Consider the following 57,671-nt stretch of genomic DNA (forward strand, 5'->3'; position numbering starts at 1 on the left):
GTACCGGCCTCATACCGTTTTACCTCATCATTTCCCATAACAAGAAACGGCTCTGAAGAGGTCACGGTCACCGAGGATTGTTCATAGACCTGCCCGGTTCCATGAAGCAACACCCGAATCGTCTCCTCGGCATAATCCTGATAAATAATCCCGCAGATTTCATTCCCCTTGAGAACAAACTCATACACTGTGCCGTCTGTTGCCAGTTCATCTTTCGAAATCACCTTCGGCGATGGATAGATTTGATAAACTACCAGATTTTCAGAAATCGGAACCGTACCATAATCTTTGAGTACAGCAGCCCTCTCCTCTATTCCTGTCAATGCGGCCTTTAAACGGCTCGTCTTATAGTCCACACCGTTCAAACGCCCTTCGGTAAAAGTTAAATCCGCCATATTCGGCTCCAGTTTCTGATTAAGTTTTCCTTCCAGCTTGATACTGCGCTCATATCCATCAAAAAAAATCTGTATTTCATCACCTTCTCCTGACTCAATCCAGACATTTTCTATCCGGCACATATCATCCGCTTTTCCTGCAACGCAAAGGATTTCATCTCCAGCCGTATAGACTTCAAGACTGTAATCCATGTAAATATCCATCGCAAGCCCTTCAGCCGAATACAGCCCCCGGCTTGTCAGTGTCTGCCACGCTCCCAGTGCCGATATATTTGACGGCGTCCCGTGAATAGACAATTTTTCCCTCTGAACCCGGGAGCTTTCCGCAGAAAGCAGCTGATAGACCTCACACCACTGTGTCCTCGGAACCATGCCATCCCCCTGATGGTATTTCAATGAAAAAGACAGCAAGTCCTCTGAAAGATGAAATTGCTCCATGATATATTTTAAATCACCATAAGTGAATGTATCCCCGGGATGAAATTTCCCGTCCTCCCGCAGGCTCATCCATCCTTCGTTTAACGCCACTGCCGCATATTTTGCGTACCACTCTTCTCCGGCAATATCCTCCGGCAGTCCGTCCCCGCTTTTTTTCTGTGTTTCACACGTTTCTCTGTCGTATCGCATCAAGGCCAACATCCTGGCGATCTGGGCACGGTTCATCATTTCATTGGATGTCCACTGTCGATGAATGTTCATAAAGTAAATGAGTAAAACTGTCAAAGCTGCTGAAAAAATGCCTATATGTATCAGGTAACGCCGCAAATACATCCTCTCCTTCCGGAAAATCATCCTAAAACACACCCAAATGGATAAAAAAAAGACGGCAACTATACCGTCTTTTGTTCTTAAAAATAATATACCCAGAGTGCCGTCTCCTGCCTTTTGACGCCTAACCCGACGCCAAGTGGGTTACCTCGTCAAGTTTTCTGTCTTCCACTGCAAACGGAGGCCTGACATATTCTTGATATATGGTATCCCGTATACATAAATGTAGGTTCAAAACAGCAGGATCATCGTACACCCCAGGCTACTTTCTGAATTTATTATATCCTAAATGTTTTTAAAATTCAAGTATCAATAACACAGATACTTTATATGACAAAAATTGTCATTGGTCATCCTTTGTATGGACTTTTTTTCATCCCCGTGCTACTATAAGTATATGCAAATTCACATATAAAATGAGGTTTACAATGAAAAAACTTTCAAAACTTATTCAATCAATCCGACATTTGTTTACGATACTCTGCGGGGCGATTCTTTTTTTCATCCGTCCCCGACTCATGCTGAATCATCAAAAAAAATGGGCGCCATTTGTACAATGGGACTATGCCCACCGGGGTCTTCATGATAATCTCTGGGGTGTTCCGGAAAACTCTCTGCCGGCCTTTCAGGCTGCCGTGGACAAGGGATATGGTATCGAACTGGATGTCCATCTGACAGCAGATAATGAGCTGGTCGTTCACCACGACGACACCCTCTACCGCATGTGCCATGTGGAAAGGGATATCAAAGATATGACCCTGAAAGAAATCCGACAGTATACACTCCTTGGAACAGAAGAAAAGATACCGACACTTCAGGAAGTTCTTGAACTGGTAGGCGGCCGGGTACCGCTTTTAATCGAACTAAAGACCGAATCCCATACCTGCGACCGGCTGTGCCGTATTTTATCCAAAACCATGCGAAGCTACTCCGGCAATTATATCCTGGAATCTTTCAATCCACTGGCCCTTCGGTGGTTCCGCAAAAATGAACCACAGATATTACGCGGCCAGCTTTCCTGTAACTTTTTTAAGGAAAAGCCCCATTGTGATCTGGTGTTATTTATGATCACCGTCCTCGGCTCTAACTTTCTTTCCCGCCCGGACTTTATATCTTATAAATACACCGATTACAAAAATCCGTCGGTTCGTATCAACTGTCGTCTCTTTCAGGCACGTCTGGCGCTCTGGACTATCAATACCATTGATGCTTACGACGCGGTTCGAAACAGTGCCGACCTGATCATATTTGAAGGTATTGAGCCATAAACATAAAGGGAATATTAACTGACCGGCATATTCTGATGATCAGATAATACTCCCTTTTATTTTTCACTTATCATATATAATTACAGATATCCTCTGTCTTTGTTACAGTCACGCCAATATTTTCCAATTCCTGAATGCCTCTCTTATATAATCCGGACATTGCATCCGCCGCAAGCACAATACGAAAATCTCTTTCGCTGGCTTCATATATTGATGTTCTTGGACAATTAGGAAAATTACAACCGGAAAAAATCAACGTATTTACTTTCTTTTCCCGAAGGAAAGCTTCCAATCCAGTGCGATAAAAGGCGCCCCATCGGGATTTATACATGACCCAGTCGTTACTGCCAATCTGCTGAAATTCACCGTTGATCAATCGATTCCAATCCAGTTCCACCTTATCTTCCGGTTTCAGCTCTTCAGGAAAATCAATGCCTTCGGAATAGGGCCGAAACAACACGGCTCCGTTCTGAACCATACTGCGTCTGCACAAATCCACATTTGAACCATCAGGCAAATACGCCCGGACCACATGAATCACCGGCATACTGCTCTCACGCACATGTCTGACCAGTTCTTGTAATTTCGGAAGCACATCATAGCTTCCGGCTATTTCAAAAGGCGCTCCAGGTAAAATACAATCATTTTGATAATCAATGATGATCAATGCGCTATGTGCATAATCCGGCACCAGTAAATCCATGTCTGTATCCTCCTCCGCTTCTCAGAAATCTACTGAATTCCAAGCCACTGCTTTACGGTTGCTTCCATGGCATCCACCGCACATATATTGTTGTGACGTACCGGCGCTGTACGAATCTCTTTCACAGCTTCCGGCTCCGGTGTATTGGAAAGCTTCACCAGTTCATCGACCAGTTCAAATTCATCAAGCGCATCATATTTTTTATCAATAGCTGTCATAACGCTGCGGGCAAATTTATATGGGCTTGCCGTTGATGCAATGACCGTCGGCTTTGCATCTTTTGTATCTGCCACATATTTTTTATAAACAGATGCCGCTACGGCGGTATGGGTATCAATCACATAGCCAGTGTTTTCATAAAGATTTTTGATCGCCTCGGCCGTTTCCTTTTCATCTGCATAGTTGCCGTAGAAATCTGTCAGTCCCGCTTTCATTTCTTCTGTAATTGTATACTCACCTTCACCGGAAAGGGCCTGCATCATCGCTGCATTCTTCTCGGCATCATTTCCGGCGATCCGGTAGATCAGACGTTCCAGATTGCTGGAAATCAAAATATCCATCGATGGAGAAGATGTTACTGTGAACTCACGTTTTTTATCATATGTACCTGTTGTAAAGAAATCAAATAAGACTTTATTTGTGTTCGATGCACAGATTAATTTATCTATCGGAAGACCGATCAACTTAGCATAGTAAGCCGCCAGAATATTTCCGAAGTTTCCGGTCGGTACGGTAATATTGATCAGCTCTCCGTTTTTAATCTGCTCATTTTTTACCAGGGTGGCATAGGCATATACATAGTAAACGATCTGTGGTACCAGACGTCCGATATTGATGGAGTTTGCAGAAGAAAACTGGAAACCGGCCCCGTCCAGTTCTTTCGCCAGTTTCTGGTCGTTGAACATCTTCTTTACACCGGTCTGAGCATCATCAAAGTTTCCTTTAATACCGACAACAAAGGTATTGTCCCCCTTCTGGGTCACCATCTGTTTTTCCTGAACCGGACTGACACCGTCCTTCGGATAAAATACGATGATCCGTGTTCCCGGAACATCGGCAAAACCAGCCATCGCTGCCTTTCCCGTATCTCCGGATGTAGCTGTCAAAATAACGATCTCATTATCCACATGATTCTTCTTTGCAGCCGTTGTCATTAAATGAGGCAAAATAGATAAAGCCATATCTTTAAATGCAATCGTATTACCGTGGAAAAGCTCCAGGAAATAGGCTCCATCTGCCTGTACCAACGGTGCGATCACTTCCGTATCAAACTTGGAATCATAGGCATTTGCAATACATCTTTTCAATTCTTCCTCTGTAAAGTCTGTCAAAAACAGTTTCATAACCTCATAAGCTACTTCCTGATAGCTCATGCCGGCCAGTTTTTCTACCGACACTTCCAATTTTGGTAAAGATGTAGGGACAAATAAACCGCCGTCATCTGCAAGACCTTTTAAAATGGCCTGAGATGCTGTTACTGTTTCACCATGTCCCCGTGTACTGGTATATGTCAAATTCATCTTTTTTCCCTCTTTCTCTATCAAACAAATGTGCACTTTAGTATATCACAGTATCTATCTGGCTTCAAGCCTCTTTCGCCATCTGATTTTCAATTTGAATGTACAATATTTTGAACAAAATCCATAGAACAGCAATAATAATGACCGGAATCCACCACTGGATATCAAACAGGTGGATATCGGATAAAAAGAAAACGCCGCCATAAGCCGCAGCTACGATCACTGCGATGAGGACGATCAATCCGGCCATCTGTGGATTTGTCATACGATTGGTTTTGGTTTTTAAAATTCCGGAAACATAGAGATAGATGAAAACTGTACCCAAAAGAATGGCCGCCGTAGCCGACAAATATCCCAGATTAATTTCCACTGGATTTTTTAAGAAGTTGCCGCCATCAATGAGCGTATCAATCAAACGGACCAGATACATCAGTGCCAACGCATATATAATAGTAACACCCCGCGACAGGACAAGTTCTTTTGCCGACGCATGGCGCATATTTTCACAAAGTTTATTGCAATATTCCCGGTAGTCTCCACCGGACAAAAACTCAAGATTCTTTCTTTTACTATAAGAACGCAGGGTATTTCGGATAATCGTCTTACGAACCCTCTCAACATCATAGTCACATATCTTTTGTGTTTTCATATATCCTGTCATATCTGATAAAAGTTTTTTATCCGATATGTTGAGTCGTCTTTCTCGTTCTTTATTTTCCCTTTTCAGACTGTTTAAGAGATTTTCCATGGACATTCTCTCCTTCAGTATATTACAAATGGCGGCCGAAAAACTCCGGCCGCCCGAGATAAACCAGAAAAAGCGGCAGAGCACACTCCTTCTGGATGCCGCATCAATTATTCAATCGGTAATACAGCGCCTTCATATGTTGTTTCAATGAAGGATTTGATTTCATCACTCTTAAGAACTTCTACTAAAGCCTTAATTTCTGCTCTTTCTTCGTCACCTTCACGAACTGCAATGATGTTTGCATACGTCTGAGCTGCTTCAGAATCGGATTCTTCTTTAGCCAGGGCATCATTTTCAACACTGAAATTTGCCTGAAGCGCATAGTTTCCATTCAAGACAACAAAATCTGCATCTTCTACAGCTCTGGCAATCTGTGCTGCTTCCATCTCAACGATTTTTACGTTATGAGGATTTTCAGCAATATCATTTGCTGTTGCATTTAAACCGGCATCTTCCTTTAATGTGAGAATGCCATTTGCTTCAAGAAGAAGTAAAGCTCTTGCTTCATTTGTTGCATCGTTTGGAACAATAATTTCAGCGCCATCCGGAATGTTTGTTAAATCGTTGGACTTTCCAGGGTAAATTCCCAATGGTTCATAGTGAATAGCACCTGCGGAAACAAGCTTTGTTCCCTGTTCTTCATTGAAGTTTTCAAGATATGGTAAATGCTGGAAATAGTTTGCATCCACATCGCCTGCATCGACAACCTTGTTTGGCTGAACATAATCTGTAAATTCAACAACTTCCAGTTCAATACCTTTTTCAGCCATTAATTCTTTTGCCGCATTTAAAATTTCTGCATGAGGTGTCGGGCTTGCCGCTACTGTTAATTTTGTTCCGGCTTCAGCAGCACCGTTTGTCTCCTTGCCTGTCTCTGCTGTTGTTTCTGCGCTTGTTTCAGCCTTTGTTTCTGCTTTTGTCTCTTTTGAAGAGTTGCCGCATCCTGTCACTGCTGCCACACAAAATGCTGCAGTCAGTACTAAAGCTAATCCTTTTTTCATTTTTATTCTCCCTTTCCTTTTTTCGTCTACTCCCGTATCCTTTTATCTGTTTTCTTGGAAATCTTCATACCGATCACCTGGAAAATCTGTACCAGAATTACAAGCAGGCTAACCGTCACCATCAGAATATCAAACTGATATCGGTTATAGCCGTAACGAATGGCAATATCTCCAAGACCGCCGCCGCCAAGTGCTCCGGCCATGGCTGAATAGCCAAGAATCGTTCCGATCACAATGGTACATCCCACGATCAATGAGGTCTTTGCTTCCGGAATAAGAACTTTGAGAATGATCGTTTTTGTAGAAGCTCCCATACTCAGAGCTGCCTCGATCACTCCCGGGTCCACTTCCAACAGCGAAGATTCAATCATACGCGCCACATAAGGCGCCGCAGCGATTACCAACGCCACGATCGTCGCCGTCGGACCGTAGCTTTTTCCGGCAATCAGGCGCATCAGCGGAGTGACCAGAATCATCAGAATTAAAAATGGTACGGAACGTAATATATTTACAACCACATCGGTAACCATATTGACCACCGGCATCGGGTGCAAACCACTTTTTCGTGTAACTACCAACAGGATTGCGATCGGCAGCCCCAGAATATAAGAAAAAACTGTGGAAACCAATACCATATATAAGGAGTCCCGGACACCTTCCGCAATCATCATCCAAATATCTGAACTAAATAACATACTCTTCCAACTCCTCCACTACAAGATTTTTCGAGCGCAGATAGTAAATCGCCCGGTCTCCCTGGAGCCTGTCCTCAGGAAGCTGGAGAATCATATGTCCATAGGCTTTTCCATCAATATCCTTCGTATCTGCGAACATGATATTTACGGCAATCTTACATTCCATGATCAGATTGGAGATCACCGGTTCATACGACGATTTTCCATCAAAGACAACCCGGATGCACCGTTTGCCAAGGGCAGCCTGACCACCTGCTGATTTCTGATAAATAATTCGTTTTGCCGTTCGAGATTCAGGCTGGGTAAAGACCTTCTCAACGGTTCCCACTTCAGCCAACTGGCCGTCATCAATAATAGCCACATGACTGCAGATGCTTTCCACCACCGACATTTCATGGGTGATAATAACGATCGTGATCCCATACTTACGGTTAATATCCTTCAATAATTTCAAAATAGACTGGGTCGTCGCCGGATCCAAGGCACTGGTCGCTTCATCGCAAAGAATGATCTTAGGATTTGTAGCCAAAGCCCTCGCGATCGCCACGCGCTGCTTCTGCCCGCCGGACAACTGGGCCGGATACATCAAAGCACGGTCCTTCAGATCGACAATCTCTAACAGCTCATCGATCCTGGCATCAATATCTGCCTTCTTCATTCCCGCAATCTCCATGGAAAATGCAATGTTTCCGCGGACATTCCGCTGCTGGAGCAAATTAAAATGCTGGAAGATCATCGCCACTTCCTGACGGGTCTTCCGAAGCTCCCTGTCAGATAAAGCCGCCAGGTCTTTACCGTCAATCTTCACTGTTCCGGATGTGGGACGTTCAAGAAAATTCATACAGCGAATCAATGTACTCTTGCCCGCGCCACTCATTCCGATGATTCCAAATATGTCCCCTTTTTGAATATCAAGGTTTATATCCTTCAAAGCGTAAACTGTCTGAGTTTTCCCCCTGAAGGTCTTATCCAGATGTTCAATCTTAATCATTGGTTCCAATTCTATCATCCTTTTCTTTTATATTTGAATTGTAAAAAAAGTACTTCAACCAGGATTGTTAAAGTACTTTTTGTAAGTCCTTAAATATTCTGTCTTCAGGCCACTTTTATATAGCGATGCTGCTGCTGATGCAGCAATGATATCACGGCCTCAAGTACCTGTCGGCACACCTCAACACTGTGCCTGCAGTCAATATCCTGTCCATCGGCTGTCATTTTAATATATTCTACATGACAGTTCTTAATAAAATTGCAAATATCATCTACTGAAGACATGGACATTCGAATCAAAGGCTGATTCTCAATGTTCTTCTGGCCGACATAATGACGCATGGCATGCTTGAGAACCTCTTCATAGCTCACATGATCTTTCAGATTCCCCTTAAATTTCTTATTATGAGGTAATGTAAAGTAATCCGCGATATAATGGGTAATCACCCCCAGGTCCTTACATCTGGACATAGAAAGACCATCTTCTCCGCTGTACTCTTCAATCACTTTACGCAATTTTTTCTCTAAAATGTCAAAAGTGGTATCCATTTGATGTTTTTTCGTCAAAAACGACGGAACCAGATCCGGCAAAAGGCTGCCAAACTGAAACATATAAGTATGAGCCATCAATGTTTCATCTTTAAATTCATTCAGCATATGATTTGCAAGTGAAATATGTGATTTCTTACGCATAATGCCTCCTCTTGACAAAATGTAATTTCTAAACCATTCCTATTGTACAATGATTTTTTATGAATGACAAGTGGAAATCTTGGATTTCCTGTTATTTCTTGACAATCACCTCTATATAAGATAGAATCTTTCATTATAATACTAAATTACAGGAGATGATTTTATTTGGATCCCACGAGTGTGGCGCAACTAATCACGCTGATTATTCTCGTACTTTTATCAGCATTTTTCTCTTCCGCAGAAACAGCCTTTACGACTGTAAACAAGATTCGTATCCGAACCTTCGAGGAGGAGGGCCGTCCAAAGGCCGCCCTGATTCGGAAAATTATTGAAGAACCACAAAAAATGCTCAGTGCCATTCTGATTGGTAACAACATTGTTAATCTGTCCGCATCTTCGCTGATGACCACGATGGTCACCCGTATTATGATGAACCTGGGGCTTGTCTCAAAAACAGCAACAGCCATCGGTGTGTCGACCGGTATACTGACTCTTGTCATCCTGGTATTTGGTGAGATCACCCCAAAATCTATAGCGACCCATTCAGCCGAACGCATCTGTTTCATTTATATTAAACCGATCTACTGGCTGACAGTTGTTTTTACACCATTGATTTTTATTGTTAATAAAATTTCCTTTGGTCTTATGAAACTTCTCGGTATGCGTTATACCGGAAAAGAACGGGTTATGACAGAAAATGAACTTCTCACCATTATTGATGTGAGCCATGAAGAAGGTGTTCTTGAAAGCGAAGAAAAAGAAATGATCAATAACGTGGTTGATTTTGGCGATTCTCTCGCGAAGGATGTTATGGTCCCGCGAATCGATATGGTTTCCATTCCTGTGGAGGCATCTTACGATGAACTGCGCAGCGTCTTTAAAAAAGATATGTACAGCCGCCTTCCTGTATATGAAGAAACGAAGGATAACGTGATCGGCATTGTCACTCTGAAAGACTTTTTCAACTACGAAGGCACAAAGGATGCTTTTAAACTTTCAGACTTGCTCCGTGAGCCATATTTTACTTATGAATACCAGAAAACATCGGATTTATTGATCCAGATGCGTGAAAATTCGATCAACATCAGCATTGTTCTGGATGAATACGGCGCTACGGCCGGTATCATTACTTTGGAAGACCTTCTGGAAGAAATCGTCGGTGAAATCCGCGATGAATATGACGATGATGAAGTCGATCCGATACAAAAGCTGAACACCAGCGAATATCTGGTGGATGGCTCCACCCGTCTGGATGATATCAATGAAACTTTTGGCTGTCATATTGAATCCGACGACTACGATTCCATCGCCGGACATATGATCAACGTGCTTGAACATATCCCAACCGAGGGTGAAGAAATTACTGAAGATTATATCCGATTTGTCATCGAAAAAATGGATAAAAACCGAATAGATACGATTCATGTTTACCTTACCGAACCGGAAGAAAACATGGAACCGGAACATAAATAACAACAATATGCACTGACTGATAAACGGTGGCTAAATTCTAAAAGCCACCGTTTATCGTTTTTTTGTGTCACATCTGAACTCTGATTTTCTCCAATTCATCCCCCGTTATCCCGACTGCTTCCATGATAATTTCATCAGATACCGAACCTATTCCCAAAAGTTTTTTTACAATTGTCCGTATGGTCTCTTCACGGCCCGTTTGAATTCCAGTTTGAATTCCAGCTTCAACTCCACGTTCCCACACATATTCTGATAAATTGCACATCAGATCGACCTCCTTACCTAAACCATCATTCATGGGTATCTCATATTCGTCCTGAAGGATCTGCTTTTTTGTTCTTACATCCAGGGTAGCTGAGAGAAGCGTATTCATCATATTAAAAAAAGCATTCTTTACTCTACTCTTCTCATTCAGGCATATCATGACAATGCACATCTTGTCATAATCTTCGGAAATATCCGGTATTTTCCCAATAACATCGGTCTTATGTATCTCGTATATCGAAAGAGCATTGCCAATATATTTCGGTGCGCCCATGCATATCCAAATAGAATAGACCTTTTTAATATCTCCATAATCCGGTTCCCTGAACTCCACACCGTTCTGGGCTGAGACCATTCGGGCCCCATAGTAGATCCCTCTGGAAATGATTGGATACCCCGGATAAAAATCTTTCTGTGATTCTATATTGATGATAAGCTTTATTCTCTCATTTTCTCCCGGCACATAAGCCTCAAAACGGATATCATAGGTAACGGAACCTTCATTTTGAACCTTATCTTCGGTATTTATCCCTATAATCTTATCTTTTGTATTTGTCCGTCCCGGGTCCACATATATCGTACTGATTTCCGGCTCCTGCTCAATACATTTATAAATATCATCCACTGACATATGCGAAAACTCTGATTTCGCTAAGAGCCAGGCTCCATAGAAATATTTACATTAAGGAACGATAAAGTTCAGCGATTTCAGCAACGCTCGTCTCTCTTGGGTTACCTGGTCTGCAGGCATCATCAAAAGCAGACTGGGCCAGGAAATCCACATCTTCCGGTTTTACGATTTCTTTTAAATTCGCCGGAATACCCACATCCTTAGAAAGCTTTCTTACGGCGTCAACAGCAGCTTTACGATACTCTTCCTGAGTCATATTTTCTGTCCCCTCAGCACCCATAGCCTGTGCAATGTATTTGTATTTATCACCGGTAGCCGGAGCATTATATTCCATAACTGTCGGAAGGATAATGGCATTGGCTACTCCATGCGGCGTATCATAAAGTGCTCCCAGAGGATGGGCCATAGAATGGACGATACCGAGACCCACGTTAGAAAAGCCCATCCCGGCAATGTACTGTCCAAGTGCCATGCCTTCCCGTCCATCCGGTGTATTATCCACAGCACCGCGCAGAGATCTGGCGATCACTTCAATGGCTTTCAGATGGAACATATCCGAAAGTTCCCATGCGCCGGCTGTAATATAACCTTCAATTGCATGTGTCAGTGCATCCATACCTGTTGCTGCGGTCAATCCCTTTGGCATGGAAGACATCATATCCGGGTCAACGACTGCAACCACCGGAATATCATGAACATCTACACATACCATTTTACGATGTTTTTCTTCATCTGTAATAACATAATTGATCGTTACCTCAGCGGCTGTACCTGCTGTTGTCGGAACGGCAATAATCGGGACGGCCTTATTCTTTGTCTCAGCAACACCTTCCAGGCTGACCACATCGCCAAATTCCGGATTTGTAATGATAATACCGATGGCTTTTGCCGTATCCATGGAAGAACCGCCGCCAATCGCAACGATACAGTCTGCACCGGAAGCTTTAAAAGCCTCAACGCCTGTTTTTACGTTGGCAACAGAAGGATTTGCCTTAATTTCAGAATAAATTTCATAGTCAATCCCTGCATTTTCAAGAATGTCTGTCACTTTTTTTGTCACATTAAACTTGATCAGATCCGGGTCGGAACATACAAACGCTTTCTTAAATCCCCGCCCCTTAATTTCATCCGGAATACTCTGAATAGCTCCTGCTCCGTGATAAGATGTCTCGTTAAGTACAAATCTGTTTACCATTTTAAACTACCTCCATGATATAATTTTGCATCCTATACATTTGTTAAAATTATAACACTCCGATTTTTTTTCGTCAAGCACTGGCTATAAAAAACATTCCCCGCTGAAACCGTTTAAGGCAAGATTTCCAGGGGGAATGTTTTTGGTTAATTATTTAAAATATTCAACACCAGACTCGAAGATATGCTGATTCTGGTTGCCTGTGATATTCATGGCCACATGATCGCCGATACGTTCGGAGTGAGCCATCTTACCCAGAACGCGTCCATCCGGACTGGTAATACCTTCGATCGCATAATAGGAACCATTTGGATTGAAGTCCTCGTCCATGGTTGGATTACCATTAACATCCACATACTGAGTGGCTACGCATCCGGTCTCAAAGAGTTTCTTAATCCATGCTTCACTGGCAACGAAACGGCCTTCACCGTGGGAAGCCGGAATGGCAAATACATCTCCCGGTGTCACCTTCTGAAGCCATGGAGACTTATTGGTGACAACCTTTGTATAAACCATCTTTGAAATATGACGGCCGATATGGTTCGTCGTCAATGTCGGTGAATCCTCCTTCTGCGGTGTGATCTCACCGTAAGGTACGAGACCGAGCTTAATGAGGGCCTGGAAACCATTACAGATTCCGAGAGCCAGACCGTCTCTCTGATTCAGAAGCTGATTTACCGCCTCTTTGATACGTTCGTTTCGGAATACAGACGCGATAAATTTCGCTGAACCATCCGGTTCGTCACCGGCGCTAAAGCCGCCTGGGAACATCAAAATCTGAGCTTCATTAATTGATTTTACATATTCTTCGACGGAATCCCGAATCATACCTTCGTTCAGATTGCGGAATACGGTCATCTTTACATCGGCTCCGGCCTTTTCAAAGGCTTTCATCGTATCATATTCGCAGTTTGTACCCGGGAATACAGGAATAAATACCTTTGGTCTTGCCACTTTATGTTTACAGATATAAATATCTTTTGTTTCATACAGACCGGTATCAATGGTCTTTTCCTCCACACCGGATTTTGTAGGGAATACAGACTCCAGAGGTTTTGTCCAGGCAGCAACAGCCTCATCCATCGTCACCTTCATATCTTTATAGACAAATTCCGGAGCTTCTGTTACGGTACCGCATACCATGTAATCCCCTGTAAGTTTTTCCATATCTTCCGACGCCACTTCGGCAATAATATCTCCATAATATGGTTTAAAGAGCTCTGCAGCATCCAGACGGTCCTCCAGAATAACGCCGAGTTTATTACCAAAGGCCATTTTGCTGACAGCTTCTGCCAGACCGCCAAATCCGATGGTGTAAGTTGCTTTCAGAACACCGTCATTGACCATTTTGGTAATCTTTCCATATATATCCATAACCTGTTCATAAACCGGCAGGTCATATTCATCTTTTTCAATCTTAAATACAACCAGCTTATCACCAGGATTTTTCAGCTCAGAAGTTACGATATCCTGCTGTTTTGCCACATCCACTGCGAAGGAAACCAGTGTCGGAGGCACATTCAGTTCATTAAAGGAACCGGACATGGAATCCTTACCGCCGATGGCCGGAAGTCCAAAACCAATCTGGGCTTCATAAGCGCCGAGAAGTGCGGATAATGGTTCGCCCCATCCCTTCGGGTCTTCTGTCATTCTGCGGAAATATTCCTGGAATGTGAAATGGATCTTTGTCAGATCACCGCCAGCCGCAACAATTTTTGCCACCGAATGCACAACCGCATAAACAGCGCCATGATATGGACTCCATGCAGACAGATATGGATCAAAGCCGTAACTCATCATCGTTACCGTATCTGTCTTTCCTTTCAGAACAGGCAGTTTGGCGATCATGGACTGAGCCGGTGTCAACTGATATTTCCCGCCGTAAGGCATATATACGGAAGATGCTCCGATGGAACTGTCAAACATTTCCACCAGACCTTTCTGAGAACATACATTCAAATCGGACAGATTTGAAAGCCAGGCCTGTTTCATATCGGAAACATCTTTTTCCTTTCTGAAATAATTCTCTTCCGGGTTTGGAACAGAAACATAGGCGTCATTTTCCTGATGAGCGCCGTTTGTGTCCAGAAATGCTCTGGAAATATCAACGATGACCTTGTCTCTCCAGTACATGACAAGACGTGGTTCCTCTGTAACCTCAGCCACACAGGTAGCTTCCAGGTTCTCTTCCGCCGCATATTTCATAAAGGTTTCCATATCCTTCGGGTCGATAACAACTGCCATACGTTCCTGAGATTCGGAAATTGCCAGTTCGGTTCCGTCCAGACCTGCGTATTTTTTAGGTACTTTATCCAGCTGGATATGAAGACCGACAGCTAATTCGCCGATAGCTACCGATACTCCGCCGGCGCCAAAGTCATTACATTTTTTAATGAGACGGCTGACTTCCGGATTACGGAAAAGACGCTGTAATTTACGTTCGGTCGGTGCATTGCCCTTCTGTACCTCAGCACCGCAGGTATCGATCGACTCTACCGTATGCGCTTTGGAAGAACCGGTCGCACCGCCGCAGCCGTCACGTCCGGTACGTCCGCCCAGAAGAATGATAATATCTCCCGGATCCGATGTGGCACGGGTAACATTACTTCTCGGAGCTGCTGCCATGACCGCACCAATCTCCATACGTTTTGCCGCGTAATTCGGATGATAAATCTCATTAACAAGGCCGGTAGCCAGACCAATCTGGTTGCCATAGGAACTATAGCCGTGGGCCGCCTCTGTAACAAGCTTTCTCTGAGGCAGTTTACCCTTCATCGTATCCTTTACAGACACTCTCGGATCACTGGCTCCCGTAACACGCATCGCCTGATACACATATGTACGGCCGGACAATGGGTCACGAATAGCGCCGCCAAGACAGGTCGCCGCACCACCAAAAGGCTCTATTTCCGTCGGATGATTATGTGTTTCATTCTTAAAGTTGATCAGCCATTCTTCCGTCTCGCCGTCGATTTCCACCGGCACAATGATACTGCAGGCATTGATCTCGTCCGTATCTTCCTGATCTGTCAGCTTGCCGTCTTTTTTCAGTTTACGCATAGCCATCAGAGCCACATCCATCAGGCATACGAATTTATCTTTACGTCCGGCAAATACCTCTGCCCGATGATTCATATACATATCATAAGTATCTTTCATCGGTTTCTTGTAATAACCATCCTCAAAATCAATATTTTTAAGCTCTGTCTGGAAAGTCGTATGACGGCAGTGGTCAGACCAGTAGGTGTCAAGCACACGGATTTCCGTTACTGTCGGATTCCGTTTTTCCTCAGATGCATAATATTCCTGAATAAATTTAAAATCATTAAATGTCATCGCAAGACCAAGCGAATCATAGAGACTCCGAAGTTCTGCTTCCGGCATGGTCATAAAGTTATCAAATACTGCCACATCGGCCGGTTCTTCAAACTTTGTGATCAACGTCTCCGGTTTTGCTTCCCCTGTTCCTCTTGAGTCTACCGGATTGATACAGAAGGCCTTAATACGTTCCATCTCATCCTCTGTCACAGAACCTTTTAATAAATAGGTCGTTGCGGAACGAATGACCGGTTCTTCTGTTTCATTTAAAAGTTTTACACACTGCTCCGCCGAATCCGCTCTCTGGTCAAACTGACCCGGAAGGTATTCTACAGAGAAAACACGTTCATCCTCTGTCTTGGGAAGCTCTTCCTCATATAATACATCTACCGGCGGCTCCGAAAAGACAATGGCCTTCGCACTTTCATAAGTTTTATCTGTAATATTTTCAATGTCATAACGAATCAGCACCCGGACACCAGTAACAGACTGGATATTCAGGTAACTGTGGATATCATCCAGCAAATCCTTGGCAGCTACGGCATATTCCGGTTTCTTTTCAACATATATACGTTTTACCTGGGTCATTCATTTACCTCCATCTTTTATCACTTCGTTTTGTACAGTATACCATGCCGCCCCCCATAATTAAAGTTAATATATTTAATTTTTTTTATTAGCTTCTCTAATCAGGCCCGCTTTCACACTATCTGGTATTATTATTTTTTTTCAAACTGGCCGTTTTCACAGGGTCAGTTTTCCTGTATAATACGTGAAAAAATATAATTTAGAGACACCAAGGAGTGAACATTATGGAAAAATCTATTACAAAAACAAAATCTCTGGTCTTTGCTGCACTGTTTGCCGCACTGGCCTGCGTTGCTACGATGAGTCTTCATATTCCGACACCCGGCACCAGCGGATATATTCATCCGGGTGATGCGATTGTTGTTCTGTCCGGTATCCTTCTCGGACCGATTTACGGCGGTCTGGCTGCCGGTCTCGGTTCTGCACTGGCAGACCTGCTGGCCGGATACATGGTTTATGTGCCGATCACATTCTTTGTCAAAGCCGTCATCGCTGTCGTATGTTATTTTGTTTATCATAAACTACTCGGCAAAGTCAATCACATCGTTATAAAAGGTATTATTACCGGATGCTTTTCCACAGTGATCGTGGCTGCCGGATACTGCTTCTTTGAATACTATATGTATGGCAGCGGTGCTTTTGCCAGTGTTCCCGCCAACCTCATCCAGGGACTTTCCGGCCTGATCATTTCCACCATCCTGCTGCCGCTGCTCAAACAGGTACCGGATTTTAAATCTGTCATCTAAAAATGAATTATTACGTACATCAGGAAATCCCTGTCTTTCGAAAGCATTTTAAGCTTTTATAAGGCAGGGATTTTTCTCTATAATTTTACATTTACTATTTTCTCTATATATGTTATTATTTAAATATATTAATATAACTTCTGTATTTTATTAAAGTCATTAATAATTGAGGTAGTCTATGGACATTAACTATGAATTATATAAAGTATTTTATTACGTTGCCAAAACATTAAGCTTCTCTGAAGCATCAAAAAAGCTTTTTATCTCCCAGTCAGCCGTCAGCCAGTCCATCAAAGCTCTGGAAAAGAAGCTGGATCAGACCCTTTTCATTCGAAGCACAAAACGGGTCAAAATGACACCGGAGGGAGAGATTCTTTTTAAACACATTGAACCGGCCATCAACCTGATCATCCGAGGCGAAAATCAGATCATGGATGCGAAAGCATTAAACGGCGGACAACTGCGTATCGGCGCCAGTGACACCATCTGCCGTTACTATCTTGTACCTTATCTGAAAGAATTTCACGAACATTTTCCAAACGTACATATTAAAGTGACAAATGCCACTTCCGCCCGCTGTGTGGATTTACTGGAAAATGAACTGGTAGACCTGATCGTGACCAATTCTCCCAATCCGCGGATGAATGCCATTCACAATGTTCGCAAGGTCCGGGAATTCCATGATGTATTTATCGCCAATGATAATTTCAGTCATTTAAAAAACAAACGGCTGGAACTGGCAGAACTGCTCAGCTATCCAATTCTCATGCTGGATAAAGTGAGCCTGACCAGTGAATTTCTGCACAGTCTTTTCCAACAACATCAGCTGGATCTGGTACCTGAAATTGAATTAAGCAGCAATGATCTGCTCATCGACCTGGCCCGCATCGGCCTCGGTATTGCCTTTATTCCAGATTTTTGTCTGCCCGAAAAGGAATCGGATTTATTTATTATACGCACCCGTGAGATACTCCCATCCCGCCAGATTGTCGTTGGATATAATAATAAGGTGCCTCTCTCTGAAGCTGCCCAGTATTTTATTGATATTCTGGTCTGACTGAGATATTCCGCAAAAAAAAGATGGTTCCGCAGCGTCCTTCGCCTTGCGGAATCATCTTTTTAATTATTCACCGTCAAATAATTCATCAAATTCTTCGCTGTCTAACAATTCATCAAAAGCATCGGATACCATTTCCCATTCTTCATCGGTTTCGATATCTTCCAACTGAACATCTTCTGCATTTTCAGCAGCGATAAACCGGTAAATATAAACTTCGTCTTCGTCCACGCCCTGATCCTCAAAAGGAAGTAAGGCAATGTAATTTTTCTCGCCTACTGGAAATACGGCAATCACCGCACATTCGATTTCAGCGCCATCATCAAAGTTTAATGTCATCGTATCGTCGTCTTCTGGAATAAATGTTCCCATTCTTCTACCTCAACTTTCTTTTCGCGTATTTTTACTCACTCTCACTCTACCAGATTCTTCCCTAAAAAGCAAGAAATTCTCCAACAAAAGGCGACATTTCCGAAGCTTTACCGTATCGCTCCCGGGTAAAATATACCCGAAGATCATTTTTCGCCCGGGTCATAGCTACATAAAACATCCGCCGTTCCTCTTCTTTATCTGATTCTGTCGCTGCCTTTTTATGGGGCATCAATCCATCATTGGCATCCGGTATATAGACTACGTCGTATTCCAGTCCCTTCGCCCCGTGCATCGTCAGGAGCCGTACTCCCTCTGCCGCTTCAAACCGCTGTCTGGACCGTATCTTCAATGTCTCCGAATATTGTTCAATGGCTTTAAACCATTCCTCCCAGGTTTTGTAGGCATGGCTCTTATCCATCAATTCATCCAATACCTCCAGCAGATCATCACCTTTAATCCCCCGCCCCATGGCATATTCCTTCAAATACTCATCATACCCAATGGAATGACGTATATACTGAATGGCCGGATAAGGTCCCATGGATGCCAGCATATATAAATCATACTCTAACTGCTCAATCCGCTCCATCATCCACTCCCGGTTTTCCAGATAATCTTTTACATTAGACAGATTTACCGGGTCCTCATCCAGATAGGAGCGGGAAATATACCGGTTTGGACGATTGATGATACGCAGATAATCTGCTCTGGAATTGTTCCCGAAAGCAATATTCATATAGGCGAAAATGTCCTTCGCAATCCAGTGTTCATATATATTCGGCACCGAATCCTTCATGACAAAAGGTACATTGTAGACCATGAACTGTTCCACCAGACCGCTCATCTGGATATTGGTCCGGAAAATCACTGCAATCTGCTCCCAGGCTATTCCCTGCTGCTCATGCATATCCACGATTTCCCGTATCATTTTCAAGTACTGGTCCGTCGGTTTCTTAAAGGCCTTTACGAAAACTTCTCTGCCCTTTTCTCTGGACGCCGTCATATGCTTGGCATAGCGATGCTCATTGTGGCGAATCAGCCCTTCCGCCCGGGCCACAATGGAACCTGTGGAACGATAGTTTCGATTCAGCACAGTCATTTCCGCTCCCGGATAATCCTTTGTAAATCCGAGAAGTATCTCCGGCCTGGCGCCGCGGAATCGATAAATCGACTGATCATCGTCGCCCACTACAAAAAGATTATTCTCCGGTCTGGCAAGCATCCGGATAATCTCATACTGAATTCGATTGATATCCTGAAATTCATCAATCAATATGTAGGTATATTTTTTCTGCCAGGCCAGCAGTATGTCCGGCCGCTCCTTAAAAAGCTGCCAGGTCTGAACAAGCATATCGTCATAATCCAAACGGCGCATTCTTCGGAGTTTTTGTTCGTAACCTGCATAAATATCTTCAAACACATCCTTGGAACAATTGGCCGAATAAAAATGCTCCAAAGGCATCATATCTCCCTTAACCCGGCTGATCTCCCCGGCAATATTCATCAGAAAATCTTTCTCATCGTCCATCTCCACATCAATCTGATGCACGATATCCCGAAGAATTCCATATTTTTCATCTTCAGATAAAATATTGTCTACCCGGTAATTATAGGCATATTTTAAAATTGTAAAAAAGACGGCATGAAAAGTTCCAAAGCTTACCGGCAGATGGCGACCGTCCATCAACCGGTCAAACCGGCTCCGCATTTCTCCCGCCGCTGCCCGGGTGAAAGTCACTACAAGAATATTACCCGGAGCCACACCGGCTTTTTCTATGAGCCACTGCGTTCTCCGGGTAATCACAAGCGTTTTTCCCGAACCGGGACCGGCCAGTACAAGCATCGGTCCCCGGTCATGTTCAATTGCTTTTTTCTGGGCGCTGTCTACTTGCATGCTTCCAGTTTTTCAATGGCGCTGCGGATTCTTGCCAGAGATTCCTCTTTGCCGATGACTTCCATAATTTCGGTCGCTCCGGCCGGTGTCATCTGCTTGCCGGAAACTGCGGTACGGATCGGCCACATCACATATCCGTTTTTATAGCCTTTTTCCTTCACGAATTCTACGAGACAGCCGTAAAGGGCGTCATTGCTGTAATCTTCCTGAGCTTCCAGAACCGGAAGAACCTCTTTTAAAACTGCGAGAGATGTTTCCGCATTTGTCTTCATCTTCTTATGGGTGTACATCGCCACATCATATTCCGGAACAGCTTCAAAGAAATCAATCAATGCCGGGATATCCGGGAAGATTTCAATACGTGTCTTTACCATCTCCCCAATCTTTCTGTAATCCACATCTCTGTGAACGGTTTCCTTAATAAATGGCAGAGCCTTCTCATAAAAAGCATCAAAGTCCATCGCTTTGATATATTCGCCGTTCATCCATTTTAATTTGGTCATATCAAATACCGCCGGAGATTTACTCATATGATGATAATCAAATGCCTGCACCAACTCTTCCAGACTGTAGATCTCCCGGTTTTCTTCCGGGCTCCATCCAAGAAGGGCCACATAGTTGACAACAGCTTCGGTCAAAAAGCCCTGGTCCAGCAAATCTTCAAAAGAAGAATGACCGCTGCGCTTACTCAGCTTTTTATGCTCCTCATCCGTAATCAGCGGACAATGAACATACGTCGGAACTTCCCACCCAAAAGCTTCATAGAGACGGTTATATTTCGGGGAGGAAGATAAGTATTCATTTCCACGGACCACATGGGTAATGCCCATCAGATGGTCATCGACGACATTGGCAAAGTTATAGGTTGGATATCCATCGGATTTAATGAGGACCATATCGTCCAACTCCGAGTTATCTACGCTGATATCTCCATAAATATCATCATGGAAAGTGGTGATTCCTTCCGTCGGGTTATTCTGACGGATAACATATGGAATACCCGATGCCAGTTTTTCCTCAACCTCTTCTTTGGAAAGATGGAGACAATGTTTATCATAAATCATGATCTCCTTACCGGCCACTTCCTGTTTCAGGTTTTCCAGACGTTCTTTGTCACAGAAACAATAATAGGCTTCACCCTTATCGATTAATTTTTTCGCATACTCCATATAAATTCCGGCCGCCTGACGTTCACTTTGAACATATGGACCGCAGCCGCCATCTTTATCCGGTCCCTCATCATGAATCAATCCTGTTTTTTCAAGGGTACGGTTAATAATATCCACGGCACCTTCCACAAAACGTTCCTGGTCTGTGTCTTCGATTCTCAAAAGGAAATCGCCGCCTTCATGTTTGGCGATCAGATAGGCATATAATGCTGTTCTTAAATTTCCTACGTGCATCCGTCCCGTCGGACTCGGTGCAAATCGTGTTCTGACTTTCTTATCCATCTTCAATCGACTCCTCATTTCTGCATATTCAAAACATTCACCCCGTATCATACCACATTCGGACACAGGGTGAAAGCATTTATTTTTCATTTTCTATTTTATCACATGTTTTATTCTCGGTACAACCTGATTTGACACAATTCCGATCAACATTCCGGTCACTGTTCCCGCAACGAGCAGGGGCGGCAGATAGGAAATCAGGTGAATGTTTTCCACCACCGCCATCGCCACAGCCAATTGACCGATATTATGAAGAATACCTCCGGCCACACTCACTCCAACCATGGAAAAGTTCGGTATTTTTTTCAACAGCATCATACCACAAAAACTTAAAATGCCGCCTGCCAGACTGTAGAGCATCGCTGCCAGACTGCCGAAGGTCACCGAAACAAGCAGGATACGAATCATCGATACGGCAAAGGCCATCGGCGCCCCCATTGTATAGAGAGCCACAACAACAACCAGATTGGCCAGTCCCAGTTTCATCCCCGGAACCCCTAAACTTATCGGTATGAGAACTTCCACATAACTCAATATCATCGCCAGGGCTGTAAACATCCCGGCCATCGCAACTTTTTTAGACATAATTCATCCTTTACGCACCCTTATTCTTCACTTTTTATGCATCCACGTCTCTCGGTTCTTCCCCTTCGGTAATCTCAAGAACTACTTTGTGAGGCAGGCAGACAATCGTTTCATTCACTTTGGCAATTGGCGCATGTTCGACGCAATACTGATCCGGACAATCCGCCTCCATCATGGAAACAACGCCGTCTTTAATCCGGAACCGGTTATGCCAGCCGTCAATTTCCAATGATATCTCCTGGTCTTTTGCCAGGTCATAGGTCTCATATATTTCGCCTCTGACCGTCACTGTCAGCGTTCCGCCGGACTTTTTACCGCCCAGATTCATAAAGATCAGACCCGCCCCAGCCAAAATAAGGACCGCACAGATCAACAGGATATCTCCTTTTTTCATAACTGCCCCTACTTCTTTTCAATCTGATTCATCATGACAAAGGTATCTTCCGAATCCACATAATTAATAGTTACTCTGTCTTCCGGTTTCAGCACCGCCAACACGTCATTCAGCTGTATAGAAGCCACAAAGACTTTGTCCGACCCGGAAATCTGAACATAAAAGTAAGTATTTCCGTCTTTGACCGCTGAATCCACCTGAACAACAGATCCTGTAATCTCTGATAAGTCGCCGGTATCGATCATCTGCCCCGACGATAAAAGCTTCACATAAACGGAATAGGCTTCATTCAGCGTATCACCAATGGCAACCTGCTGATACTTTTCTACATTGACAAAAGCAAACTTTTTAACCAGGCCTGCATTATCCTTTAAAGAAACAAGATAGGTCGGCTGACTTCCTATATTCAGAAGCACCGGGAAGGTTGCATTATAAGCAAGATTCTGAACCTGACCTTCCGCCGATTCCATAGCCGAATATTCGGTAGCGCCGGATACAATATAGTAATGAGCTTCCTTTGTCCGCATATTAACAAGAACAAGACCAATATTAGATTCATCATTACCTACCGATGTCAGGCCGGTATAAAGCCACACATCATCATCCAACGCCAGATAATTATAGCCGCCGGAAGTCATGCAGACATCTTTCTGACCAATTAAAGTATTAATATAACCATTCTTATATTGTCCCCAGTAATTAATCTGCTCCACGATAATATCCGCCGAATAAGCTCTGTCCACCCATTCCGGACAGTCCTTGATATCATAATACGTCGAATCGCCATTGCATGCGTCCACGATGACGATACCAACGACATCCCGTCCTCCGAACAGACCAATCGTGTAATTGATCACCGGACAAATCCAGTAAGGTTTTCCCTCATCATCCACTTCAAAGGAATAGTCTTCAAAAATCTTCGTCGGATATTTAAACCGCAAATGTCTGTCCAGGTCTCTGAAAAAATATTCCCCCGGCGAATACTTGATTCCCTGCTCTAACTGAACAAGGTCCACATCCTGGGTTGCCATATTTACCGAAATATAGCCAGGAATACCCTCTGACCGGTTATTAAACCACTTAATGATATTCCCATACCTTAAAGGCGCCACCCGGGTCGGCACATCCTTAAAATTAATCTGAGTATAAGAATAACTGTATTCATCCACCTCAAACTGGGAAATGAGATTGACCAGCTCTCCGATTTTCCGGTTTCCCAGACGGACTGCAGAATCTCTGTCAACAATCGGAACATCATTCATGGAAACCTGAGTGATATCCTCAGAAAACTCCCTGTTTTCAACAGGCATCAATTTCTGATAGGCACCTGCATGGAAAAACTGATGGGATGCAACCTGTCCAATGCCCAGAACCGCTAATGACAGAATAACGACGATCAGGCCGGCTTTGGCATTATTTTTTAAAAATTTAAAATCCACGGTCCGGCTCCGCAGATCTGCAATCGAAAAAGTTCCGATCAGAGATGCTATTATATAGATCACAGCAACCTCAATCAGCCAACTATAAAAAGCCGGTGAGCGAAGATTCAACGCCGGAAGAGTAAAATAGAAAGATACAAGCGCAAAAACCAGTGTAATCCCCACCGTACGCACAATTTTTTTCATATAATTCCTCCATTAAAAAATCATTCATCAATTACTGAATTTACTGCACACGGGAATACTCCGTATCCACCGCTGGTCATCACAAACGTATGGGTCTCAACATTGCCGCTCTTTGTCGTAAATGCAACCGTTACTTCATAACCATTATCCGTTTCTTCAATCTCCATAAATTCCATTGAGCCAAGATGCCCCTCAGCACTATACAGTACATAGCAATCCGTATCCACATCAAACTCAATACCGCCAACCGTCGCCGGAATCTCAGGAATCCCACTGTTTCCCGCAAACATGGCTTCAGCATATTCGGCCATGACTTCTTTCGGCACCATATAGCCACTGCCATCGTCTGACAGACTGATATCCGGATGAATCCAGTTGCTGCCATTAATAGCCGCATAAATACTGTTCCAGAAAAACTCGCTGTCCGCACCATCATAAACCCTGCCGCCGCTCATCGTTTTACAGATTCCCAGAAGAATCGGACGCATGGTGTCCACTTCGTCAGGTACGGAAATCGTCACTTCGGTCTTTGTCTCCTCAAAAGGCGGTTTTGTCTCATCAACTTCCTTCGAAGCTCCTGTTGTACTTTCATTCTGTTCTTTTGTCTGAGTCTCATTAATTACAATATTTCCACTTGTTTCATTTCCGGTTTCTTTTTTTCCACATGCTGCCAGAGATGCCATGAGCAGGCCCATTACGGCGGCTGTACTTATCATTTTTACGAATTTTTTCATGGTATTTACCTCCCATTCTTATTTGAATTTATATATTATACACTATTTTTGCTCAGATTAAAAGACCAGGCAGCATCATCTGCCAATTCATTCATGGAAACATGTCCCTCTCATAGAATATTAAAATCTGCCAAGGCTAACTAAAAAGTACAAAGGAGATATTGAATATGGAAAAAAATTTGTTGATACCTTATAAACAGCTTTTTCTCTTTGTCCTTGGCGGCAGCTTGTATTATATGATTGAAATTCTTTATCGGGGGTATTCTCACTGGACCATGTTCATGGCCGGAGGTATCATTTTTCTCTTTGCCGGATACCAGAGTCACTCCCATTCTTCCGATTATCCATTCTGGAAAGAGACGCTCCATGTCTGGCTTTTCGCCCTGTGTATTGAATTCTCCACCGGCTGTCTTGTAAATCTCCGGCTCGGATGGAATGTCTGGGACTATTCAAACCTGCCTTTTAATCTCTTTGGCCAGGTCTGTCTTCCTTTTGCCCTTATGTTCCTCCCTCTCTGTGCTGCGGCTATCATCCTGGACAATTATATCTGCTATTGGTTATTTCAAGATAAAAAACCAAAATACAAAATTTTTTAAATTTTTCCAAAAAAACACTTGCAATTTTTTTACCCCTATGGTATCATTCATATTGTTGTTGAGCAACACCAAAATTGAAACGCAGTTGTGGCGGAATTGGCATACGCGCTAGACTAAGGATCTAGTCCGGGATAACTGGGTACGGGTTCAAGTCCCGTCAACTGCACTGAGAGAACGAGGCGACGATAAGTTGTTCTCGTTCTTTTTGTTTTAAAATCTTTTAATTTTTTACTCCTCACCGTCTAATATATTCTCATCAAAAGCATCACACAAATATCCTCTTTTCATTGACATTTTCTTCAAATCGCGATATGATTATTTCAAGAGAATCGAACATGTGTTTGTTTATATAAAATGAATGGAGGAAGGTATCATGTCAAAACATCTTACATCTCAAAGATATATATATAAATTACACTCTTCCCGCCTTCGCAGAGCAAAATGGAATCTACATTTAACGATACATCAGGCACGGGAGAACAAAGAACTCATCACATTAAGTGACAGTCAATTGCTGCGCTTCATTGATGATCTGAACGGAGTTACGAAACCTGAACTTCGTATCTCTGACATAAAAGCCCGGATAAACATGTTAAAATCCGAAAAAAACCTGTCCATCTCAAGACCACGCATAAAAAAGCTTTATGAAAAACTGGATGAATATCAGTTCCAGAAGGACTATGTCTGTGTGGTCATTGATTCGATAAAGGATTACAGAAAAATGTATAAAGACGGCTTTCAGATAAATGGCGTCACATACCGTCGTCTTTTGGGAACCACCGGCGGTGTGAAGACTAACACGATTATTTTTGTCAATGAGACGCTGCTGCCGGAATTAAACCGTAGAATCGACAATGGCCGGGATCTATCCAAAGCCTTCACGCCAGCCAAGCTGGAGGCTTATCGTTCACTTGTCTGCAGTTCATCCATACCGGTTTCCATGCCCCGGGGCATCGTGGTCGTCCATGACTGTATCACCCGCTTTCAATCCGATATTATCGAGCTGGACGATACACGTGGGGAACAGCCAAGCATGAAATACATTAAAGATAAAGATATTGAATTAAATGACAGCGACGGCTACGGTCTGGCCATGCCGGAACTAATGCGGCGATGGGGCGAAGATATCGGCGCTGATTATCTTCTCCCTGGCTGTGTCCTTCGGAATTCTTTCTGTAAAGGCGCCGTATTTCCTGTAGATTTTCAAAAATTTGCCAGAGACCACCAGATAGACCAGATTCGCGATGTATGGAATAATGTCTATAAAATTCAGGACATTGAACTGGTGCTGACCGAATCCATGCTCAAACTCTGGGATTCCTATGTTTCAATGGAAGATTATCTGGAAAACTGTAAAGAAAATCATTACACCTTTGCCATCACCAAAGCATCGGAAAAGGAGCTTGAGAATCTCCGAACGATGAACTACCAGTTTTTACAATCCTACGATTTTACCGATGAAGAGATTGATGAATTGATCGCCCCCACCGTAGATGAAATCACAGATATTTTATCTGAAGACTACCGGAAGACAATCCTGTATGCCAAAGGTACCGGACTGAATGATAAAAATGTCCGCCGACTGGATGCTTCCTTTGCCACTGCCCTGATGATCGAACCCAGGATGCTCAAAGACGCCTATGTCCGCGATCAGGTGTCGGCGATGCTCCGTAAGCGGATTGACGCGGCAAAGGTGGGGGTTTTAAATGTTCCCGCCAACTACTCTTTGGTCTCCGGCGATCCCTATTCGCTGTGTCAATCCATGTTCGGCCTGAAAGTCACCGGCTTATTAAAATCCGGCCAGGTCTATTCCAGATATTGGAATGACCGGGGTGTAGACAAGATTGTCAGTTTCCGTGCGCCGATGACCTCCCACAATAACATTCGTGTCCTCGAGGTTGTCCGCTCCGATGAAATGGATACATTCTATCAATATATGACCACACCGACGATTTTTAACAGTTGGGATACTTGTGCCGACGCCATGAACGGTATGGATAAAGACGGCGACTGTGTTATTAATACGTCCTTTCCGCTCCTTGTAAAGCGCACCCGCCCGCTTCCTGCCGTTGTCTGTGTCCAGCGCAAAGCGCCAAAATGTATACCGACAGAAGATGACCTCATGATCTCCAATATAAACAGTTTCGGCAATGCAGTTGGAGAAGTAACCAACAGAATTACCTCTATGTTTGAGGTTCAGGCCCGGTTTCCAAAGGATTCCAGAGAATACCGCATTTTAGACTACCGAATCAAATGCGGCCAGCTTTATCAGCAAAACAGCATCGATAAAACAAAGGGAATTGAAGCAAAACCCATGCCCGAAGCATGGTTCCGCCCTGTCTGCCATCCCACCGGCAAGGAGGTCTGGTCCGACGAGAAGCTCATCGCCGACAAGAAGCCTTATTTTATGCAATATATTTATCCGGCAGAAAAGGCTCAGATGAAAAATTACATCAAAAAGAACGAAGAAAAATGTATCATGCGTTTTCGGATGACACTGGATGAACTCATAGCAAAACCCGATCTTACCCCGGAGGAGGAAAGTTTTCTTTGCTACTACTATGAAAAAATGCCTATGGGAACCGCTCCATGTACCATGAACAAAATCTGCTGGAAGATTGAAAATTTATTTAAGGATGTCAAATCATCTAAAACAGAAAATTTTGATTATTCCATACTAAAAAGCAATGTCACCTATTCCACTCAGTTGTTTTGCAAAATCAAAAAAATCTATGAGCGTTACCAGCGTGAAACAGCCAGTTTCATGCAGTATGCGAAAAGTGAACGTCTGAAATCCGATGAGCGGCAGATGCAAAGGTATATATTTAGAGAAGAATTTAAACGCCAGTGCCTCAGCGAGTGTCCCAACGAAGACTACCTGTGTGACATTGTTCTGGATTTGTGCTATTCCAAATCCAAAGCCAGCAAACAATTTGCCTGGGATATCTGCGGTGATATATTTATCCGCAATCTCCTGAAACGCAACCACTATCAGATCTCCTATCCTGAAGCAGACGCATCCGGAGATATCCTGTTTAATGGTCAGCGTTTTAAAATGAAAACCATCACACTGGACATGAATAAAGAAAGAAGCGAGGAAGAAAATGACACTATTATTAAACGAAGTGAAGGAAGCCAAAAGGCTTCTTGAAACCAGGGATATCGGCAGTAAACCTACTGCCGCCCTTTTCCTTTTAGCCAAATATTACCGTCAGTGAGAAAACCTGAACAAGAACGAGACGATCGGAAAGCTGAATGACTTTATGGCCTCCTGTGATAAACATTATCATCCGGCACTTTGGGAAGATACGATTGAGAATATTGCCAAAAAGGCGGACAAGTATCCGCTCCGTGAAATCGAATCCATCGGCCTGACGATAAAAGAACTGGACCAGATCAAAACGCTGAATCATCTGAAATATGAGAAGCTTGTCTTTGTCATGCTCTGCCATGCCAAGCTTCATAACACACTTTTTCCTGACAACCACGGATGGGTCAACGCCACAATCCCGGAAATCTATCGGACCGCCCGGGTAACAGTCAAATACCGAAAAGATAAATTTCTATATTTAAATGATATCGAAGCCACAGGTCTGATTTCCTTTTCCACCAGAAATGATAACCTGAATCTGCGGGTCAACTTTATTGATATGGAAGGTACGCCGGTTTTTGAAATCAGTGATTTCAGGGAACTGGGCTACGAGTATCTAAACTACTATAAAAAAGGAAAATTTGCCCGATGTACCGAATGTCAAAAACTTTATGTGCGCAAAACTAACAATCAAAAGTACTGCGAGCTTTGTGCCCGGTCTAAAAAGATGGCTTCTGACCGGGCGCGAATGGAAAAGCTTCGAAAAAAATCGAATTCTGAAATCACCGAAAGCCCTTGATTTTTCAAGGGCTTTCGGCATATCTCCCGTTTTTCTTATTGTGTAGAGAAATAACAAAACAAACATGAGGAGGTAACACAATGCTTAAAGAACTCGGCAAATATAAAGATAACCTCAGTTCGATTCTTCTTGGCGATGAATACATCCTACGCTTTCTTTTAAAAGAAACTTCCGGCAAATCGGATGAAGCTATCGCCATTGAGGCCAAAAAATATATTCAGCCCCATCTCTACATGGAGCCGGCAGAGGCCGAACCGGCCTGTTATATTTTTTTGGAAACTGCCGTCACAAAGACGACGTCCACAATGAAAACAATGAAAATTGTTATCCAGCCTGTCTGTCACAAAGATATTCTTACCGTTCAGAACAGCTCCGCCGGCTATTACGGCACACGATACGATTTATTAGCTGAACGAATTGAAGAACTTCTTTATCCGTCAGATAAGGCCCTTTCAAGACAGCGTCAAAAGGAATTCGGCATCGGTCTTCCTGAGCTTCAGAGTGTGGAAACCTTCACAGGCGGCTTATGGATTGGACGGACAATGACTTATCTCGTTCCCGATTTCAGGCAGGTGAGATGATGAAACTGGATTATTCTGACTTAATCTCACCCTTTTCCTTTTATGTGGAACGCATTGGTCATGTCAAGACCCCGACCCTCAGAGACATCTGGAATCCCCGAACCACCTGGCAGGGCTATCAGATGTATCTGGGGCTTCTTTTAATGACGCCTCAGGCCTGCGGACAGGAGAACAACATTTCCATGTTTGACCTCATCCGTTCTGACATCCGGCTTCAGACATCCTATGCCGCAATGTTTGACTTCTTTCTGGAGGAAAATATTCTCTGGGACGAAAACAATCGATTATTCTTTACCTATAAAGAAAAGGATAAAGATAATCAGATTATCCCTGTCGGCATGATCTGTGCTGAAAATTTTTCCGAGCTCTGTGACATCATTTTACAGAAATGCGGTATTGCGCGCAAGGACTATGATGTGGACGCGTCTAAAATCAAAAACAAACGGGCTCTGGAAATACTCACCAAAATCCGTCAGGGAAGACAGCAGGCTTCCGGGAAATCCAAACATGATAAAGATATGGACCTGCCCAATCTGGTCACCGCGGTGGCCGTCAAAAGCAACTCTATTAACTTTACGAATATATGGGATCTGACCATATATCAATTCTATGAGCAGTTTAAAAAAGAACAGGTGGGCATCTATTTTGACATTCAGAAAATGTCCGTCGCTGCTTATGGAAACACCAAAAATACCTTCAAAGGAAATGAATGGTATAAAAACGAAAATTAACCCATAAAGGAGGAAATTAAAATGGGAAACACATTTGCAAACAGAGAAGTATGTGATTTGATCTTTGAGGATTACGCAACAAAAACACCGTTCCTGAACATGGATTATGCCAATGTCAGCACAACAGAAATCACAGGAGAAAGCGTATTTGCCTACGGCGGAAAGGGTCATCCAAAACGCGTGGCATTCTCCGGTGAAAGAGGCGGCACACTGACTATCGAAACACAGATGCAGAGCTTCAAACTGTATCAGTTACTGACTGGCGGCGATATGTCCAAATCCGCTAAATTCATGGTCAGAGAAGAACTTACAGCAGCCGAAGGCGGCACTGTCACACTGACAGATACACCAGCTTCCGGCGCAGCCATTAATGTATTTGCTGCCGACGATGACTGCGGTACAGCAAAAACTGCAACTGTTGCGAATAAAACAGTGACCATTACAGATGCCGCAGCCGGAGACAAAGTCATTGTCTACTATGTCAAAGACATTACAGACAAGGTTCAGAAAATTTCTGTCAAAGGCAGCTCCTTCCCGAAAGCCTTTACGGTTTACGGCGACACAGTTATGAAAACAGAAAACGATGAACTTTTACCATATAAGTTTATCGCTTACAAAGTTACTCCACAGTCCAATATGAGCATCAGCATGTCCAACAATGGCGATCCGGCAACGATCACAATCACCTGCGACCTGATGGTCAATGACAAGGATGAAATGTTAGACCTTATTCTCGAAGAAGAATAAATCATCTGTACCAGAGGGCGGTTTCGGCCGCCCTCTTAATTTCTATGAAAGGAAAATCAACAATGAACAAAATTTCTGTGGGGACCATTTCTCGAACATTTGTTCTGTTCGTGGCTTTGCTTAACCAGTTTTTGACAATCACCGGTAAGAATCCTCTGCCTTTCAGTGAAGATGAGATATACAACGGCATATCAATGCTGCTGACCGCCGCTGCCTCCTTATGGGCCTGGTGGAAAAACAACAGCTTTACAAAAGCCGCCATCGCCGGTGACGCCTATAAAGAAGGCTATAAATATACCAATAGGGGGGGAATTTCATGAAAGGAATTTATACATATAACGGAACCGAATACGAATTTGAATACAAAACGGTACTGACGGCCATGCAGCGATTAATGACCATAATGAATATCGAACAGGTCCTGCTTCAGGACGGTCATTATTATTCATTATTGAAGGACATCGCCATTAAATATTATATTCTGAGAGCCTATGCACCGGATTTTGAATATCCCACAGCAATCACAGACGCTGATGGCGATCTGGATTGGGATGAAATCGAAATCTTTTTCGCCGATACGGATATTTATGCCATTATTGCCGAAAATGCCGATACCATACAGTTTCAGGAAATGCTGGAAAATCTGGACAACGACCTGGCCTACCAGACCGGCATTGACAAAGCCAGCATTACCAACGAACTCATTCAATTGATTCACTCCTACAAAGAAATCCTGGATTTATATAATCAAAATCAACTTACACAGTCCTGACATCTGAACACAAACCTAAATCGTAAAAAAACTTACAGACCAAATTAGGTTTTCATATAAAAAATCTCTTTTTCTTTTCTCAAAGTCCGTTTTATGGGACACTGACTTCTTTATAATGGAGGATATCTTAATTTATGACAAAGGAGGAATCGTCCATGGACAATCTGACAGAAATTCATTTCATCCCTTATAGGATACTTCTCGCTGTCCGAATCGACACATTTGAAGCGGAAATTATCGATGAAATCCATTGCGCACCTCATGAAGAGTTTCGCAAAAAACACTTTGAAAAACTTTATTCCGGATATGACAATGTCGTCATCGTAGAAATCCCGGCATAAAAACGGACAAAAGGGACATCCATCACAATTTTAGAAATTTGGAGATGGATGTCCCTTGCACGTTCTATTAAAAAATGCTAATTATGACGGAATATCGAATATGGACATCAGTTTTCTAAAGGTATCCTGTCCGTCCAGACAGGTGTCTGTCAGATATCCTTTCTCCCGTTCCCATTCAGAGAGCCCCCGGTAATAATACAGCTTCTTGGCATCCTCAATGATAAACGGAATAAGCCCAAAACGCAGGCACTCCTTTAATGCGATCAGCCTGCCGACTCTGCCGTTGCCATCCTGAAACGGATGAAGACGTTCAAATTCATAATGGAAACGGATGATGTCGTTCATCGTGATATCCGTTTTGGCTTCATATTCAGAAAGCAGAATTTTCATGCGTGGAGCAACCTCTTTTGGCTTTGCAGTTTCACGGCCGCCGACTACATTAGCTCTTTTCTTGTAATCCCCAACGGCAAACCATGCAAGCGAAGAGTTCTTTGTACTTTGCTTCAAAATACGGTGCAGTTCTTTGATGATATCCTCGGTAAGAGGTTCTTCCGCCATATCGATACAAAAGTCAATGGCACGAAAATGATTGACGGTCTCAATAATGTCATCAACAGGAATACCCTCTCCCACATCTACGGTGTTTGTTTCAAAAATCAGCCTGGTCTGATCTTCACTAAGCTTGCTTCCCTCTATGTGGTTAGAGTTATAGGTCATCCGCACTTGAAGCTCATGGTACAGACCTCCAGGCATACGGATGTTTTTCTCATCCCTGAGAGTTTGAAGCAAAACGTTATCCGAAATGGTCTGACATAGTTCACCTGCAGAACAACCGAAAAAAACAGCCATTTTTTCAAGAACATGATCGGCGATTTTCTCTCCTCGTCCGATTTTTGCCATGGTGCGAGATGAGATACCAAGCTCCCTTGTCAATGCAGTTTTCGTCAAACCTTTTTCATTCAGTTTTTGCAGCAAAACGGAATATGAAATCATAGTCTTCGCCCCCATCCTTTACTTATTGTACCATAAAGAGCAAAAAAGTAAAGGACGAAACCGTCAGACACTCTGTAAAGAAAGCATTATGTTTAAGTAACAGTGGAAAACTGCAAAATAATTGAATACACTATCTAGAAGCAATCGCAACTACAAACCCTTCCTCTGTTTTTTATTAAGGGGAACTACTTTTATGAAAGGAGAAATCAAATGCCCGACTACAAAGTCAAGATCACACCTGAACTTGATTCAGGAAAATTTCAAAAAGAATTGAAAAACCTAACAAGAGACCGGACCATGAAGATAAAGCTGGATAGCTCCGGTCTTGAAAAAGCGGCCAGATTGGCTGAAAAACTAAACACCAAACTGACCTCAGCTTCCGGCCCGAAAACTCCGAACCTTTCAAACTACAGTCAGGCCGCAAAGGATATCAACGCCCTCGTTGATGCCCAAAACCGACTCCAGAGCGCCATCGTCCGTACAGGAAATATCAGCCCTCCTGCGATCTCCGGTCCTTCCGAAGCTGACCTGAACCGGATGCGTGAAGCCTATGAAGAACTCTGTTCTTCCATCCAGAAATACAACGAAATCTCTTCGGCCGTTTCTACTGATTCTGGAAAAGGCTCTATACCTTCTTCACAGATGCAGACTGATGCTTCAAAAAACGCTAACTCTTCCCAATCCATACTGGATAAGGGAATAACTGCACTGAATACATTATCTGCCGTCACCTCTATAGGTAACGGTTTGCCAACATTATTAAAAAATATCAATTCCAAACTAACAACAAACCTAGATCAGCCAAAATTCCTGGCTGCAACTTTACCATAAGTGGGTCTATCATCGTAAAGATGCTTTCATAATGGCGAAAGTGTTCAATGCGGTGAGATTAGGGTTTTAAAATAAATAGAGGAATAATTCGTCGAACTCACTATTCTGTGACGAAATCCGCAGTGAATCGGATGAAAAAAAGCGCCCTTACAGGCGTTCCGTGACAACGCACGAACCAACCCGGCAGCACACAGCCGTATCATATAATCCGTTAGCAGCGACCACGTTCCTGCGTGGCGGCGGGATAAAGATACTAATGACCGGGAGGCGCAGAGAGAGCACCCTTCCTCGGAGGACATGCAGGCCATAATTGCATGTGCTTTTAATGAATGTTCCAGGGTAAATAAACAATGGTAGTATTCTACTGCGGCAAGCTTCATGCCGCGGCTGCCCTTCCGGCAGCCAGACCAGTGATATCTAAGGAGATATTTTTCTAACCGCAGACTGTCCTGCGGCTGGAGAAGCTGACAGTTTTTGAAAGACTTTATTCACAGTAAAAAGTCCTTAAAAATAGCTTCCACAATCTTTACACACCCACTGTTTCCCTACAGATTGCCATAGACCAAAATCCGACCAAAATGTAGTTTTCCTGACATTGACAGAACCGCAATAGGGACAATGAATTTGCCTTGACTCAATCGCACGTATCTGAGCTAATCGCATTTCTTCTTTTTTCTCCCATTTTTCTTTATGTGCCTCTATTTTGCGCCTGTTTTCTGATTCCTCCGCAGCATTCATAACCGTTGGCGTTAAAGGACATTTACACCAGATACATACATTTGCGTGTTTACTTATATTTTGTCCACAAGAAGGACATTTTATTGATGACATAACTCTTTCTCCTTCCATACACAGAATGCTATACATTAAAAATCACTTCGGCATTTTTTACAGTGCCATTGCTTCTGAGCAAAGCCACCAAAAAAAATTTTTTTTACATCAATGGAACCGCAATATGGACACTTTATTATGACATGGTTCTGAGTACTTTTCTTCACCTGCTCGTTCCACTCTTCCACCGTCATAGCATTATATTCAGATGGTAGCATTCCTGTTTCTACTGCTTCTATGCAAAAACTACTTGTTCCCCTTACCTGAGTTAAATCATATACCTCCCAGATAATTTCAAGCATTTCTTCTGAATGCGACCATTCTAAATTGTTTTTATCAATAGCCATCATTTTTTTATATATTTCTGTAAAATCATAATCTACATTATTGATTTTACATATGATTTCCTCTTCGTGCTGCTCCATTGGATTACCACAGTAAGGGCACTGTACTGCTTTACTCAATACTGTTTTTCTACACTTTTTACATAGCCTTAACGCCATATTCTTTCCCCCTTGAAATGAAATAAAAGTAGAAATATTGTTTTCATTATATCATACTGTCACTTAAAGATATAGGTTTATATGGCGACCGGGTAAAATCTTTTAAAGGAATTAACACGACATCAAGTAATCAATACAGAGCCCTAAAATCCGAACTGGAAAATGCAAGTGATTTTACCGAAATCAATAAACTTCTAAAAGTTGGGAATGTACCTAAAGAAATTGCTGAAACCGCTTTAAACGAGATTCCTGAATATGCTAAGTCTTTAAATACTGTTGCAGAAGCCGCTTCCACTTCTGCAGATACTGTAACCAATCTCGGCATAGCACTTGACGGGTTAAAAAGCTTTACAAATACAGGCGATGATCTGGGCCTTATCTTTTCAGGACTTGTAAGCTATTTGCCTTCGATATTACCTGTGGCCGCAGTCCTTGGTGCCTCCGTCGCCGCAATCAGTATCCTATCAAAACAAGCAAATGAATTTAGTGATGCGATATCAAAAACATCAAGCTCACAGTCTTCCTATAGCGAAACTGCTTCGGAACTGAACAACCTGAATTCTGAATTAGCAACTTCCGCACAGCGTATATCTGAATTACAGGCTTTAAAGAACGCTGGAACAATTTCTTTCACAGAACAAAGTGAATTAGAAACTCTGAAACTTCAAAATGAAGAGCTGGAGCGGCAAATAAGTCTTAAACAACAGATGGCAGACACTCAATCTGAAACTACAGTAAATGATGCATTAAATGCATTAAAATTACAAAGAACTACAGATTTCACTCAAGAGATTCTTTCACCTGCAGAAGACGGTGAACGATATTTCAGCGGTTATGCAGAAACCGATATTATTTCTGCTACTAAAAATCAAATAAACGAACTGTCTGATTTACAAACTGAGCGTACTGCTTTATTAAATAAACTTAATAGCACCTCCAACAAATCTGAAAAAGATATGCTTACAAAAAAGCTTAACGTTTTCGATCTTAAAATATCTGACCGCTTTAATACCGTCTCAGATAATATTAAAATTCTGAACGGTCTTCGTGAAAGTTTTAAAGACCCATTGACTGGTCTGATGAAAACGGATATGAGTGCTGAAGCTGAGATGTATTATAGTTCCATTACCAAAATCATTGATGACTTCAACAGCCAAAATCTTTCACCAACTGAGCGTTCTTCAAAAAATCTCGATAAATTTTTTGATAATTCTTATTCAAAAAATGTAATAAAAGACACACTGATCGAGGCTGCAAAATCCGGTGAAAACTTAAATATCATATTAAAAAACATGGGTCTGAGTCTCGATGATTTGGGTGTGGAAAATATCAAGGATTTAAAAACATACCTTAATGCTCTGGTCTCTGATGCAGATGCCGCATCTGATTCAATCAAAAGTCTTTCGGATACAGAATCCATAAACAGTGTTGCTTCTGCTTTCCATTCAAAAAATTCCGGTTACAACTATGAACAGGCCATCGTCTACTCACAGAGGGCAACCGATCTATTTAACCAGGGTCTTGTTGGCACAGATGATTTCAAAGCTTTTGCCGATTATATCTCCTATGGCATGGATGATTCCATCGAAGCCTATCAGGCAGGCATGGAGAAATTCAATCGCTACTTTACCGCCGAAAATGACACCGGGCTCCAAAATTTCATCCAGGATTTCAAAGAAATGCACTCTCTTGGAGAAGATGATGATTGGATCTCGGACATCGGAAGCACTGCGCTGCTCGCCAAGGACATGGGCATAGGTATCGGCGCCGTCGAAGATATCTTAAGCCGAATGGAGGATTACGGCTATATTACCAGTGACCAATGGCATTCCTCTCTTGAAGACCTGTCCGAATACAAAAATTCACTTTCAGCCCTCGAAGAACTTTACGATAGTATGGATTCCGGTGAACACAATCTCCCATACCATGGGATTTATCATAAATTTCAGCACAGAGTGTTCCATTTGCTGAATAAGCCACTCCGTGTTCTCCGCTTCTTTTCTCTCAGAGAAGCGATTGCAACTATAAATTCTTCCTCTGTTTTTTAATAAGGGGAACTACTTTTATGAAAGGAGAAATCAAATGCCCGACTACAAAGTCAAGATCACTCCTGAACTTGATTCAGGAAAATTTCAAAAAGAATTAAAAAACTTAACGAGAGACCGGACCATAAAGATAAAGCTGGATACCTCCGGTCTTGAAAAAGCGGCCAGACTGGCTGAGAAACTGAACACCAAACAAGCCTCTGCTTCCGGCCCGAAGGCTCCGAACCTTTCAGATTACAGTCAGGCCGTCAAGGATATCAACGCCCTCGTTGATGCCCAAAACCGGCTTCAGAGCGCCATTATCCGCACAGGCAATATCAGCCCTCCTGTGATTTCCGGTCCTTCCGAAGCTGAACTGAACCGGATGCGTGAAGCCAGTAAAGCCTATGAAGAACTCTATTCTTCCATCCAGAAATACAACCAGATTTCTTCGGCTGCTCCTACTGGATCCGGTACAGGACGTGCAGCAACACAACAGGCACCTTCTGTTTCTGCTGACAACTCCAGTCCTATAAACCATTTTAAATCGGTGTTGGACGGTGGTTTGTCTGCTTTAAACACCATTTTAAAAGTCAGCTCAACATATGAAAACGTATCTGTATTATCAGAAAAAGTTAAACAAAACCTAGATCAGCCAAAATTCCTGGCTGCAACTTTACCATAAGTGGGTCTATCATCGTAAAGATGCTTTCATAACGGCGAAAGTGTTCAATGCGGTGAGATTAGGGTTTTAAAATAAATAGAGGAATAATTCGTCGAACTCACTATTCTGTGACAAAAGCCACAGTGAATCGGATGAAAAAAAGCGCCCACGCAGGCGTTCCGTGACAACGCACGAACCAACCCGGCAGCGCACAGCCGTATCATATAATCCGTTAGCAGCAACCACGTTCCTGCGTGGTGACGGGACAAAGATACTAATGACCGGGAGGCGCAGAGAGAGCACCCTTCCTCGGAGGACATGCAGGCCATAATTGCATGTGCTTTTAATGAATGTTCCAGGGTAAATAAACAATGGTAGTATACTACTGCGGCAAGCTTCATGCCGCGGCCGCCCTTCCGGCGGCCAGACCAGTGATATCTAAGAAGATATTTTTCTAACCGCAGACTGTCCTGCGGCTGGAGAAGCCGACAGAAGATTAAAAATAGCTTCCGCAGTTTTTACATCTCCAGTTTTTGCCGATAGACGCAGAAGGAACAAAAAGACTATGTCCACCCATAAAGCCCATATTACGTCGTACATCCAAGGAACCGCAATATGGACAATGCAACGTCGAACGCAGCTTTTCTTGTTTCTCTTCCAATTCCTTTTTGCGTTTTTCTTCTTTTTCTTTTTTAATTACTTTATATGACTTATACTTTAGCTGTCCTTGCAATGGATACCCACAATGAATACATTTTTCTGACAGATTACTAACATCTTTTCCACATTCTGGACACTTTATTAAACTCATATGCGACACCTCGATTAATAATTGATGATAATAGAAATTTTATTAATTATACTATACCACACATTGTCACTTAAAGATATAGGCAGGTTGTCAGATACAATAAGCTCCATTAGAACCTCTGGAAGCACAGAATACCACGGTTTATATAGTATGAAAAAACTCAGGAATTTAAGAAACATCATTAATCAAATGGACAATGCTAATGATGTAAATACAGTCTTAAAATCATCTGGAGTCGAAAAAGATTTCGCTCAAAAGGCTCTCAAAAGATCAATTTTTTCAGATGATGCTACTATCGCTCTTAAGGGATTAAAAAACTCAGGGGATTCATTAACTTCTTTAGAAAACATTTTTACAGGAATCGGAACAACCCTGAAAGCTACCCTCACAAATCCTTTGACATGGATAGCCGGGGCCGGTATCGCCGCTGTCGGCGCGTTGATCTATAAAGCTACCGAATTTGACCGTGCGGTAAATACCAGTACAAAATCTCAATCTGCCTATGCTTCATCAGCAAATGAACTATCAGAATTAACTTCTCAGTTGGATACTGCTGCCGCAAGGATATCTGAACTCCAGGCACTAAAACAGCAGCAGAAAATATCTCCTGCCGAATCCACTGAATTAAATCTGCTCATTCTCCAGAATTCAGAGCTTGAACGACAGATTCTGTTGAAGGAGAAGTCAGCCAGTCGTCTTTCGGATATTGCGGTAAACGATGCTCTCAGCGCATTGAAGCAGAAAAATACAGTCGATCTGGTTCCTACGGAAAACTCTGAGAATGGTTCGGATACTAAAAAAGTATATGACGATTTTGGGACAGCTTATTATGCTTACGATCAGACAGACATCCTTACTGCAACAGAAAAAGAAATTCAAAAGTTGGAAGATCTAAAAGAAACAAAGGCCAGCTTAATGGCAGAAATAAAGAATCCTCTCACAAGCTCTGAAAGGAAAACCGAAGCCGAAAAAGAACTTCAGGACACAGAAGCTGAAATAACAAAACTGACCCATAATGTAACGGACCAGATTCAGGACTTACAGATACTGCACGGAGGTCTGAGCGATCCGATGACCGGTCTGATGAAAGAAGGCATGAGTGCTGAAGCTCAGAACGCTTATCGTTCCCTGACAGATGTCCTCAACAATTTTAATACTTTAAATCTTACAGGCCCCGAAGCGGAACTGGCCAAACTCGACAATTTCTTTAACGGTTCTTCCGGCAGGAATTATATTAAAGATGCTTTAATGGCCGCATCTGATGCAGGAGAAAATTTGGAAGATACCTTGCGAGGTATGGGATTGGGTCTGAAAGATCTCGGCATTGATAATGTAAACACCTTGAAACAATATCTGGATGATGCACAAGCCTCTGCCGAAGCCGCTGCTCAATCCACAGGAGCCTTTGATGGCTCTCTCGAAAGCGTACAGACTGCATTTGCTACAGTAAACAAGGGCAATGACTGGTCCAACATGGCCGGATACATAGAACAGGCCAATGAACTCTACAAGCAGGGACTTATCGGCACTGACGATTTTCAATCCGTTGCCCAATTAATTTCACCGGAGAAGATTGATATTTCAGATGGTGAGAACAAGGCGGAAGCTTATGCAAAAGCCTGGGAAAATGCCTATGAAAAGGTTTCCCGATGGTTTAACGCCGAAACTCCGGACGAAAGCATCATGAATTTTGCCCGTGATCTGGATGCTGTAGACGGAACAATTGGAAATCTTGATGATTCACTGGTCAGCATCAACGAGGACGACGGACGGTTCAAAGTTGATTTCAAATTTAAATCCACAGCCGAAGCTGCAAAAGAATTAGGTACCAGCGTTGAAGTCGTGGAAGCTCTGCTTCATAAATTCGAAGATTATGGCTATGAATTGGACGATGTCCTGTTCAGCGGCGAAGGCCTGGATGCTTATAAACAATCTCTGGAAGGTATTCGCACTGTCTTTGATTCATTGAGCGACGGCGCCTCAAAAGAGCGTCTTGGGGGCCTGCTCGAACAATGGGATTCCGACTATGCCTACTTCTTAGAACATCCTGAAGAACTGGATAATGAGCAGATACTCAAGCTTCAGTTTGAGTATGATATGGCTTCTCTGGAATCAGAAATTGACCACTTACAGGAACTATGGAATGAAGGCTACCGTTCCGCTGAAATCGGGGCTTCTCTGAACGCCTCCAAACGAGCTTACCGGGAAGAGCGCGAAAAAAACTCTGGATATGATGAAGAAGACGATATCGGTTACCGGGCAGCCTCTGACAAGATAGAAGAACTCCAGTCCAAATTTAACTCTAATCAGAGCGATGCTGACCGTGAAAATATCCAAAGTCAGATTTCGGCAATTTTGGATCTGCAAAACGCTTTTCAGGATGCCTTTAATGATGGTGACGCTGTAGACTGGGAATCCTTCCTGAACAGCGAACAGGCAATGTCTGTCATGGAAGACATAATGAACAGTACAAATCTTTCCAAAGAAGACCTTGAAAATCTGCTTAATATTGATTTTGAGGCTCTTGCCTCGAACGAACCAGTAATCAAAGTGACAGCCGAAGCCGATGTTTCAAGTATCGAAGCTCAAGTATCCGATATGGAAATTGGTGAAACATTAACTTTCAATGCAGATATCAGCGGAGTAGAACAGGAAATAGAAGCTGTAAAAAATGAAGATGGTACCATTTCCTATTTTACAGAAATTGACGGCACACGAACACAATTCGAATTAAACAAAAATGGAACCATCACTTATACCGTTAATGAAGTTCCCGGAACAGAAGTTGATACATCCGATGATTCATGTGAACGAACAGTGAATGAAGTGCCTGGAGAAACAGTTCAAACTGTGCCTGTGGCAACCAGTACGGCAAATTTCAATCTTGGAAGCTATCCGACAAGTCTGCCCCCAATATACCAAACGGTCTATCAGGTTCCCTTCAAATTATCTTCTGGCGAAGGCGGCCATGTCACCGGCACCCTTCTCTCCCCGGCCCACGCCGACGGTAAGGTCTCCTTACCTCAAAATGAAACGGCCCTGGTCAATGAGTTGGGTACGGAATCGATTATTCGAAACGGCAAGTGGATGCTGATTCCGGGCGGTATGCACCGGGAACATTTGAAGAAAGGCGATATTATCTTAAATGCCAACCAGACAAAGAGCCTTATAAAATATGGAAAGGCCGCCGGAAAAGGCCGTGCCTACGCGGAAGGTACATTAAATTCCGTCCTGTCCAACGCCTACGCCAGCGGTTCAGGGGACGCGCCGGAACCGGAAACCTTTGACTGGATTGAAAACCGAATCAAGCATCTGGAATCTCTGACGGAGGACTGGAAGAACAAATTGGAATCCGTGACCACCTTTAAGGCACAGAATTCCTACATCAGCCAGATCATTTTAGCTATCCAGAATGAAATATCCAACCTGAACGCATCCTACAATGCCTATATGGCAAAGGCCGCTTCTCTTGGTCTGGGCAGCGACTATGTTGAAAAGATTCAAAGCGGTCAGCTCGTGATCGAAGATATCACCGATGAAGATTTACAGGAAAAGATCAAAGAATATCAGGACTGGTACGATAAGGCCGAGGACTGCCGTAAATCCATTGAAGATCTGAAACTGGATGTGAAAGATTTAAATGAAGAACGGGTCGACAATATCACCGATGACTTCGGCAATCTTTCTTCCCTTTTTAAGACCATCATCGGTCACTACGAAACTTTGAATGAACTGGCCGAAAAGCAGGGAAAATCCCTCGGCCGCAGTGATTACGATGCCCTTATCAAGTATAACAATGAATTGAAGGCCGTCAAATCCGAAGAGCTGAAAAATATACAGGCTGAATTTGACCGTCTGATGAAAACTCAGGAAGACTTTGCCGGTTCCGACCTCTATATGGACATGCAGGAGCACATCTTCTCTCTCAAAGATGATATTGCTTCGATCAATATTGAACTGGAAGACATTAAAGACACGATCGTCGAATCGGATTTCAGCGCTTTTAAAAAGAATGAATCCCATCTGAAAAGCTTTGCTGATGAGCTGGACCGTGTCGGTGATTTATTAAATGAAAATAATTTCTTCAACGACAATGGCTCCTTTACAGCCTCCGGATTGACAAAGATTGCCCTGATTTCTGAGCAGATGACCACAGCAAAGCAATTAATGGCCGAATATGAAAATGCCATTGACCAGCTTGGCAAACATCTTTCGATGGGAAATATTTCTCAGGAGGAATACAACGAATCCTTGGAAGAATACCGGGAAGGAGCTCAGAATGCAGCGGCGGATGTGAAACGTTACAAAGAAGCCATTCTGGACTTGGTAAAGGATGGTCTGAAACAGGAACTGGATGCCAACAAAGAACTCATCTCCGCCCGGAAAGAAGCGCTGAAAGGACTGAAAGACTATGATAATTACCAGAAGAAAATCGAGGATAAGAATAAAGACATTCAGCAGCTTCAGGCTCAATTGGCCGCCCTCGAAGGCCAGACCGGACAAAATGTGGATCGACAGCGCCGTGAACTCCAGGCCAGATTAAAGGAACTTGAAGCGGATAAACAGGAACTGATGGACGACCGGGCCTACGACCTCCGGATGGAAGGCTATGACAAAGCCCAGGATGATCTTCAGGAAAGGTACGACGCCTACATTAAAGACCTGGAATCTAATACCCAGACTCAGGAAAAGGTCATTTCCGACACACTGAAAAATGTCCGGGACAATTATGGTTCCGTCGCCGGAGAATTAAATAAAATCGGCGTGAACATGTCAGAGGACATTGCCGGGCCATGGCTCTCAGCCAAAAATGCGGCCAAGCAGTATACGGATGCCATGAAGGACGCAGCGGCAAAATCAACGATCGTCACCGACAAGATTGACACATCCAAACGGGAAGATTCATCGGTCATCCAATCCATTGCTCCAAAGCCGGCAGAAAAAGGGCACGAATCCCCTACAGATCAAACGCATCAGCCCGACGGCCCATCCGGTCCAAAATCTCCAAATGATCTCGGACTGGACCCAAGTCCATCGACCAAAGGATTGAGCTGGCTGGCAAAGGAAGTCTCCATCCATGACAGGCTTCTCTACAACGGTTGGGCAGCCAGTGACAGAAATTATCAATTACTCCACGAATGGGCCGGAGGTCAGGGAAGCTGGACCGGCACCGCTGAACAGAATATTCACATTCTAAACGCTCTGAAATCCGCCGGATTCAGCCATGGCGGTATCCTGGAATCCACCGGAGAGGATGGTATCTTCCTCGGCCGCAACAAAGAAGCGGTGCTTACAGAAACCCAGTGGAACACCATACGGAATCTGGCAGACGCCGCTCCGGTACTTGTTCACCCTCTTCCGCAATTTTCTGCACCTCAGAACCCGGACACTGTAACCAATGTCTTCGACGCGCCTTTGATTCAGGTTGAAGGCAAAGCAGACGAATACACGGTTCGGGAGCTGCGCCAGCTTGCCAGGAGCATTGCGCCGATGATCGGCAAAGAATTCTATAAAGACGCCCGTAAAATTGGCTTAAAATAAAAAGGAGGTACTTATGGCACTATTTGCACATTCATTTAACTTTAACGGAACATCCTCCGAAACCTGCCAGCTTCGGCTGGTGGGTTTCGACAATGATTCTCCTCTGACGACCCTATATGAGAAGTCTGTCATCAAAGGAGATATCCATATACACCACCCGATTCCTGTACGGATGGGTATGAAATACAGTGATGTTCTTAAAATCCAAATTTCCGTCGTCAAAGAAGACGGTTCTGTCATTACAGATTCCGAACTGCGCCGGATCCGGCGCTGGCTGAACGGCTGTAATGAACCAAAGCGGCTGTATTTTACCGGCTGCGAAAATGAAATCTTTGAATCTGTAGACTATTACGGAAACTTTATTTCCGTTGAACGTTTTGAACCAACCTGCGAAACCTACGGTCTGAAACTTGTATTTGAGAATATTGCGCCTTACGCTTTTGCAAAGGAAGAAACCCACGCCTATACGTGTACAGATTCTTTAAATATCCAATTGGAAAACACCTCGGACGAAATCAACGAGGACTACTATCCTGTCGTAAAAATCAAGTCCAATGTCAATCAGACCGTCACCCTCGTCAATCATTCGGATAATGAAAGAGCGCTGACGATTTATATGTATCGTGACCAGATACTGACCTTTTACAATCAGGATAAATATATTGAAGATAATACCGGCATCTTCAAAATGGATGACTGGAATCTGACCTGGTTCCGTCTGCGGCCCGGGATGAACGATATTTCCATAACGGGAAACTGTATCGTTGACATCTCCTGCGCCTTCCCGAGATTGGCAGGTGGTCAGTAATGTATTTTAATCAGGACAGTTTTAAACACAACACGCCTTTGGAGCTTTATGTCTGCCGTCCGAATAATCGGACCGCGGCCCCTGTCATCGGTTATGAAAATGATTCGATGACCTTAAAACTGCTGGACATTTCCGAACTCTCCTTTGAAGTTCCCGAATACATTTACCTGTCTCAGAAAAAGGCCACAATTTTAAATCCATGCTTTCATTATCTGTCCCAATACATGCGGATTAAAGACTCGGAGGGCCGAATCTTCCGAATCAACGCCGAACCGGAAATCCGTGAAACACCGGACGGCCGGATAAAGTCCGTCTCCGCCGATTCTCTTGAGTGTGAATTGCAGGATAAGGATATCACAGCCCTGGCTGTCAATATGGGCAATGAACTGAGCCTGGAATGGTATTCAGAAAACTTAAATGCTCTGGGCGCTCCGATCAACTATATTACCTTCATCAATGACAGTGAACCCCGATTAAGTCTGATGCACATTCTTATGGAATACGCTCCGAACTGGAAAATCGGCCATATAGACACAGAGCTTCGGTCCATGCGCCGCTCCTTTGAGATTGACGCCTCCGACCTTTATGCCATCCTCACTCAGGACGTGGCCCGTGCCTTTGAATGTGTCTTTCTCTTTGACACGGCCGCACGGACCATCAGCGCCTATAAAGTAGAAAATATCGGTGAAGACACGCACATTTATCTGTCCATTCACAACCTGATCACCAATCGGGTCATCACACCATCCAGCGACAATATTTATACTCAATTTTCAGTTCTGGCCGATGACGGAAAAGATATTCTCCCCTTCGCCAACTTTGGAAGCCATAGGATATCCAATTATGATTATTTTCTGAATCCCATCTGGTTTGATGAAACGACCATCACCAAATACAACGCCTATAAAACCAATGTGGATGCAAAACGGAATCGGTACATGGAACTTACCAAATCCTGGAACTACCTGAATAGCCAGGTGACGGAACTCTACGACCGGGTACCGGACAGCCGCTGTGAGGCCGCCTGGACGGACCTGACGTCGGAACAATTGGACGCTGAACTGGAAAGCTGTCAGGCTGCCGCCGCCCTGCTCCGGGAACTGCACACCGTCGATGGCGTCCTTCAGATTGAAGGTTCCAGCGATTACGGTATCTATGTCAGTTTGACCGAAGTCATCATCCCTAAGCTCATGGCCCAGATTGAAGCGGTAAACTCCGGAAAACCTAAACCCGACGAAGAAGTCTCCTGGAAAACCAACTGGGACTTATACGGCATTAATGAATTGAATCATCTGCTGCTGACCTACACAGATGCCGTAACCCTTTATTCGGCTTACACGCAGCCCTATGATTCAGGTGTCCACAGTGAAAATGAGGCCCTTTATAAGCTGAATCACCAGCTCTATCTGGAAAATACCGAATATGTCCGTCAGATTCAGGCAGCCATTGGGGCAAGAAAATCCCGGGTTGCTGAACTGCAGGCGGAAATGGAAAAACTTCAGACAGAGCGAAAGCATCTTATCGCCTATGCCCAGATGACCCATCCGGAACATGGCTTCACCAGTGAGGAATTAAAAACTTTTGAATCTCTGACCGTTCACACGGATTACGAAAATGAAAACATTCTCGTTACGGACTTTGACGACGCGATCGCTCAGGTTGATCTGGCCGGGGAATTGTATGACGCCGCCTGCGAGCAGCTTGCCATCGAATCCCGCCCCCAGTTGAGTATGCGAATTGATCTGGATAGTTTTTTATCCATCACCAAGTATAACGGTTTTACCGATGAGCTTGCCGTCGGAAACTTTATCCGTGTAGGGGCGAATTCAGATGAATCTGAAAAGCTTCGTATCGTAAGCATCCAGTTTCAGCCGTCGGACCTGTCAGCCAAACTAAACCTGGAATTTTCCAACATGGTAACGACCTATAACCGCAGGGATGATTACACCTACCTGACAGGAAACAGCTATTCCCGCTCCAGCAAAAATAAAATCACTGCAGGCATATCTTCTGAGGATCTGACAACGGCCCTTTCCACCCTGTTAAACTCCAAATTTGCCTCCTTCACATCCTCTCCGGTTTTTCAGAATGCCACTGCCCAAAATATTCAGGCCGTCCTCGGCGCCTTTGACGTGGCTCTGGCCGACTATTTAAAAACGAAGGATTTATCGGCCGAAGTCGCAGATATTTCCAAACTGTCTGCCGACTCGGCATTTATCACCTATCTGCAGACCCAGTTTGCGTCCCTGACCGAATTGGATGCGGCTAAAATCGACGTGGACGAGCTCGTCGCTGACTACGCAGAAATCAAACTTCTCCTCTCCGGCTCGACCACCACCGGTTCCCTTCACACCATCTATCTGAATGCTCAAAACTCGGTCATTGATACGGCCTATATCAAAGACCTTATGGCGCAGAACATCACGGTAAACGATTTGAAAGTCGGAAATATCAACACCGATTATATCGGCCTTGCCTCAGATGACGGCGCACTCAGCATCAATGGCGCCACCATGCAGTTTTCCGACACTTCCGGCGTGCGGCTCCAACTCGGCAAAGATTCCGATGGCAACTTTTCTTTCATTCTTCGGGGCTCTGAGCAATCTGTCCTTATTGACGAAAAGGGTCTGCATGAAGACGCGATCACCGACGGTCTGATCAAAACCCGTATGGTTGAAGATAATGCCATCGATACAACCAAGGTGGACTGGACTTCTGCCGGAGCTTCCGAGGAAAATGGAAAACCGGTGTGGAAATCCACCAATATTACGGTGAATGAAGATGGTACGACCCTGACTGAAAAAATCAACACAATTCAGACGGCTATTGACACCAATGCGTTAGAAATCACCCAGTTGATTTCCGATACGACCATCACAAAAGCAGACGGAACGACCGTTTCTGTCAAGGATGATTACAACCGGACCAAAGACACGGTTGACAGTCATGCTCAGATTCTCTCATCCCACGAGTCGTCGATATCCGGAGTTACATCCAAAACCAATACTTTGGAACAGGATTTGAATTCCACCAAAAATAACATTTCCAGCATTACGACCAATCTGGAAGGCGATATTAGTTCCCTGGAAGAACGGACCGGAACTCTGGAACTGGGTCTGGACAATTTCAAAATCGGAGTGGAATCCCACCTTGAGGAAACCAATGAAAACGCTGCGATCCTGGCCAATATGGCCGCCGGAGAAATGCTTTATGGGAACCCGACATTTGCACTGGAAAACCCGGAAGGATTTCTCCCGGAACATTTCAGTGAATATTTTCCGGGAATTTCTCTTTACAAATGCGACCATACCGCTGTTACCGTCACAGCCAATACAGCCACTCCGATCGAAGACTCTCTCGCCCATAGTATTTCCTTTTCCGCCTCCGAATGGAACACGGAAACGGAACAATTCATCGGCGGTTTTTGTTTTCATACAGCTTCCCGCTGTAACGGCAGATATGTGTGTAAGATCATCGCAAAAATCCCGGCAGATTATTCCCTCGAATGTCTGGAGACCACGGCCGGCGCCAGCTGTGACGCCCGGTGGATTGGCGAAACAAAGACTTACGGCGATATTTCCGGGAAAAACATCGGCACCGGGCGATGGGCCGAATATGACTTTTATGTCGGCTGCGGCGATACCGGCGATTTCGGGGAAATGTTCCATTTTTGCCTGACCAGCAGCTCTTCTGCGCCTTCTGAAGCCTACCCGGTCACATGGGAGCTGTGCTTTGCGACGGTGTATGACATAACCAATACATTTTCCTATGCACGAAAATTAAATCATATGGAAGCGAGCATCAAAGCTCAGGGCGACCGAATCGATCAGGTCATCAGCAATACAATGGTAACTGTAACAGACGTTGATGATAATGGCACTGCAACCGAAAAAGTAATTGATGTCAAAGAAATGTACAACCGGATGAACAGCTCTCTTGAAGGAACGACAACACAAATCGGTGAAATTTCAAAAACAGTTGAGAAAAATACTGAAAATGTAGTCGCTTTGCAGGGGCAAATGACCTCGATTGAAACAACTGTAAACGGTATCAATACGACCATAACAAACATTCCTGAATCTATTGACGAGCGAGTACAAGCAACCATTGCCAATTATGAAATGACTTCCGAGGCCTGGATGGCTAAATTTAAGGAAGCGCTCAATGCCCCGGATGAAAACGGAGAGATCGTCGGAACAACCGTCGGCGAAGTGACCATCAGTTCCAAAGGAATCCAATTCGACAAAGGGCCAAAACGTTCCGTGTTCAATACGGACGAAATCAATGTTTATGAAAATGAAAATCGTGTTTTCGGAATTCAGGAGGATTCCGTTTACACCAACCGCCTTCTGGCTCCAAACGGCGCCGATTTTTACGGAATTAAAGCCGTTCCGATGCAGATTTCAGAAGACACCAAATTCTTATGCTTTGTTCCATCAGGAGGTGACAGTTAATGGGATATACAGAATTTAACGGCTATCAAAACGGTTCCGGCGGCCAATATACAATTCACCTGAATTGTACCTATACCAGCAACGGCTCCAACGCCAATACGTCAAATGTCTATATGACATTATCCTTCATGCGAAGTGATTACAGTTCTTACTGGTACAATGAAACAGGCAACGCCTATGTGGAATTCTGGTGCGATGGCCAATACTACAAAGAAAACTTTAATATTGATCTGAACTACAATGCGGGTCAATGGTATCAGATTGGCCCCGGCCATACCTTTGTCGTTCCCCACAATAACAACGGCACAAAATCCTGTGAAGTCCGTGCCTACGCCTACATCGGTATTGCCCCGGACAATGTCGTTGTCGACGCGCATACGCTGACACTGGATACGATTCCAAGATACGCAAACTTTACAACCGGCGTAGATAACCAAACCATGACTTCAGCAAGGGTCAAATGGTCCGCCGACGCCCACATATCCGAGGGCCAATACTATCTTGACGGCAGCTCGACCGCCGTGGGCATCACGACCAACGCCACATCCGGCTCCTTTACGGTCAGCGGCTTATCACCGAAGACCAATCATAGTGTACAGATTCGACTCAAACGTAAAGATTCCGGACTATGGACAGAGAAGACCGCTTCTTTTACAACCATCTCGGGCGCTTCCATCAGCAGCGTTCCCAAATGGACACTGCCGGATACCAGCGGAAATATTACGTTAAACATCTCGAATCCGGGTAAAGGATATATTCGCCTTTTCTTTTACACAGACGTAGGCGGTACGATTTCATCGAATGTGGTGGTTAAAACTCTTTCTGGTACTGTCAGCGGAAACACGACCGTTTCGTTCACCGAAGCGGAAGTGAATCAGTTTTTTGCCAAGGCGCCAAGTTCGACTTCCGGTAAATACTGCGTTTATACCCGTACCTATGCCACCCAAACGAATGCGAACAATAATGCATCTCCGTTGTCGACCATTCAAAGTTCCTGGAACACTTTCAGTATTTCCAACAATGCCGCCACCAGACCATCGGTGGCCGCTTCCCTGCTCAGTGTGTACGATAACAATAATGCCTATGGTTATTTTACTACAGCGAACAATACGCTGTTTGTTCAATCCTTATCTGCTATTTATGCCAAAATAACTGCTGCAGCCACAGCTAAAAAGAGCGCATCCATCCCGACCAAAGCTTATAAAATTATCTTTAATGGAAGTACTAAATCCCAATTAAACGCCAATGACGTCGTTTCCTTTGGTTCTGCCCCTGCCGCTAATACTTACAGCGTTACTCTGACGGTGACTGACAGTCGGGGCTTTACCGGCTCGACTAGCAAAAACATAACCGTTTACCAATATTTCCAGCCTACGGGAACGATCACGCTCGAACGCCAAAATGGTTTTGAAGCTCCAACGACTCTGGCTTTCAGTGGCTCATATGCCGTTGTTAATAACCAAAACACGATAAGATCTGTAAAATACAGATACGGTGAAACGACTGCCGCCAGAGACGCAGCTTCCTGGACAGACATTACCGCCAAAGCCACTCTTTCCAACGGCAAAGTCACTGTGGAGAAATTCAATATTGGCAGCTTTGCAATCAACAAAACCTATGAATTTCAGGTACAGATTGCCGACGGCTATGGTACATTCGAATTTTCAAAAACTCTTACTCAGGGTATACCGATTCTTTCCATCGGCAGCAAGGGCCGTGTGGGCGTTAACTGTCTGCCGACCGACAGTGCGACAACCAATGATACTTCTACCCGGCTGCAGGTAGATGGCGCCGTAAAAGCCTACAGTTTTAACGGAATGCGTGGGATCGCCACCTCTCTCGCCACAAACAGTGATGCCTATGCCGCCAGCAGTAAGCTGACCAATTCACTAAGCAATGAATTAAAGAATCTGGGCCAAAAACTTTTTCCCAAGGGTTCTATATTTCTTACAACGGTAAATACAAATCCCGGAACTTTTATCGGCGGAACGTGGGTAGCCTGGGGTTCCGGCCGGGTCCCGGTTGGTGTCAATACCTCGGATACGAACTTTAATACTCCAGAGAAAACCGGCGGGACATCCACTCATAACCACACTGTTAATTCGCATAACCATACGACGCCTTCCCACAGACATGCTTTTACAATTGGATGGTATGACTGGTACGCTTCCGCCGCTGGCATCACTGCCTATTCCAGTTCCAAGGCCAAATTTCAAACGGCATCCAACTCTGGGGTATATGCCAACAGCCTTTATGGCAGTGACATATCCATCAACGGTACATTAACAAATTGGGCCACTACCAATAATCCTGTAATTTATCAATCTGCCGGCGATACGACTGCCGTAAGCGCAGGTAATACCGGAAATAGTTCTCCGAATACCAATTCTAAATCTAATTTACCGCCATATATTACCTGCTATATGTGGAAAAGAACTGCTTGAGAAACAGTGACACAGGTTTACTTTTATACTGAATTGGAATATAATATAAACAAACTCAAGTTTACTTTAGATTTCAAGAATAGAAAGGATGATTCTTATGAATTTGGCAAAAATCTCAGCAAATGGTCAGATTACTGTGCCGATTGAAATTCGTCGGCTACTTGATTTGAAATCTGGTGACAAGATTCTGTTTTTCCAAAAAAAGAACGGAGAAATCGTAATAAGCAACGCCTCTTCACAGGCAATCCGTAAAGCGCAGGCTGCATTCACCGGAGCCGCTGAAGCAATGGGTATTTATAGCGAAAATGATATTCAGGAACTTGTAAATGAAGTACGCTATGGAAAGGAAAAGTAAAATGCGTGTATTAGTTGATACAAACATTCTGTTTTCCGCATTCCAAACCAGCGCAGGCATTATTGTATATTGCAGATAATCACAAAATTATTTTATGTGATCGTAACATTGTAGAGTTAAGAGATATTCTAAAACGAAAGGCTCCAAAATTTCTCCCGGATGCGGAAGTTCTCCTTGCAGAAATGTCCTATGAGCTAATCCCCGCAGTCGATCATGCGGAAAAGCTCATACGCGATGCCAAAGATCAACCGATTTTAAATGCGGCTATTGTATTTGATGTGGATATTATTCTCACAGGTGATAAAGATTTTCTAAGCCTTGAAATAGAACATCCAAAATGTATGACTGTTGCACAATTTTTTGAAAATGAAGGTGTGGAAAAATAAATTCTACACTCCATATATCCTAAAACTTCAGGCTGCCCCTGCCCGGGCAGCCTTTTTCAAACAAAAATTAAAGAAAAGAGGGAAACGCTTTGAAAAATATCATTCGATTTAATGATTTAACAACAATGGAGTGCTCCGGTTTCACTCCGACACTCATTGACAATGTGGATGCTTTGATCATCGAATTTCATTATGAGAATTTTATTGATATGAACGAGCATTCGGTAACTATTTACAGAAAATTCAAAGATGAATTTGCTTTAAAGAAGCTGGAACTGGTGGATGAACAGGGAAATGCCATCTCGGCCGCTTACATGGGTTTTGGCGACGCCAAACTTTCAACCCAGACGCCGGATTCCGGCAGTCACACAAAAGACTATATTGTCTTTGTTCAGTTAAAAAAACTGATGGACATAGAAGCAAAAATAAGCGCATTAAATATTGTAGTGGAGCAAATGCGCGAAAAGATAGACCCGGTAACGGATTTCTCTAAGATGACCCTGGAAGAACTTCAGGAATATAAATGCAAAGAAATTCAGGATGAGATCAGTCATTTTATTGAAAAGGGGACGGATGTGGATCTTCCCGGCGGCGCCGAACATTTTTCTCTATCCACTCTGGATCAGTTAAATATCGATAAACTGACCCGGCGGGCCGAACTGTTCCAGGTTGCCGTTCCTTATCATTCGGACAAAAACTCCTGTCGTGTTTATACGCCAAAAGAAATGTCCCTGATATCTCTTGTGACAGATGCATTTGTGACCCAATTTACAACGCTGATCAACGCCTATAATATATGGATTCGCAGATGTACTGCTCCGGAAGAGATTCTGGCCATTACAGCCAGCTCCGAACTGCCGGAAGATTTACAGAAAAACATGGAAGATATTTTAACTGCCTTAAATGAAATCGTAGAAGCTTATAAGAAACATGCGGAGGTTGATTCTATTGAAAACATTGAGGTTCATCCTTAAATATTTTTTTCTGTTCTATATCGGCGGCTTTACCTACTGTGGCATCGAAATCCTTTACCGCGGCCGGACCCATTGGTCTATGTTTCTCTGTGCCGGAATTATTTTTATCTACGCTTCCGTGCAGAATGAATTCTTTGAATGGGATTATCCCTTCTGGAAACAGCTTTTAAAGGTGTGGACATTTGCACTGATAGCCGAATTTATCACCGGCTGTATCGTCAATCTTTGGCTTGGCTGGAATGTCTGGGACTACTCCAATCTCAGATTTCACCTGCTTGGCCAGACGTCCCTTACTTTCGCCCTGCTCTTTCTCCCAATCTGTGCCTTTGCCATCGTGTTCGATGATTACATTCGCTACGTGTTTTTTAATGAAGAACCTCCGCGATATAAATTTCTATAAATATGAGGTGAACAACATGCATGAAGAATTTACAGCCTTATTCAGTATCGACTGGCGTACATTTGTATTTGCCGTCTGCACAATTTTTTCTGCCTGGATGGCAGCCAGTAAAGTCATTGACTTTTTCACTGAAAAAATAGGCATTGAAACCAAATTATCGCTTCGTCGAAAAAAGATGGAAAAATCCATTTCTGAAATCGACGAGATTAAAGACTCCATCAACGAATTAAAGGAACTCATGACCAAACACATTGAAAAGGATAAAGAACGTACAATCGTATCTCTGCGCTCAAATATCTGGCAAATGCACGGTGAATTTATGAAACAGGGATTTGTTACCAAAGATGGCCTCGAAGTATTCAGCGAAGCCTGCAAACTTTATGAAAATGACGGCGGCAACGGCGTCGTCAAGCAAAAGATTGAACCGGAAGTCATGCGGCTTCCGGTCAAATAAATGGAGGGAAATACAATGAACCATCCGATTAATAATAAAAAAACCGGCATTGACGTGTCCTATTCTCAGGGACAGATCAACTGGCCGGAAATTAAAAATCACATTGATTTTGCTATTATTCGCTGTGGATACGGCGATAATATCGAATCCCAGGATGATGCTTACTGGAAATATAACGCAGATGCGTGTACCCGGCTGAACATCCCCTTCGGCGTCTACATCTACTCTTACGCCGCGAATGATACCCAAAGCCGCAGCGAGGCAGAACATGTTCTGCGCCTTATCCATGGATATAAATTATCCTATCCCGTATATCTTGATCTTGAAGAGGAATCTGCGGCCGTTCAGGAGCATGCGGTCCGGGGAGCCCAGATATTCGGTGATATCCTTGAAACTTCCGGATATAACGTCGGCATCTATGCCAATCTGAACTGGTTTCGGAACATCATCGGCAATCGTCTCGACCGTTTTTCCAAATGGGTAGCCCAGTATAACACTGCCTGTACTTACGAAGGCCGCTATGACATGTGGCAATATACCTCCGCCGGATATCTCCCGGGTATATTCGGGAACGTCGATATGAATTATGACTTCTCTACGCCGACAGTCTCTGCCGCTCCGAATACATCCAATCCGCCAGATATTTACTATGCCGTTAAAACACGAAATTACGGCATTCTTCCTGATGTGAAAAACCGCGACGACTATGCCGGATGGCAGGAAGATGAGATTATTGCCGTAAAAATCGGCGTCAGCTCCGGCGCTGTCCGCTACCGCGTACATCTGATTGACAGACAATGGCTTGACTATGTTACAGGCTGCAGCTGGCAGGATTATCACAATGGCTATGCCGGGGACAATCAGACTGCCATTGACGCCATTGAAATTTATTACGAAACAGATATCTCCAAAACCGGCGGTAAATACTACAAAGCCGTTTACCAGGTCAAAGGTAAAGGAAATTCATCTTATTATCCGAACCAGTACGATAACGAAACCGGACCGGATATGGATGGCTATGCCGGCTGCTTTGGCGTACCATTAACCGAATTACTCATTCGTTTAGAATAACAACAGGATGTCCCAAATTATATGGGGCATCCTGTTTTTTCGCCTGTCTTCTACTGCATCCATCCATTAAAAGAACTTTATCCTCTATTCGCCACCATTGATTTTATAAAGATGGTTCTTACCTTCAAGCGTTTTTTCAAAAGGCTCTCCTTCGGAAGCGGAAATGAGCATATCGTCCACAACGATATCTCCGTCGCCTTCCACATCATCATAATCCACATCCAGTCCAAAAAGCAAATCGGACAGCTGTCTCAATGCCTCATCATAGCCTTCATCTTCCATAGAACCAAGTGGAATCGTAATATGATCCACCATCTCTTTTCCCTTTTTATTATACGTCTGTACACTCACCTGATACATAAATATAACCCCCTTTTGCTTACAGTATAACAAAAGAGCCGATAATTGTAAAATTTTTTTACAATTTATCGTCCTCCTGATTTGACTTTTCCATCCGAAGGTTCTATAATTTCTAATAATTAAAAATCATGAACATCTGGAGGTTTTTTAATGAAAACAAATTTTTGTGTCGTCAGCGACGGTTCCTGCGATCTGCCGGAACAGACTTTAAAAGAGCATAATATCAGCGTTGTTCATTTTCTTGTTTCCTTTGATGGAAAGACGTATCAACGGGAAGGTATAGATATCGAATTAAAAGACTTTTATCAACGGATGGTAGACCATCCAAATATTATTCCAAAGACAGCGACGCCATCTCCTCAGGACTTCTATGCAGCCTTTGAGGCCCGGGCTAAAGAGGGGCAGGATATTATCTGCATCTGCATTTCCACAAAACTGAGTTCCTCGGTCCAATCCGCCGAAATCGCCGCACAGATGCTGAAAGAAAAATATCCGGATATTCGGGTCGTTGTCCTGGATTCCCTCTGCGCCACCCTCATGCAGGCGGTCTATGTCCTGGAAGTCTGCCGAATGCGGGATGCGGGCTATTCCCTCGATCACACTGTGGAAATGATTAAAAGACTGGGTAAGACAGCAAGAATTCTTTTTACTGTCGGCGATCTTCATTATCTGCAAAAAGGCGGACGCATCGGCAAAGTAACCAGTATTGCCGGAAACTTATTGAATGTAAAACCATTGATCACACTCCAGGATGGTGAAATCCATTCTTCCGGCATAAGACGAGGCCGCCGCAAATCTTTAAACGGCATTATTGATTTACTCATCAACTATTGTAAAGACTACAACTGCGCTCCGACCGACTGTAATATCATCATCGGCTATTGCCACGACTATGAAGAAGCTGTGCGTTTCCAAAAACTGACGGAAGAACGCTTATGTGAAACTTTTGGAAATCAAATTTCCGTTCCGCTCTGTCCGATCGGAGCGACCATCGGCGTCCA

50 protein-coding genes, 1 tRNA gene and 1 other RNA gene (2 of these 52 cut by a window edge) are annotated in these 57,671 nt (G+C 43.6%); 28 read left to right on the forward strand and 24 right to left on the reverse strand.

Annotated features, from left to right (window positions below; all coding sequences use genetic code 11):
• A protein-coding gene (locus EV212_RS01465; protein WP_165873258.1) for a SpoIID/LytB domain-containing protein crosses the window boundary here: on the reverse strand, positions 1-1,094 show its start. It extends 1,099 nt beyond the left edge of the window; the window shows 1,094 of its 2,193 coding nt (coding positions 1-1,094); its start codon is at positions 1,092-1,094; its stop codon lies off the left edge, out of view.
• A gap of 157 nt (positions 1,095-1,251) precedes the next feature.
• Positions 1,252-1,430: non-coding RNA, 6S RNA (gene ssrS, locus EV212_RS01470), on the reverse strand.
• A 161-nt stretch (positions 1,431-1,591) separates the two neighbouring features.
• On the opposite strand from ssrS, the gene EV212_RS01475 reads away from it, so the two are divergent.
• Complete coding sequence (locus tag EV212_RS01475) at positions 1,592-2,431, forward strand: glycerophosphodiester phosphodiesterase (protein ID WP_165873259.1); 840 nt, start codon at positions 1,592-1,594, stop codon at positions 2,429-2,431.
• Positions 2,432-2,501: 70 nt separating this feature from the next.
• On the opposite strand, the gene EV212_RS01480 is transcribed toward EV212_RS01475, so the two are convergent.
• The 7 genes from EV212_RS01480 to EV212_RS01510 form a co-directional block, all read right to left on the reverse strand.
• Positions 2,502-3,134, reverse strand: coding sequence for a cysteine hydrolase family protein (locus EV212_RS01480; protein ID WP_132087787.1), 633 nt, complete (start codon positions 3,132-3,134; stop codon positions 2,502-2,504).
• A gap of 29 nt (positions 3,135-3,163) precedes the next feature.
• On the reverse strand, positions 3,164-4,654 hold the full coding sequence (gene thrC / locus EV212_RS01485) for a threonine synthase (protein ID WP_132087790.1): 1,491 nt from the start codon (positions 4,652-4,654) through the stop codon (positions 3,164-3,166).
• 64 nt (positions 4,655-4,718) lie between these two features.
• Positions 4,719-5,402 carry a hypothetical protein gene (locus EV212_RS01490; protein WP_132087793.1) on the reverse strand — a complete coding sequence of 228 codons (684 nt, stop codon included), beginning with the start codon at positions 5,400-5,402 and terminating at the stop codon, positions 4,719-4,721.
• A 107-nt stretch (positions 5,403-5,509) separates the two neighbouring features.
• A complete protein-coding gene (locus EV212_RS01495; RefSeq protein WP_132087796.1) occupies positions 5,510-6,403 on the reverse strand; it encodes a MetQ/NlpA family ABC transporter substrate-binding protein in 894 nt (297 codons plus the stop codon).
• Positions 6,404-6,429: 26 nt separating this feature from the next.
• A complete protein-coding gene (locus EV212_RS01500) occupies positions 6,430-7,098 on the reverse strand; it encodes a methionine ABC transporter permease (protein WP_132087799.1) in 669 nt (222 codons plus the stop codon).
• A complete protein-coding gene (locus EV212_RS01505) occupies positions 7,088-8,089 on the reverse strand; it encodes a methionine ABC transporter ATP-binding protein (protein ID WP_243115426.1) in 1,002 nt (333 codons plus the stop codon). Before EV212_RS01505 ends, EV212_RS01500 begins: the two co-directional genes overlap by 11 nt.
• Before the next feature lie 104 nt (positions 8,090-8,193).
• A complete protein-coding gene (locus tag EV212_RS01510; RefSeq protein ID WP_132087802.1) occupies positions 8,194-8,781 on the reverse strand; it encodes a zinc dependent phospholipase C family protein in 588 nt (195 codons plus the stop codon).
• A gap of 165 nt (positions 8,782-8,946) precedes the next feature.
• Here EV212_RS01510 and EV212_RS01515 point away from each other — a divergent pair, with 165 nt between their 5' ends.
• Positions 8,947-10,254, forward strand: a complete 1,308-nt coding sequence (locus tag EV212_RS01515; RefSeq protein ID WP_132087805.1) for a hemolysin family protein — start codon at positions 8,947-8,949, stop codon at positions 10,252-10,254.
• A gap of 67 nt (positions 10,255-10,321) precedes the next feature.
• Here EV212_RS01515 and EV212_RS01520 read toward each other — a convergent pair whose 3' ends face one another.
• The 3 genes from EV212_RS01520 to EV212_RS01530 all read right to left on the reverse strand — a co-directional run bounded on the left by EV212_RS01520 (position 10,322) and on the right by EV212_RS01530 (position 16,250).
• A complete protein-coding gene (locus EV212_RS01520) occupies positions 10,322-11,149 on the reverse strand; it encodes an RpnC/YadD family protein (RefSeq protein ID WP_132087808.1) in 828 nt (275 codons plus the stop codon).
• Positions 11,150-11,195: 46 nt separating this feature from the next.
• Positions 11,196-12,344 carry a lactaldehyde reductase gene (fucO, locus tag EV212_RS01525; RefSeq protein ID WP_132087811.1) on the reverse strand — a complete coding sequence of 383 codons (1,149 nt, stop codon included), beginning with the start codon at positions 12,342-12,344 and terminating at the stop codon, positions 11,196-11,198.
• 150 nt (positions 12,345-12,494) lie between these two features.
• Positions 12,495-16,250 (reverse strand): phosphoribosylformylglycinamidine synthase, encoded by a 3,756-nt coding sequence (locus EV212_RS01530; protein ID WP_132087814.1) that lies wholly within the window; start codon positions 16,248-16,250, stop codon positions 12,495-12,497.
• A 224-nt stretch (positions 16,251-16,474) separates the two neighbouring features.
• Between EV212_RS01530 and EV212_RS01535 the strand changes: the two genes are divergently transcribed.
• Both EV212_RS01535 and EV212_RS01540 read left to right on the forward strand, forming a co-directional pair.
• The gene (locus EV212_RS01535) at positions 16,475-16,996 is read left to right on the forward strand and encodes an ECF transporter S component (protein WP_132087817.1); all 522 of its coding nucleotides are present in this window, start codon (positions 16,475-16,477) and stop codon (positions 16,994-16,996) included.
• Between the two features lie 178 nt (positions 16,997-17,174).
• Complete coding sequence (locus EV212_RS01540) at positions 17,175-18,053, forward strand: LysR family transcriptional regulator (protein ID WP_132087820.1); 879 nt, start codon at positions 17,175-17,177, stop codon at positions 18,051-18,053.
• Between the two features lie 66 nt (positions 18,054-18,119).
• On the opposite strand, the gene EV212_RS01545 is transcribed toward EV212_RS01540, so the two are convergent.
• The 7 genes from EV212_RS01545 to EV212_RS01575 form a co-directional block, all read right to left on the reverse strand.
• The gene (locus tag EV212_RS01545) at positions 18,120-18,425 is read right to left on the reverse strand and encodes a DUF1292 domain-containing protein (RefSeq protein ID WP_132087823.1); all 306 of its coding nucleotides are present in this window, start codon (positions 18,423-18,425) and stop codon (positions 18,120-18,122) included.
• 61 nt (positions 18,426-18,486) lie between these two features.
• Complete coding sequence (locus tag EV212_RS01550; RefSeq protein WP_132087826.1) at positions 18,487-20,319, reverse strand: ATP-dependent helicase; 1,833 nt, start codon at positions 20,317-20,319, stop codon at positions 18,487-18,489.
• Positions 20,310-21,770 carry a glutamate--tRNA ligase gene (gltX, locus tag EV212_RS01555; protein ID WP_132087829.1) on the reverse strand — a complete coding sequence of 487 codons (1,461 nt, stop codon included), beginning with the start codon at positions 21,768-21,770 and terminating at the stop codon, positions 20,310-20,312. The genes EV212_RS01550 and gltX overlap by 10 nt, the downstream gene beginning before the upstream one ends.
• A gap of 93 nt (positions 21,771-21,863) precedes the next feature.
• Complete coding sequence (locus tag EV212_RS01560; protein WP_132087832.1) at positions 21,864-22,355, reverse strand: Gx transporter family protein; 492 nt, start codon at positions 22,353-22,355, stop codon at positions 21,864-21,866.
• A 34-nt stretch (positions 22,356-22,389) separates the two neighbouring features.
• Positions 22,390-22,749 (reverse strand): NusG domain II-containing protein, encoded by a 360-nt coding sequence (locus EV212_RS01565; protein WP_132087835.1) that lies wholly within the window; start codon positions 22,747-22,749, stop codon positions 22,390-22,392.
• Positions 22,750-22,757: 8 nt separating this feature from the next.
• Entirely contained in the window at positions 22,758-24,374 is a 1,617-nt protein-coding gene (locus EV212_RS01570) for a CvpA family protein (RefSeq protein WP_132087838.1), read from the reverse strand.
• Positions 24,375-24,394: 20 nt separating this feature from the next.
• Complete coding sequence (locus EV212_RS01575) at positions 24,395-25,108, reverse strand: hypothetical protein (protein ID WP_132087841.1); 714 nt, start codon at positions 25,106-25,108, stop codon at positions 24,395-24,397.
• A 167-nt stretch (positions 25,109-25,275) separates the two neighbouring features.
• Here EV212_RS01575 and EV212_RS01580 point away from each other — a divergent pair, with 167 nt between their 5' ends.
• The 10 genes from EV212_RS01580 to EV212_RS01625 all read left to right on the forward strand — a co-directional run bounded on the left by EV212_RS01580 (position 25,276) and on the right by EV212_RS01625 (position 32,766).
• Positions 25,276-25,704: a putative ABC transporter permease gene (locus EV212_RS01580; protein WP_132087844.1), complete on the forward strand. Its 429-nt coding sequence runs from the start codon at positions 25,276-25,278 to the stop codon at positions 25,702-25,704.
• Between the two features lie 81 nt (positions 25,705-25,785).
• A tRNA-Leu gene (locus EV212_RS01585) sits at positions 25,786-25,870 on the forward strand.
• A 207-nt stretch (positions 25,871-26,077) separates the two neighbouring features.
• Positions 26,078-28,855 carry a hypothetical protein gene (locus tag EV212_RS01590; RefSeq protein ID WP_207669039.1) on the forward strand — a complete coding sequence of 926 codons (2,778 nt, stop codon included), beginning with the start codon at positions 26,078-26,080 and terminating at the stop codon, positions 28,853-28,855.
• Between the two features lie 112 nt (positions 28,856-28,967).
• On the forward strand, positions 28,968-29,594 hold the full coding sequence (locus tag EV212_RS01595) for a hypothetical protein (protein WP_132087847.1): 627 nt from the start codon (positions 28,968-28,970) through the stop codon (positions 29,592-29,594).
• An 80-nt stretch (positions 29,595-29,674) separates the two neighbouring features.
• Positions 29,675-30,175 carry a hypothetical protein gene (locus EV212_RS01600; protein WP_132087850.1) on the forward strand — a complete coding sequence of 167 codons (501 nt, stop codon included), beginning with the start codon at positions 29,675-29,677 and terminating at the stop codon, positions 30,173-30,175.
• Entirely contained in the window at positions 30,121-30,906 is a 786-nt protein-coding gene (locus EV212_RS01605) for a hypothetical protein (RefSeq protein ID WP_132087853.1), read from the forward strand. Before EV212_RS01600 ends, EV212_RS01605 begins: the two co-directional genes overlap by 55 nt.
• Before the next feature lie 21 nt (positions 30,907-30,927).
• On the forward strand, positions 30,928-31,653 hold the full coding sequence (locus EV212_RS01610) for a hypothetical protein (protein WP_132087856.1): 726 nt from the start codon (positions 30,928-30,930) through the stop codon (positions 31,651-31,653).
• A gap of 44 nt (positions 31,654-31,697) precedes the next feature.
• A complete protein-coding gene (locus EV212_RS01615) occupies positions 31,698-31,973 on the forward strand; it encodes a phage holin (protein WP_132087859.1) in 276 nt (91 codons plus the stop codon).
• Positions 31,970-32,425 carry a hypothetical protein gene (locus tag EV212_RS01620; RefSeq protein ID WP_132087862.1) on the forward strand — a complete coding sequence of 152 codons (456 nt, stop codon included), beginning with the start codon at positions 31,970-31,972 and terminating at the stop codon, positions 32,423-32,425. Before EV212_RS01615 ends, EV212_RS01620 begins: the two co-directional genes overlap by 4 nt.
• A 155-nt stretch (positions 32,426-32,580) precedes the next feature.
• Complete coding sequence (locus tag EV212_RS01625) at positions 32,581-32,766, forward strand: hypothetical protein (RefSeq protein WP_132087865.1); 186 nt, start codon at positions 32,581-32,583, stop codon at positions 32,764-32,766.
• 81 nt (positions 32,767-32,847) lie between these two features.
• Here EV212_RS01625 and EV212_RS01630 read toward each other — a convergent pair whose 3' ends face one another.
• Positions 32,848-33,759 carry a Fic family protein gene (locus tag EV212_RS01630; protein ID WP_132087868.1) on the reverse strand — a complete coding sequence of 304 codons (912 nt, stop codon included), beginning with the start codon at positions 33,757-33,759 and terminating at the stop codon, positions 32,848-32,850.
• Positions 33,760-33,969: 210 nt separating this feature from the next.
• On the opposite strand from EV212_RS01630, the gene EV212_RS01635 reads away from it, so the two are divergent.
• Positions 33,970-34,590 carry a hypothetical protein gene (locus tag EV212_RS01635; RefSeq protein ID WP_132087871.1) on the forward strand — a complete coding sequence of 207 codons (621 nt, stop codon included), beginning with the start codon at positions 33,970-33,972 and terminating at the stop codon, positions 34,588-34,590.
• Positions 34,591-35,094: 504 nt separating this feature from the next.
• Here the strand turns inward: EV212_RS01635 and EV212_RS01640 are convergent.
• The gene (locus EV212_RS01640; RefSeq protein ID WP_132087874.1) at positions 35,095-35,421 is read right to left on the reverse strand and encodes a hypothetical protein; all 327 of its coding nucleotides are present in this window, start codon (positions 35,419-35,421) and stop codon (positions 35,095-35,097) included.
• Between the two features lie 35 nt (positions 35,422-35,456).
• Positions 35,457-35,924 carry a hypothetical protein gene (locus EV212_RS01645; protein WP_132087877.1) on the reverse strand — a complete coding sequence of 156 codons (468 nt, stop codon included), beginning with the start codon at positions 35,922-35,924 and terminating at the stop codon, positions 35,457-35,459.
• 419 nt (positions 35,925-36,343) lie between these two features.
• Here EV212_RS01645 and EV212_RS01650 point away from each other — a divergent pair, with 419 nt between their 5' ends.
• Together EV212_RS01650 and EV212_RS01655 are read left to right on the forward strand one after the other, a co-directional pair.
• Complete coding sequence (locus EV212_RS01650) at positions 36,344-37,972, forward strand: ATP-binding cassette domain-containing protein (RefSeq protein WP_132087880.1); 1,629 nt, start codon at positions 36,344-36,346, stop codon at positions 37,970-37,972.
• Positions 37,973-38,006: 34 nt separating this feature from the next.
• Complete coding sequence (locus tag EV212_RS01655; protein ID WP_132087883.1) at positions 38,007-38,633, forward strand: hypothetical protein; 627 nt, start codon at positions 38,007-38,009, stop codon at positions 38,631-38,633.
• 475 nt (positions 38,634-39,108) lie between these two features.
• Here the strand turns inward: EV212_RS01655 and EV212_RS13625 are convergent, their stop codons facing one another.
• A complete protein-coding gene (locus EV212_RS13625; RefSeq protein ID WP_243115427.1) occupies positions 39,109-39,423 on the reverse strand; it encodes a hypothetical protein in 315 nt (104 codons plus the stop codon).
• Positions 39,424-39,819: 396 nt separating this feature from the next.
• Here EV212_RS13625 and EV212_RS01665 point away from each other — a divergent pair, with 396 nt between their 5' ends.
• The 10 genes from EV212_RS01665 (at position 39,820) to EV212_RS01710 (ending at position 56,310) form a co-directional block, all read left to right on the forward strand.
• On the forward strand, positions 39,820-44,964 hold the full coding sequence (locus EV212_RS01665; RefSeq protein WP_132087886.1) for a hypothetical protein: 5,145 nt from the start codon (positions 39,820-39,822) through the stop codon (positions 44,962-44,964).
• A 13-nt stretch (positions 44,965-44,977) separates the two neighbouring features.
• Positions 44,978-45,772 carry a phage tail domain-containing protein gene (locus tag EV212_RS01670; RefSeq protein ID WP_132087889.1) on the forward strand — a complete coding sequence of 265 codons (795 nt, stop codon included), beginning with the start codon at positions 44,978-44,980 and terminating at the stop codon, positions 45,770-45,772.
• A complete protein-coding gene (locus EV212_RS01675; protein WP_132087892.1) occupies positions 45,772-50,226 on the forward strand; it encodes a hypothetical protein in 4,455 nt (1,484 codons plus the stop codon). Before EV212_RS01670 ends, EV212_RS01675 begins: the two co-directional genes overlap by 1 nt.
• Positions 50,226-52,670: a phage baseplate protein gene (locus tag EV212_RS01680; RefSeq protein WP_132087895.1), complete on the forward strand. Its 2,445-nt coding sequence runs from the start codon at positions 50,226-50,228 to the stop codon at positions 52,668-52,670. Before EV212_RS01675 ends, EV212_RS01680 begins: the two co-directional genes overlap by 1 nt.
• Positions 52,671-52,767: 97 nt before the next feature.
• A complete protein-coding gene (locus EV212_RS01685) occupies positions 52,768-53,025 on the forward strand; it encodes an AbrB/MazE/SpoVT family DNA-binding domain-containing protein (protein ID WP_132087898.1) in 258 nt (85 codons plus the stop codon).
• A gap of 62 nt (positions 53,026-53,087) precedes the next feature.
• On the forward strand, positions 53,088-53,411 hold the full coding sequence (locus EV212_RS01690) for a PIN domain-containing protein (protein ID WP_243115428.1): 324 nt from the start codon (positions 53,088-53,090) through the stop codon (positions 53,409-53,411).
• An 89-nt stretch (positions 53,412-53,500) separates the two neighbouring features.
• Positions 53,501-54,385, forward strand: a complete 885-nt coding sequence (locus EV212_RS01695) for a hypothetical protein (protein ID WP_132087901.1) — start codon at positions 53,501-53,503, stop codon at positions 54,383-54,385.
• Entirely contained in the window at positions 54,360-54,785 is a 426-nt protein-coding gene (locus EV212_RS01700; RefSeq protein WP_132087904.1) for a hypothetical protein, read from the forward strand. Before EV212_RS01695 ends, EV212_RS01700 begins: the two co-directional genes overlap by 26 nt.
• Before the next feature lie 16 nt (positions 54,786-54,801).
• The gene (locus tag EV212_RS01705; RefSeq protein ID WP_132087907.1) at positions 54,802-55,239 is read left to right on the forward strand and encodes a hypothetical protein; all 438 of its coding nucleotides are present in this window, start codon (positions 54,802-54,804) and stop codon (positions 55,237-55,239) included.
• Between the two features lie 15 nt (positions 55,240-55,254).
• Entirely contained in the window at positions 55,255-56,310 is a 1,056-nt protein-coding gene (locus tag EV212_RS01710; RefSeq protein ID WP_132087910.1) for a glycoside hydrolase family 25 protein, read from the forward strand.
• Between the two features lie 84 nt (positions 56,311-56,394).
• Here the strand turns inward: EV212_RS01710 and EV212_RS01715 are convergent, their stop codons facing one another.
• Positions 56,395-56,670, reverse strand: coding sequence for a hypothetical protein (locus EV212_RS01715; protein WP_132087913.1), 276 nt, complete (start codon positions 56,668-56,670; stop codon positions 56,395-56,397).
• 150 nt (positions 56,671-56,820) lie between these two features.
• On the opposite strand from EV212_RS01715, the gene EV212_RS01720 reads away from it, so the two are divergent.
• On the forward strand, positions 56,821-57,671 hold the 5' portion of the coding sequence (locus tag EV212_RS01720) for a DegV family protein (protein ID WP_132087915.1). The gene runs 64 nt beyond the window's last position; the window shows 851 of its 915 coding nt (coding positions 1-851); the start codon lies at positions 56,821-56,823; its stop codon lies off the right edge, out of view.

The organism is Frisingicoccus caecimuris (assembly GCF_004340975.1).
GTDB lineage: Bacteria > Bacillota > Clostridia > Lachnospirales > Lachnospiraceae > Frisingicoccus > Frisingicoccus caecimuris.

Excerpts from the sequence above, each read along its gene's own strand:
- EV212_RS01505 (WP_243115426.1), bottom strand. The coding sequence starts at position 8,089 with ATGATTAAGATTGAACATCTGGATAAGACCTTCAGGGGGAAAACTCAG.
- EV212_RS01480 (WP_132087787.1), bottom strand. The coding sequence starts at position 3,134 with ATGGATTTACTGGTGCCGGATTATGCACATAGCGCATTGATCATCATT.
- EV212_RS01640 (WP_132087874.1), bottom strand. The coding sequence starts at position 35,421 with ATGTCATCAATAAAATGTCCTTCTTGTGGACAAAATATAAGTAAACAC.
- EV212_RS01565 (WP_132087835.1), bottom strand. The coding sequence starts at position 22,749 with ATGAAAAAAGGAGATATCCTGTTGATCTGTGCGGTCCTTATTTTGGCT.
- EV212_RS01625 (WP_132087865.1), top strand. The coding sequence starts at position 32,581 with ATGGACAATCTGACAGAAATTCATTTCATCCCTTATAGGATACTTCTC.
- EV212_RS01710 (WP_132087910.1), top strand. The coding sequence starts at position 55,255 with ATGAACCATCCGATTAATAATAAAAAAACCGGCATTGACGTGTCCTAT.
- EV212_RS01510 (WP_132087802.1), bottom strand. The coding sequence starts at position 8,781 with ATGCGTAAGAAATCACATATTTCACTTGCAAATCATATGCTGAATGAA.
- EV212_RS01570 (WP_132087838.1), bottom strand. The coding sequence starts at position 24,374 with ATGAAAAAAATTGTGCGTACGGTGGGGATTACACTGGTTTTTGCGCTT.
- EV212_RS01575 (WP_132087841.1), bottom strand. The coding sequence starts at position 25,108 with ATGAAAAAATTCGTAAAAATGATAAGTACAGCCGCCGTAATGGGCCTG.
- EV212_RS01680 (WP_132087895.1), top strand. The coding sequence starts at position 50,226 with ATGGGATATACAGAATTTAACGGCTATCAAAACGGTTCCGGCGGCCAA.
- EV212_RS01495 (WP_132087796.1), bottom strand. The coding sequence starts at position 6,403 with ATGAAAAAAGGATTAGCTTTAGTACTGACTGCAGCATTTTGTGTGGCA.
- EV212_RS01605 (WP_132087853.1), top strand. The coding sequence starts at position 30,121 with ATGGATTGGACGGACAATGACTTATCTCGTTCCCGATTTCAGGCAGGT.
- EV212_RS01685 (WP_132087898.1), top strand. The coding sequence starts at position 52,768 with ATGAATTTGGCAAAAATCTCAGCAAATGGTCAGATTACTGTGCCGATT.
- EV212_RS01545 (WP_132087823.1), bottom strand. The coding sequence starts at position 18,425 with ATGGGAACATTTATTCCAGAAGACGACGATACGATGACATTAAACTTT.
- EV212_RS01490 (WP_132087793.1), bottom strand. The coding sequence starts at position 5,402 with ATGGAAAATCTCTTAAACAGTCTGAAAAGGGAAAATAAAGAACGAGAA.
- EV212_RS01610 (WP_132087856.1), top strand. The coding sequence starts at position 30,928 with ATGGGAAACACATTTGCAAACAGAGAAGTATGTGATTTGATCTTTGAG.
- EV212_RS01520 (WP_132087808.1), bottom strand. The coding sequence starts at position 11,149 with ATGTCAGTGGATGATATTTATAAATGTATTGAGCAGGAGCCGGAAATC.
- EV212_RS01590 (WP_207669039.1), top strand. The coding sequence starts at position 26,078 with ATGTCAAAACATCTTACATCTCAAAGATATATATATAAATTACACTCT.
- EV212_RS01655 (WP_132087883.1), top strand. The coding sequence starts at position 38,007 with ATGCCCGACTACAAAGTCAAGATCACTCCTGAACTTGATTCAGGAAAA.
- EV212_RS01595 (WP_132087847.1), top strand. The coding sequence starts at position 28,968 with ATGGCCTCCTGTGATAAACATTATCATCCGGCACTTTGGGAAGATACG.
- EV212_RS01475 (WP_165873259.1), top strand. The coding sequence starts at position 1,592 with ATGAAAAAACTTTCAAAACTTATTCAATCAATCCGACATTTGTTTACG.
- EV212_RS01600 (WP_132087850.1), top strand. The coding sequence starts at position 29,675 with ATGCTTAAAGAACTCGGCAAATATAAAGATAACCTCAGTTCGATTCTT.
- EV212_RS01560 (WP_132087832.1), bottom strand. The coding sequence starts at position 22,355 with ATGTCTAAAAAAGTTGCGATGGCCGGGATGTTTACAGCCCTGGCGATG.
- EV212_RS01580 (WP_132087844.1), top strand. The coding sequence starts at position 25,276 with ATGGAAAAAAATTTGTTGATACCTTATAAACAGCTTTTTCTCTTTGTC.
- EV212_RS01540 (WP_132087820.1), top strand. The coding sequence starts at position 17,175 with ATGGACATTAACTATGAATTATATAAAGTATTTTATTACGTTGCCAAA.
- EV212_RS13625 (WP_243115427.1), bottom strand. The coding sequence starts at position 39,423 with ATGAGTTTAATAAAGTGTCCAGAATGTGGAAAAGATGTTAGTAATCTG.
- EV212_RS01500 (WP_132087799.1), bottom strand. The coding sequence starts at position 7,098 with ATGTTATTTAGTTCAGATATTTGGATGATGATTGCGGAAGGTGTCCGG.
- EV212_RS01705 (WP_132087907.1), top strand. The coding sequence starts at position 54,802 with ATGCATGAAGAATTTACAGCCTTATTCAGTATCGACTGGCGTACATTT.
- gltX (WP_132087829.1), bottom strand. The coding sequence starts at position 21,770 with ATGGATAAGAAAGTCAGAACACGATTTGCACCGAGTCCGACGGGACGG.
- fucO (WP_132087811.1), bottom strand. The coding sequence starts at position 12,344 with ATGGTAAACAGATTTGTACTTAACGAGACATCTTATCACGGAGCAGGA.
- EV212_RS01550 (WP_132087826.1), bottom strand. The coding sequence starts at position 20,319 with ATGCAAGTAGACAGCGCCCAGAAAAAAGCAATTGAACATGACCGGGGA.
- EV212_RS01620 (WP_132087862.1), top strand. The coding sequence starts at position 31,970 with ATGAAAGGAATTTATACATATAACGGAACCGAATACGAATTTGAATAC.
- EV212_RS01635 (WP_132087871.1), top strand. The coding sequence starts at position 33,970 with ATGCCCGACTACAAAGTCAAGATCACACCTGAACTTGATTCAGGAAAA.
- EV212_RS01615 (WP_132087859.1), top strand. The coding sequence starts at position 31,698 with ATGAAAGGAAAATCAACAATGAACAAAATTTCTGTGGGGACCATTTCT.
- thrC (WP_132087790.1), bottom strand. The coding sequence starts at position 4,654 with ATGAATTTGACATATACCAGTACACGGGGACATGGTGAAACAGTAACA.
- EV212_RS01535 (WP_132087817.1), top strand. The coding sequence starts at position 16,475 with ATGGAAAAATCTATTACAAAAACAAAATCTCTGGTCTTTGCTGCACTG.
- EV212_RS01645 (WP_132087877.1), bottom strand. The coding sequence starts at position 35,924 with ATGGCGTTAAGGCTATGTAAAAAGTGTAGAAAAACAGTATTGAGTAAA.
- EV212_RS01630 (WP_132087868.1), bottom strand. The coding sequence starts at position 33,759 with ATGATTTCATATTCCGTTTTGCTGCAAAAACTGAATGAAAAAGGTTTG.
- EV212_RS01530 (WP_132087814.1), bottom strand. The coding sequence starts at position 16,250 with ATGACCCAGGTAAAACGTATATATGTTGAAAAGAAACCGGAATATGCC.
- EV212_RS01715 (WP_132087913.1), bottom strand. The coding sequence starts at position 56,670 with ATGTATCAGGTGAGTGTACAGACGTATAATAAAAAGGGAAAAGAGATG.
- EV212_RS01675 (WP_132087892.1), top strand. The coding sequence starts at position 45,772 with ATGTATTTTAATCAGGACAGTTTTAAACACAACACGCCTTTGGAGCTT.
- EV212_RS01670 (WP_132087889.1), top strand. The coding sequence starts at position 44,978 with ATGGCACTATTTGCACATTCATTTAACTTTAACGGAACATCCTCCGAA.